The following is a 47,500-nucleotide window of genomic DNA, read 5'->3' as shown; positions in this document are numbered from 1 at the left end:
AGTATAGCATTTTCTACTCAACTAGAAAAACTGCCAGCAACTAACTGGCAGCTCTTCTTTCTTTCACGTAATTATAGGAAGTGTATAGAAGAATGTCAATCTCCTATGTCCATTATTAACCAACGTAAATTGTTTGTTGTTTCGCTTCCACTTCTTCTACAAATGTACCTAACACATTCGCAAGGTCTTCCCGTGTGTTACAAGCATTAATACCATTACGTACACTCGCATTACCACGAACACCTTTTAAATACCAAGCTGCATGTTTTCTCATCTCTCTTACAGCGACACTTTCGTTCTTTAAGTCAATAAGACGATCTAGATGTAACATACATACATCAATTTTCTCGCGCACTGTTGGTTCCGGCATTAATTCACCCGTCTCCAAATACTTTACCGTACGATAAATCATCCACGGATCTCCAAGAGCCGCACGACCAATCATAACACCATCTACACCAATTTCATCAAGCATACGCTTTGCATCTTGCGGCGTTGCGACATCACCATTTCCGATAACCGGGATATTTACAGATTGTTTTACTTGTTTAATAATATCCCAATCCGCTTTTCCTTCATACATTTGCACTCGTGTACGTCCGTGAACCGCCACAGCTTGGCCACCAGCACGCTCAACAGCCCTAGCATTTTCTATTGCGAAAATATGTTCTTCATCCCAACCGATACGCATTTTAACTGTAACCGGCTTTTCAACAGCATCTACAACCGCTGCTACCATTTCATATATTTTATTCGGATCTAAAAGCCACCTTGCCCCCGCATCACATTTAACGATTTTCGGCACTGGACAACCCATATTAATATCAATTATGTCTGCTGTCGTATATTTATCTACATATTTCGCAGCATCTACAAGAGTTTCTTTCTCTCCACCAAAAATTTGTAAACTTAATGGCTTTTCTCTCTCGTCGATATATAACATATCTAATGTTCTTTTATTATTAAGTAATATTGCCTTATCACTTACCATTTCAGCACAAACTAAGCCGGCACCAAATTCTTTTACTGTTAAACGGAATGCAGAGTTACACACTCCCGCCATCGGTGCTAGTACAACCGGATTTTTCATCTCGATATTTGCAATCTTTAACAATCAACCTACTCCTTCCTGTACAATCACTTTGGCATTAATTCCTCTATCGAAACATTTAATGCCTTAGCAACTTCTACTACAAAATCTTGAGAAGGCGATCTATTCCCTCTCTCAACCTCACCTAAAACAGATACAGATACCCCTAGTTCTTTAGCAAAACCTTCTTGTGTATAGCCTTTTAGCTTTCGAAAAGCACGAATGCGTCTTCCCCATTTTTCTGCTTCCATACCGTTACTCCCTCTCGCCTTTTCATTTCTTCTACTTGTGAACGTGAAATGTTTTGTTTTATGTCTTGATTAATCTCTAACAACGGAACGATAACAAAAGCTCTTTCAAACATCCGCGGATGCGGAACAATAAGATTCTCTGCTTCAATATTCTCTTGATTATAAAGTAAAATGTCAAGGTCGATAGTCCTCGGCCCCCACCTAATTTCCCTTTTTCTTCCTAGGTCATTTTCTACTTTTTGTGTTACTTTCAATAACTCTTGTGGTGATAAATTGGTAGAAATTTTTATAACTAAATTTAAAAAGCAACTTTGGTCAGTATAGCCAACTGGCTCAGTTTCATATACAGATGAAATATCATCAACCTGAATATAAGGATTTTTATTTAAAAACTGAATCGCTTCAGTTAGATACGTATAACGCTCTCCAATATTTGACCCTAATGCAATGTAAGCTATATTGCTCATGGACGTTCTCTCGTAATTTCTACTGCTACAGCACGATAATGACCCGGTATCGGTGGATCCGGCTTAATTACCTTAATTGTACAGCGTGAAATACTTTCATATTGTTTTAATATATCTGCAGCAATATTTTCAGCGATACTCTCCACAAGCTTATACTTTCTATCCTCAACAACTTTTCTACATAATTCGAAAAGCTCTCCATAATTGACCGAATGCTCTAAGTCATCACTTTCCCCTGCACGCTTTAAATCCAACTCCACCGTTAAGTCAACTTTAAATCTCTGACCTAATTTATTCTCCTCTGGGAACACACCATGATAACCATAAAACTCCATATCATGGATATAAATTTTATCCAATTACCTTACCCCCTTACCAATCATCGCATCCATCATTTTAGCCATACGCGCCATTTCTTTCACATCATGGACACGAACAAACTCACAGCCCTTTTCAATACCAAGACAAACGGTAGCTCCTGTTCCCTCAAGACGTTCCTCCACTGGCAAATCTAATACGTGCCCAATAAAGGACTTTCTCGAAGTACCTAAGAGAACCGGATAACCTAGCACATTTAACTGTTCTAAATTACGCATCGCCTCTAAGTTCTGCTCAGGTGTTTTAGCAAAACCGATACCTGGATCTAAAATAATATTCTCATCTGGCACACCAGCATTTTTAGCAATTTTAATACTGTCATACAAATCAGCAATCATATCCGCCATTAAATTACGATAATTCATATTATCGCGGTTATGCATTAAAATGATGGGTACATCATAATGAGCTGCGACTTCAGCAATTTTTGGCTCCGCCTTCGCTCCCCAAATATCATTAATAATATGAGCACCAGCCTCAATTGCTTGCTTTGCAACTTCAGCTTTATATGTATCGATAGATATAGGCAATTTTACTTCTTTTGAAACTGCTTGAATCATCGGGACAACTCGCTTTATTTCTTCTTCTACTGATACTTTAGCAAAACCTGGGCGAGTAGATTCGCCACCAATATCAATAATATGAGCACCTTGACCTTGCATTTCTTTTGCGTGACGTACCGCAGCATCTACCTCGTTGTAACTCCCACCATCAGAAAACGAATCTGGTGTTACATTTAAAATCCCCATAATTAATGTTTTTTCATTTAAATTCAATGTATATTCGCCGCAGCGCAAATCATAATCCCACTTCAAACTACACATCTCCTCTTCGTAATTCATTTCTGCTCCATAATTTCTCTCTTTGCATTCCATAAAGGTACATTAAACTTTTTGTAACCACTCCTACTTTACCCGGGAAATCCTGCGCTTCTATACGATAAAGCGGAACAATTTCTTGAATGGAGTTTGTTACGAAGACTTCATCCGCTGAAAGTAGCTCATCTTTTGTAAAGAAACCTTCCTTTACTTCTATATTTAATTCTTCAGCACTCTTTATAATAAACGCACGAGTGATACCATTTAAAATCCCTGTCTCTAACGAAGGTGTATATAAAACATCACCTTTCACAAAAAATAGATTCGAAACAATACCCTCTGCAACATAACCTGCTTCAGTGAGGAAAATACCTTCCTTACTCACAACATTTCCAATTTCACGCTTCCCTAAAATATTATTTAAATAGTGATGAGACTTCAGGCGAAATGTCCCTTCCGGTGTATTTCGCACTTGTTTTAGAATAACACCTTCTTTTTCCACTACATCCCCTGGAGCTGTTAAAGGTTTTATAAAAACAATAACAGAAGGCTCTTCATACATTTCCGTTTGTAATCCTATTTCATCTATACCCGCCGATACATTAAAACGTACATATGCATGCTTCAATTCATTCTTAGCGAGTAAATCTTTCAAAATAAGCATCACATCATTTTTTGTCATTGTCCATTTAATTTGCAATGTATCCAGCGCCTCTATTAAACGGTTATAATGATCATCCAATAAGAAAGGATGACCATTATAAATACGAAACGTTTCAAAAACTCCAAGACCATATAAATAACCATGATCATAAGGAGAAATTCTCGCTTCACTTGCTTCTACATACTGACCATTTACGTAAATTAACATAATGTCGCACTTGGACTGTATTTACGAATGAAATTCTGCAACAGCTCTTTCCCATGAGAAGTCATAATAGATTCTGGATGGAATTGCACACCCTCTATCGGCAATGTCTTATGACGAAGTGCCATAATTTCCCCTTCCTCTGTCCAAGATGTTACCTCTAAGCAATCGGGTAACGTCTCTTTCTTAACAATAAGGGAATGATAGCGCGTCGCAGTAAACGGATTAGGAATATCCGAAAAAATCGTCTTTCCATCATGATGCATAAGCGAGGTTTTTCCATGCATTAATCGCTCTGCACGGACAACCTCTCCCCCAAACACTTGTGCAATAGATTGATGCCCTAGACAAACACCAAAAATCGGAGTCTTTCCAGCAAAGTATTTAATAGCTTCCATACTAATCCCAGCTTCATTAGGACTACATGGGCCTGGAGAAATCATTAGAAAATCTGGTTTCATATTCTCAATATCTGAAATGGTCACTTCATCATTACGTTTAACAACGAGCTCTTGTCCAAGTTCTCCAAGAAACTGCACTAAATTAAATGTAAAAGAATCATAATTATCAATCATTAATATCATTTCTCTCACCTAACCGTTTCTTCGCTACGTTCTTTTGCACGCCATAAAGCAATCGCCTTTTTTAACGACTCTTTATATTCATTTTCCGGATTTGAATCAATTACAATTCCCGCCCCTGCTTGTACATGAGCTTTTCCATCTTTAGCAAGAAGTGTTCTAATTACAATATTCAATTCTGTATCTCCAGAATAACCAATCCAACCGATTGAACCTGTATAAATCCCTCTTCGAACAGGTTCTAATTCCTCAATAATTTCCATCGTACGTATTTTTGGGGCACCAGTAATTGTTCCCCCAGGGAATACAGCCTTCACTAAATCAAAAGCATCCTTATCTTCTTCCACCTCACCACGCACATTAGAAACAATATGCATAACATGTGAGTATTTCTCAATTACCATAAATTCATCTACTTCTACAGTTCCATATTTACAAACACGTCCTAAATCATTTCTTTCTAAATCCACAAGCATTACATGCTCTGCTCTTTCTTTTTCGTTCTCAATTAATTCTCTTGCTAATTCTTCATCCTCTTGCTCATCCGCGCCTCTAGATCTCGTTCCAGCAATCGGTCTTGTACTTACTTCAGTTCCTTGTTTCTTAATTAACAACTCTGGTGATCCACTAACAATTTGAAAATCCCCAAGCTCCAGGTAACCCATATATGGAGATGGATTAATCTCACGAAGACTTGTATAAATTTCTAGTGGGTGTGTCTGTAACGTTCTTTCTTGTCTCGTCGACAAGTTTACTTGGAACACATCACCCGCCCCAATATATTCTTGAATACATTCAACTGCCTTCATAAAGCTGGCTTCAGTAAAAGCAACTGCTTCACTTTTCTTTTCAGGACTTTCAAAAGGCACGGTCACTTCAGGCGCTTCTGTCATCCAAAGACTCTTCCACTCATTTAGCCGTTCATTCGCCTCTTCATATTTATCTACATAATGCGTAATAACCCATAACACTTGTTCTTTTTGATCATAGACAAATACGTCATCAAATAATAAAAAGAAGATGTCAGGTATATTAATATCATCTTCCGCAAGAGAAGGCAGCTTTTCAATATAACGGATACAGTCATAACTGAAATAGCCAATTGCACCACCTTGAAAAGGCGGATACTCTGGGTTATAGTCCGTCTTCCATTGTTCCATATATTCTTGCATTAAATCTAACGGATTCCCTCGTTTTATTGTTTCCTTACCACTTTCACTTATATGTAACGTTTCATCCTTCCCTCGAATTACCGCTACTGGGTTCAGCCCTACAATGTTATAACGACCGCCACGGCCGCTTTCTAACAAAATATGTTGCGATTTACCCTGAGAAAGAAATTTATATTGCTTAAAGAAATCTAACTGATATGGAATAGAAAGCGCTAAAGATTTTCTTCGTTGCATATCAACACCCCGTCTTCTTTTATCCCACCCTCTTAGATAAACCAGCTCAAACTACATAAGTTATTTATATAGAGATTGATTATACTCGAAGGCTAGTGAAAATAATTTAATTATACTACCTCTTATTTTACATGAAGTTTTCTAGTCATTCACTCTTTTCCTATTTCCAATCCCAAAAGAAAAAGCACCCTTTTTCAAGGATGCTTTTTCAATCGCGTTTAATTAGGATTCAAATTGATAAAGTGGTGTACTTAAATAACGTTCACCGTTACTTGGGATAATAACAAGTACCTTTTTCCCTTTACCTAACTTTTTCGCAACTTCTGTTGCTGCATAAATAACTGCGCCTGAAGAGATACCAACTAAAATACCTTCCTCTTTAGCCACTCTTCTCGCATATTCAAATGCTTGCTCTGTTTTCACTTGAATAATTTCATCATATACTTCTACATCCAACGTCTCCGGAACAAATCCCGCCCCAATTCCTTGGATTTTATGTGGACCTGGCTTCCCACCAGATAATACTGGTGAATCTGCAGGTTCTACTGCATAAATTTTAATATCTTTATACGCTTCCTTCAGTACTTCACCAGCACCAGTAATCGTTCCACCTGTACCAATACCTGCAATAAACGCATCTAATTGGTCGCCCATTTGTTCAATAATTTCTGGACCTGTTGTTAAACGGTGAATTTCTGGATTCGATTGGTTTTTGAACTGTTGTGGTATAAAGTAGCCATGTTCTTTTGCTAATTCAGTCGCTTTACGAATTGCTCCACCCATTCCTTCAGGCCCTGGAGTCAATACTAATTCCGCACCGTAAGCACGTAATAAATTACGACGCTCAATACTCATTGTTTCTGGCATTACTAAGATTGCATTATATCCTTTAGCAGCCGCTACCATCGCTAAACCAATTCCTGTGTTACCACTTGTCGGCTCAATGATTGTATCGCCCTCTTTTAATAATCCCTTTTTTTCAGCATCTTCAATCATAGCTAATGCGATACGATCTTTAACACTACTCCCCGGATTCATAAATTCTAATTTTAAGTATATATCTGCGCTGTCTGATTCTACGATGCGGTTCAACTTAACGATCGGCGTTTTCCCGATTAATTCTGAAACTGATTGTGCCACTCGCATTCCTGTCACTCCTAACACCGAGTATTTTTATTGGTTTTATCTATATTTAGATTTTGTCAGAAAATTCCCTGTTTGTCAATTCATTTGGAGGGTTGCTCCTCTTAATTCCCTTATTACAAATTCTCGATTAAATTTGTAATATCTTCTTTAGAGAACTTGTATCGTTCATTACAGAAATGACAGTGAACTTCTGTCTCTTCCTCTTCTTCACGAACTTGCTCTAACTCTGTTTTACCTAAACTAATTAATACACTCTCAATACGCTCGCGTGAGCATGTGCAATTAAATTGAACATCCATTGTTTCTAATACTTTTACTTTATCTTCTCCAAGAACTGCATATAGTAGCTCTTCCGGAGAAAGACCTTGTTCAATCAACGTTGATACAGGTGGAATCTTTTGTAAACGGTCTTCAATAAATGAAATCGTTTCATCTTGCGCACCCGGCATAATTTGAAGGATGAATCCACCTGCCGCTAATATGCTATCATCTCCATTTACAAGAACACCAACACCTACAGAAGAAGGCGTTTGTTCAGAAACTGCAAAATAATACGTAAAGTCTTCTCCTAATTCTCCTGAAACGATTGGAGATTGACCAATAAACGGCTCACGCATTCCAATATCTTTAATTACAGTTACAAACCCCTCTGTACCTACCGCTTGATATACACGTAACTTCCCTTGTTCTGTTCCTTCAAAATCAACATGCGGATTCGTTACATAACCACGTACATCTCCATTTGCATGAGCATCTACTAAGATAGGGCCAATTGGACCGTTACCTTCTACCTTAATCGTTAACTTTTGCTCGCCCTTTAACATTGCGCCCATCATTGTACCCGCAGTCAAAGAACGCCCTAGTGCCGCTGAAGCTGTTCTCCATGTATCATGACGTCTTTGCGCCTCACTTACTGTATTTGTTGTACGCACACTATACGCACGCACTTCTCCATCAAATGCTAACGCTTTTACTAAATAATCTTTCATACGTATTTATTCACCTTTCTCATGCTGTAAATTTGCATTACGTTCATATAACATATACAAACCTTTTAACGTTAAAAACGGATCTACAATATCAATTACATTCGATTCTTCGGAAATTAATTTTGCCAATCCACCTGTTGCAATAACTTTAGGTTCTTGTCTAGCTTCTTCTTTCATACGCTTAACAATACCTTCCACTTGTCCAACATAACCATAAAGAATACCAGATTGCATCGCACTTACTGTATTTTTCCCAACAACACTGCTTGGTTTTGTAATTTCGATACGAGGAAGTTTTGCTGCTCTGCTATATAAAGCCTCTGCTGAAATCATAATTCCTGGCGTAATAACTCCACCCATATAATGTTTTTCTTCGTTAATATAACAATATGTAGTAGCCGTACCAAAATCAACAATAATGAGCGGACTTCCATATAAGTGGATTCCTGCTACTGCATTTACAATTCGGTCTGCGCCTACTTCACGCGGATTTTCATATTTAATATTTAGTCCTGTTTTTATCCCAGGCCCTACTACAAGCGGTTTAATTTTAAAATATTTTTCACACATGCGCTCTAAAGCAAACATAATTGGTGGTACGACTGAAGACACAATAATACCTTTCACATCTTCAAACGAAAGACCCTCATGCTCAAGCAATTGCTTTACAAGCATTCCATATTCATCTTCTGTCTTATGACGATCTGTTTCCATGCGCCAATGCTGACGAAGTTCCCCCTCTTCAAATACACCTAGTACAGCATTTGTGTTCCCTACATCCAATACAAAAATCATATTCTCACCACTTATCTTATTTAATCTATATTTGTGCAGTATGTATAAAACTTATAAAAACATCATATCACACATACTTATATAATCAGCTTTCCTACCCTCATCATTTTACAAAAAGATTGCTCTCTATTTCAATTTTTAATACTAGTTTTACTTAAATTACTTTATCCACTAAGTTCTCAATAGTAATTAACAAAGATTTTAACAAACAAAAAAGGAGTGACGATAGTCACTCCTTCACTTCTTACTTATCTTCTTTATCTTCATCGTCTTTCTTCATGTTGATGTTTACTTTCACATCATCTGAAGATGTTGGACGTTCTGGCAATCTGCCGTAATCACATAAATGATTGATTTGCTCTGCATCTAATGTTTCTACTTCAAGTAACGTTTGTGCGATAATATCTAGTTTATCACGGTTTTCAGTAAGAATTTGTTTTGCACGAGCATAACATTCTTTCATAATTGATTGCATTTCCATATCGATTTCATGTGCAATCGCATCACTATAGTTTTGTTCTGAGTGGAAGTCTCTTCCTAAGAACACTTGACCACCTTGCGAGCTACCAAATTGCATCGGTCCAAGTTTGTCACTCATACCAAATTCCGTAACCATACGTCTTGCAATACCAGTCGCACGTTGGAAGTCATTATGAGCACCTGTACTCACTTCACCAAATACAATCTCCTCAGCTACTCGGCCACCAAGTAAACCAGTGATTTTATCAAGTAACTCTGGTTTCGTCATGAAGTAACGATCTTCTTTCGGAAGCATTACCGCATATCCACCAGCCTGACCACGAGGGACAATTGTTACTTTATGAACGACATCTGCTTCATCGAGAACAACACCAATTACAGTATGACCTGCTTCATGGAAAGCAACGATATTACGTTCTTTTTCAGAGATAACACGACTTTTCTTAGCTGGACCTGCAATAACACGATCCGTCGCTTCATCGATATCACTCATATCAATTTTCTTCTTATCTTGACGTGCAGCTACTAAAGCAGCTTCGTTTAATAAGTTTTCAAGATCCGCACCAGAGAATCCTGGTGTACGAGTCGCAATCGCTCTTAAATTAATATGCTCATCAAGTGGTTTATTACGCGCATGTACTTTCAGTACAGCTTCACGGCCATTTACATCTGGACGATCTACTGTAATTTGACGGTCAAAACGACCTGGACGTAATAACGCTGGGTCAAGAATGTCTGGACGGTTTGTCGCAGCAATGATAATAATACCTTCGTTTGCACCGAATCCATCCATTTCAACAAGTAATTGGTTCAATGTTTGCTCACGCTCATCATGACCACCACCAAGACCTGCGCCACGTTGACGACCTACTGCATCAATTTCATCAATGAAAATGATACAAGGAGCATTTTTCTTTGCATTTTCAAATAAATCACGTACACGTGATGCACCGACACCGACAAACATCTCTACGAAGTCAGAACCACTGATAGAGAAGAATGGAACGCCAGCCTCACCTGCAACAGCACGTGCTAATAAAGTTTTACCTGTACCTGGAGGTCCAACTAATAGGACACCCTTTGGAATACGAGCACCAACTTCAGAGAACTTACGAGGGTCTTTCAAGAATTCAACTACCTCAACAAGTTCTTGTTTCTCTTCATCCGCACCAGCAACATCTCTGAAACGAACTTTTTTCTTTTCATCATTATATAACTTCGCCTTACTTTTCCCGAAGTTCATAACACGGCTACCGCCGCCTTGAGCTTGGTTTAATAAGAAGAAGAATAAAATGAAGATGATGACAAATGGAATGATTGAAGTAAAGAATGTTACCCAAGCACTTGTTTCTTCTGCTGGTTGATACTTAACTTCGGCACCTTTCGCTTTATCATTAATTTTCTTTTGTAATTCCTCAGTATTTGGTGCATAAGTAACAAATTGTTCTCCTTGGCTAGAGTTATTAAATTGTCCTTTTACCTCAAATACACCATTTTTCGGTTGAAGTTGCACATTACGCACTTCACCGCTTTCCAGTTTAGTAATGAATTTGTCGTAGCTAACTGATGTCGTTTTTTGTGTCGAACCATTAAAATAGCTCACGATTCCAATTACTACTAAGAATATCAGTAAATAAAAGATGGTATTACGGAAGATACGATTCATTCCTAACCTCCTCTCACGGCATAAACACTATAGTAAATCGTAACATAGAAAAACTTTCCTATACAATTGTGAAGCCTATATTTAATTAATTTGAGTAAACGCTTGGTTTTAATACGCCTACATAAGGAAGATTACGGTACTGCTCTTTATAATCTAATCCATATCCTACTACAAATTCATGTGGAACAGTAAATCCAACATAATCCGCTTTCAGATCAACCTTACGGCCTGTTGGCTTATCTAATAATGTAACAATTTTTACAGACTTCGCTTTACGATATTTGAATAAGTCTACTAAGTAGCTTAGTGTAAGACCACTATCAATAATATCTTCGACGATTAAAATATCGCGACCTTCTACAGAAGTATCAAGATCTTTTAAAATTTTCACTTCGCCTGTTGAAACTGTAGAGTGACCGTAACTAGATACAGCCATAAAATCCATTTCAAGATATGTATCTGTTCTCTTTAATAAATCTGCCATGAATGGCATTGCGCCTTTTAATACACCAATTGCAAGAGGTACTGTGTTTTTATAATCCTCTGCAATAATTGCACCTAGTTCGCGCACCTTTTCTTGTATTTGCTCTTCAGAAATTAATACTTTTTCGATATCTTGATTCATCATTTCATTATCCTCCCGGAAGACTCCTTGCTTTTGTAGTGAATAATCATATATTTATCCTTCTTTGCCATCTCTTTCGAAATTGCAAATGCAGATCGTTTCAACAAGGGTACCCAAATAATAGTCCCACTTGCATCACAAACGACCGGCCATTCTTCTCTTTTTTCTTTCGGTACTTTCGCTTCGATAAAAATAGCTTTTATCTTTTTCGTACCATTCATACCTTGTATTGACATGCGATCTCCATTTTCTCTAGAACGAATACGAAGTGGATATGATATATCATTATACTTAGCAACAAATACTGTTTCATTCATGTTACTTGGTATATCTTCGCTCACCTCTGTTACAAATTCATCCCCGTTCAATAGCGTAATGGTCCCGGGTACTAATAAATCTTGTGAAAAAGGAGAGACAATTTCTTGTTTAAATCTAAAGCTACACTCCTCGTATGAACGAACAATTTTCAAATCACCCGGAAAATCAAGTGAACCTGAAGGTTGTGTCCGCTTAAAAAACTCAATCAACTTGTCAATATGTATAGAAGAAAGAGAAGATGGAATCTTATATTCATAAAGATAGTTTAATATTAGTTGAATCCCTCTTCTTTGTAAAGGCATAGACATGGATTCAAAGGCAGGAATTGATAAGCTAATTTGTTTATCACTTTTTTTTGTAATTACTTTATTCATTTTCTCAAAAGCTAATTCCTGCAAATAAGCCTCATCCTCTTGCATCTGCACGCTAAATTTTTGGAATTTCTCATGCATTTGTGGATTTTCTTCTTTCAAATGAGGAAGGACATATTTACGTAATCGATTCCTTGTATATACTTCCTTTTTATTACTCGGATCTATACGTGGCATTAAATTTAGCTTATTACAGTAATCAACAATTTCTTCCTTCGTTACGCCAAGTAACGGCCTAATTAAATATCCATTATGAAAAGGACGCTTCACTGCAATTCCTGCATATCCTTTCGGAGTACTCCCTCTTACAAGACGCATTAAAATTGTCTCGACTTGATCATCTCCATGATGTCCAAGAGCAACATATCTCGCATCATATTTCTTCATTATTCTTTCCAAAAATGCATATCTGCATTCTCTCGCAGCAACCTGTGCATTCATTCCGTATTGCTGTTGATATTGTGATACATTAATCCTTATCGTTTCACAAATAATTCCCAGTTCTTCACAAAGGCCCTGCACAAACTGTAAATCCTCATAAGATTCATCACCTCTAAACATATGATCCACATGAGCAACTACAATTTCCAACTGTTTTTCCGCTCTTTTTTCTAATAAATAATATAAAAGCGCTAACGAGTCAGGACCACCAGAAACTCCCACAACAATTGTTGAATCATTCTTTAATACATCATGCTGCTTTACAAAGTCATCTACTTTTTCAACAAATGTATCTTTCAACTTCGCAATCACCTTTCATTAAACAAGAACAGCAACCTTAGTCACCTTGTCTACAATGGTACAACTTTTACAAACATTGTGCAAAAAAAAGATATACAAAAATTACATTTTTATCTTACATCCTCCGTGTATATTCACAAAATTAATAACATTACCTTTTCCCACAAAAAAACCTAGGTATTCACCTAGGTTTTTAAAATCAAATTATAGATAAACATTCCACTTACATTTTACTGCGCCTGCATTCCTACAATCGGAATCGTAGCCCACTTCGGCATATTTTTCTTCACTTTTGCCACTACAATAGTCATATCATCATTTATATAACCATCACAAGAGCGAATCACTTCTTCCATAATGATATCAGCAATTTCTTGCGGGTCTTCGGTTTGCAATTCTTTAATTTTTCGTTTCATCCACAATTCATGATTCTCCACATGCTGTGCTCCTTCAAAAATCCCATCGCTCATCATAATAAGAATATCGCCCGTTTTTAATTGTTCACCCACCACATCAACTTCAACATCTTCGATGATTCCCATCGGCAAATTACTTGCTTCAATTTTCAAAATATTATTTGCGCGTTTAACAAAACTCGGCGTCGATCCAATCTTTAAAAACCTTGCACTCGCATCCCGCAAATCTACCATAGCTAAATCTAATGTCGTAAACATTTCTTCTGTCGTTCTCAAAGAAAGAATTGAATTGATAGACTTAATTGCTATTTCTTCATCAATGCCTGATTGGAGTATTTTTTGTAATAATTTCACCGTTTCCTTACTTTCCATATGAGCTCTTTGCCCATTACCCATACCATCACTAATCGCAAGTGCATATTTACCAACACTTAAATCCATCATCGCATAAGAGTCACCCGAAACAAATCCACCGCCTTTTGCAGCTGTAGCCAATCCTGTATCAAGAGAATACGTCTTCGCCGAACCAAATGATATTAAACTATGGCCATTTGGATAAGACGACTTTTCTTCATGTTTAACGACAATATTTTCTTTAAGGATATCTGAAAGCATCGGTGCAACTAACTTTTCACACTCACCATGTTCATTAGATGCAACTGGAATTAACATTTCAATATCAATACTTCCTCTATCTAAACAATAAATATCAACATGCTCTACTTCAACACCAAAATCTCGGAACGCTTGCATAATCTGTTCTTCCTGCACTTGATGATTTTCACGCTCTCGTTGTATCTCCTTAGCAAAATCCTCCATAACCTTTGATACACCTAATAGTTGCTCCGCTACTATTCTACGATTTTCCTTCATTTGTTTTCGTAATTTTTGTCCCTCATAGAAGTGATCTAATTCACCGGCTACTAAATCCGTCACTTTTTTCCCTCTCACACAATGCTTGTCCCACTCACGAACTAATTTACGATTATGTTGCAGGGTTCCTTCTTCCGTTTCATTCATTATTTGTTTCATATAATCGTACGTTTTATCAAAATTCACTACCCAGCATTGATCCTTTTTAAAGCATGTTTGACATGTTTTCGCAGTAATTGTACTCAAAAACAAATCTGCTTCTGTCTCTTTATCTTCTTCCTCTACATACCCATATACAGAAAAGCTATTAGATAAAGCAGCAAATACATTTGCAAATTGGTTGATTTTATTTGCTGTAACATCACGCATCCTTCTTAAATATTGTTGTTGATCTTGCGAATGCTCTTGTGTACCTGGCATAAATTTAGCAATACGATCCAAAACAAGCTTCGGTGTTAATAAGAAGATAACAATCGCTACACCTGACTCAATTAAAGTTGTTACAATATTTGTCTGTTTGTCTACATATAATGTAATTAAGCTTGTCCCAATTAATAAACCTAAACTAACACCTAAACGCTTTCCTTCTTTTAACAATCCACCAAGCAATCCAGAAAAAGCAAGAAGGCTAAGCTGAGACAAGCTAGACACATTTGCTAAACTTAATATTAGTCCTGTTACAACCCCCACTGTAGACCCTGTTGCAGCACCCGCAATAAATGCAAATACTAGCACTAAATACCTTGTAAAAATATGTTGAATAGAAGCATCATATACAAACCAATCTGTTGTACCCGTTAAAACAGATGCTAGTAATATAATCAAACAAACAATTTCTTCCGTCTCTAATGCCTGTTGTTTTCCTTTCCTTTCCACTAAAAGCGGGACACTTTGTAAAAATATCATAGTTAATACAAAACTAAGTCCAGCCTCAATGGTACTAACGAGTAAATCGTACATGGTGACAGTTTGTTGCGCAAAATATACAACAACTAAGTGTGCGGTTAATGCGGAGATAAATACTTGAAATGGAACAAGTCCAACAGTTTTACGTGTAAATCGACTAAAGAAGATATTATAAATGAAGAAGGTAAAGATAGATGCAAAGGTAAAAAACAAATTATCTATCGATACTGAAAGAGCTCCTCCCATTAGAGCTAAAAATGCTAGCGGCATCTTATCCCGCTTCATAACATAAACAGCAGCAAAAAATGGCAGTGCAAACGGTAAAATATTTGTTAATATATATGCTCGTCCCAAAAGAAAACCAATAACAACAATAATAAATCCCCATCTAAAGAAAACTTGCTCAAATTTCATTCGCAACTTACTCGTCCACTTTATTCCACCAAGCTGACTCTCATTCATTGCCAATGCACTTGTATTCATAGTATTCCTTCCTGCTTTAGGCATATTTTTAACACCACCTGCATAGTTTAATTACTGTCATTATAAAAGATGATTGTTGGTTTTTTTGTCAAAACAACAGTTTTCACTTTTATAATCGTTCGACTTTTTATTCGAAATAACTCTACAGATATACAGGGTATGTAAGTTATTTTCGATATTTTAATTAAATATTCAGAAAATATAGGGTGATTTTGTAGAAGTGTTGTATATCTTAATTTATTTAACAAAAAAAGATCATGCAAATTTGCATGATCTTTTTAGATGACCCGTACGGGATTCGAACCCGTGTTACCGCCGTGAAAGGGCGGTGTCTTAACCACTTGACCAACGGGCCGTTAAATTAAATATAGCGGCGGAGGGGATCGAACCCCCGACCTCACGGGTATGAACCGTACGCTCTAGCCAGCTGAGCTACACCGCCATGTCGTCTTATTTAACGGACAATTAGTATCTTACATCAGATACTGATTAAAGTCAACACATCTCAAAAACTTTTTTGAAAATATTTTTTACATATAAAAAAGCACCCTGAGCCATCACTCTGGGTACCTCTCTATATGTTAAAAACTAAACGTCCTTATTATCCGCGACGCGCGCCACGGCCACCACGTTTAGACTCTGTGTTACGCTTTAAAGAAGTTAAACGATCTTCGCTATCTTTTAAGAAGCGTGCCATCTTTTGCTCAAATGTTTCTTTCGGAGCTCGGTCGTTACCGCCACCGCGATTATCTCTGTTGAAAGAGCGATTATTACGTTGTGGACGTCCAGAACGTTGTTGATCACCACCGCGTTGGTATTCACCACGTGGACGATCTCCTTCTGTTTTTTCACGTTCTTTCGCTTTTTTGATAGATAAACCAATCTTTCCATCTTTTTCAACATTAATAACTTTTACTTCTACTTGGTCGCCCACTTTTAAGTGATCGTTAATATCTTTTACATAGTTATCAGCAACTTCACTAATATGAACAAGACCCGTTAAGCCCTCTGGCAGCTCCACAAAAGCCCCAAAATTTGTAATACCTGTTACTTTACCCTGTAACTTGCTGCCTACCTCGATTGACATAAAAAAAATGCTCCTCCTTAGTGGTTAAAAAGTCAAATTTTACTTTATTATATATAATCCTAAAATATAGTGTCAATAAGACATACTCTACTTAGAAACAGGAAAAATTATCTCCCCTTTACCAGAGAAGAAATAATCCCTTCTAGCAATCTTTAATACGTACTCTTCATCATTTAACTTTTGAACTTCGTCTTTTAGACTTTTTTCTTTATTCGTTAATGAATCCAGTTCTTTTTTCATGTCCTTAACTTTTGCTTCTTTTGCTTTAATGGAACTGTTTTGTTGATAAAACGTTACACTAATACTCGCAATAATTGTAAAAGTAAAGACAAGAAAAACCGCTAAACGGCGATAAAGTCGCTTCCTGTTCTCATCCGTTTGTATTATATGCTCTTTAACAGGATTTGGACTCTGTTTTTCGATTGTTCTTTGTCTCAGTTCCCTCATTTCCGAGGTCCCCCTAACTTCTTTTTTATATGCTCCCATAGTTGGAAGATATGTCCCTTCAATTTTGCTATATATTGCAGGAACCCTATATGTTTCACTATAAAAAGTTTAACACGATTAGGGAGAAGTTTCCATATGAGCGAAGCAATAAATCGAACAGGCCAGAAAAAAACTTTCCATATGAAAAGTAATATCCAAATCACCATTTTCCATAACACATGTCCAATTGAAAGCAGTATACGAAATAAGAATAATATAAATGCAATAAATAGCTGCGCTATAATAATAACAGGTTTTATCATGAGTAGCTGTATAATTCGAACAAAAAAATATGTTGTTTGCATAAAAATATAGATGAGAAAATTTAACAGCTTCATGTATAGTGCCTTCAATAAGCTTTGATATGCCGCAAAACCACATAATAATGCCAAAAACACATATATACGTAGCTCAGCTTCATTTACGAGAAGCAATACATAAAAGACGAATAATGCTTGGACAATCCAAAATAATATATCATGTATAAATACAAGCCAACGTTTACGTTCTTGGCGCTTTAAAAAACGTTGATATGTATCTAAAGACGCTCCAATCCAAGCACCCATTCCAATCATTGAAAGCATTGTATACAACTGAATTGTTAAGCTCATTTAAACAACTTACTAAAGAAACCTTTAGTTTTTTCCCCTTGATTTTCATCAATATACAGCATCTCATTAACTTTCCCTTTAATCGACACAATACCTTTTTCCACATCTAAATTTTTCATTTGTAAATTTTGACCACGAATCGTTAAAAAACCCATTACGGTCTCTAGTAAAAACTCTTCGCTATCAAAACTCTCTACCTGCTTCACACCGGTAATATCAATTATACGCCTGCCACGCATAATAATGTCATGCTCTACAGAAACATTTTGTTGATTAGAAGACGTAGGTGAGTAACCATTATTCACGTAAATCCCCCCATAGGTTTTTACTAGCTAATAGTAATGTATGAGGGGATAAATGATTTTAGAACAAGCCTTCTTCCGCTTTTACTTTTTCTTCACGAACTAAGCTATACATATTTGCTGCATCTTCTTTTTTAGTTGTTTCTTTTAATTCATTTATTTTCACAGTCACTATTTTTTGACCAAAACGAATTGTTAATTCATCAGCTACTTTCACATCAGAACTCGCTTTTGCCACTTGACCATTAATAGATATTCTTCCTTGATCAGCTACTTCTTTCGCTAATGTTCTTCTTTTAATTAAACGTGATACTTTTAAAAACTTATCTAGACGCATATCAAATCCCCCTATTAACGCTCTGTTTGTTTCGCTTCTTCCCATAAAACATCTAACTGTTCTAATGATAAATCTTTCATCTCTTTATTCATTTCAGCTACTTTTGCCTCCATGTATAAAAAACGACCAGTAAATTTCTCATTAGTTGAACGTAACGCCTCTTCTGGATCTATTTTGTAATGACGAGCTATATTAACAAATGCAAATAGTAAATCACCAAACTCACCCAGCATCTTTTCCTCATCCATATTTGTAACCTCTTGTTGGAACTCTTGCCATTCTTCCAAAGCTTTCTCTATCATCGGTTGCACATCAACCCAATCAAATCCAACCTTACCAGCTTTCTTCTGAATTTCATAGGCGCGTAGTAACTGTGGCAAACTTTTGGGAACGCCATTTAAAACAGATTCTTTCACGAATCCTTTTTCTTGTTTTTTAATTTCTTCCCAATTTGCAATCACTTCATCAGCGCTGTTTACATCCGTATTTCCAAACACATGCGGATGGCGACGAACCATTTTCTCAGATAGAGTTCGAATGATATCATCTATAGAGAACCAACCTTCATCTTCTCCGATTTGAGCATGAAGCATAACTTGTAATAATATATCTCCTAATTCTTCTACTAAGTGATCATCATCCTCTTCATCGATTGCTTCCAACACTTCATAAGCTTCCTCAATTAAATATTTCTTTAATGATTGATGTGTTTGCTTTTTATCCCACGGACAACCATTTGGACCACGAAGTTCCGCAATAATTTCTCTAAGAACATCAAACTGTTGATACAAGGACGCACGCTCCTGAACTGGCGGCACGTACACACTCGTTAAATTATTCAATTCCGTTTCATGATCTAACATGTACAACGGTACCTTCTTTACTTGTTCAAATGAAGTTCCTGCAGCTGTTACGATATACACTTCATAATCATCTGGTAACATCTCCATTAATGTTAATTTCACATCAGATGCAACGAATGCATCATATACTTGGCAAAAGATTAAATGTTGACGCAGTTCTAATTGCCCTCTTTCAAATGATGTAGCATCAAGTAATTGGAATCCTTCAATCGGATCAATCTTTAGACTTGCAAACATAGGATCAAGGAAACTTTGTCCACCCTCAATTCGCACTTCAACATTTGAAACTTCTCCTTTTTCTAACAGCAGCTGAACTGTTCTTTCTGCTACAAGTGGATGCCCGGGAACAGCATAGATAATTTCTGTACCTTCAGCTTGTTTTAGCAATTTATTCGCAATTGTTTCATATACAATTTCAAACGTATCATGTGCTTCATATACAGCATCAAAAGACGTATATTGTACGCCTTCTTTCTCCAATTCTTCTATAACTGGATGTTCTTTCGTTCTAACAAACAGATGGTCTGCTTCTTTTATTTTTCGATATACACCCATCGTTAGCTGATCTAATTCACCAGCTCCTAAACCTAAAATAGTAATGATTCCACTCACAACCAGTCACCTCTATCCACTCTTCTTCAATGAACCTTCTTTTTTCTCTTGTTTCATAACGGTTCCTAATTCTTTTTTTGTAAATACACGTAATTTCAAAATAAAAAACATATATGTCAATCCGCCGATGGCTACACCTAACAACGCTTCAAGCGTCGCGCTTCCTCTATGTTCCGTATTAATTACTAATCCAGACATCTGTAACACACGTGTGAACACCATTAATACAAATCCCATACAAATACCACTAATTACTATCCCTAACATATTTCGCTTATTGATAAGTGACCCTGATACAGCTCTCGTAAGCAACAAACTATTTAATCCAGAGATTATAATTAACGCACATAAAGTCGCAAAAGCTGCACCTTTCACACCAAAATAAGGCATGAATATATAATTTAACGCTAACTTTAAGCAACCTCCAAATACAACAAATAATGCTGGCTTAAACGTTTGCCCTAATCCTTGTAAAATAGAAGCTGTCGTAATTGACAATGAACTAAATAAAATAGATAACGATAAAATAGATAAAACATCTGATCCATCACTGTTTTCAAACAACATAATATTGGTAGGTTGAATAATACAAGTTAGTCCAATAGCTGCTGCAAGTCCAATAACAAATGTTATTTTCATTGCTAACTTTACCTTTTCTTGAATAAAGGAAAGATCTCCTCTTTCCTTCGCCGCTGTAATAATCGGAATAAGTGACAACGAGAAAGAAGTCGTCACAACAGTACCTAATTGCATTAGCGGAATACTTCTATCATAAACACCCTTTAATACCTTTGCATTTTCAGCCTGTTCTCCCGCACCAATAAGTAAGCTGTAAAAGGACACTGAATCAGCCATCTGTATAAAAATAAGCACTAAATTACTAACACAAATCGCTAACCCCTGCCAAAAAAGGATTTTAACTATCTTCCTTTTACCCTTAATTCTCGCTGCACTTTTGAAGAATATAGAACGAAAATCTTGACGCATATACAATATAAGTACAATAATCCCAATAAGTCCACCCGCAATTGAGCCTAACATAGCCCCTGCACCAACTGTATATAAATCAAATCCGTGAGCAATTAGGAATAGCGATAAAAACACAATAATAGAAACTCGAATTGTTTGTTCTATTACTTGCGAAACAGCCGTTGGCATCATATTATTAAATCCTTGAAAATACCCTCTTGCTACAGACAAAAATGGCATCAATAAGAATGAAAATGAAATAACACGTAGTAACTTATCTAAGTGTATATCGCCCATAGCTGCCGCAATTGTTTCGGCCCCAAAAAACAATGTAAAGAAGCCTATAAAACCAATTCCTAATAAGAACCAAAAAGATACACAAATAATTTCTTCTGCTTCTTTTTGTTTTCCCCGCTCTAGTCGTTCTGCAACCATTTTCGAAATGATAACAGGAAATCCATAAGTAGCTAAAATTAAACAAAATCCATAAAACGGGTAAATTTGTTGGTAAATATAAAACCCAATATCCCCCGCTATATTTTGATATGGAATACGGTAAAAAGCGCTTAATACTTTTGTAACAAAACTTGCAATCGTTAATATAATAGCCCCACGCCAAAAGGCTTGATACTTCTTCGCTTCCATACAAGAAAACTCCTTTTTCTATTCTCACCTCTCGTATTATATCATAAAGAAAAGAACAAACTCCCTTACCAACACGGGTAATAATGAGTTCCTACATGTTAAAAATATTCAACGAAAAAAGGTAGCAAAGTGCTACCTTCATTCAATATACATATATCTCCAAATAATTGATTTCTCAAAAAGAAAGATCATAATTAGGAAAGATTGCTACTTCTAAAATCAATATACCCTTACTGTTCCATTTGTTTCGCTAAGAAACTGGCAGCAGTATTAACCGCTTTATGCTCGATCTCGCTTATAATGGCTTCTTTTGAGAAAATAATGACGGCTCCAATCGGATCTCCGTTTGCAACAATCGGTCCAACTGTATAAGAATGAACCTTTTCTGTTACACCATCAATAATGGAAATATCACTTTCATCCGTCATAATAACAGACTTTCGTTCTTCCATCGTTTTTTCAATTAGATCGCCAACACTTTTATTTAAGTATTCTTTTTTCGATACGCCTGATACTGCGATGATAGAATCTCGATCACACACAAGCACATTATGTCCTAAGCTGTCATATAAAGCATCAGCATATTCTTTTGCAAAATCACCTAGCTCACTAATTGGAGAATACTTCTTTAAAATTACCTCTCCATCGCGATCAACAAATATTTCTAGTGGGTCTCCTTCTCGAATACGTAAGGTTCTACGAATTTCCTTCGGGATTACTACCCTGCCTAAATCATCAATTCGACGTACGATTCCAGTTGCTTTCATTCTAATGCTGCCTCACTTTCTACTGATGATCAAAGTGGTGAATTTACCTGTTCATGTAAAAATCACCAACTGTTAGACATAGTATTTTACACATTAGTTCTTCTATGCACGTCGAATTGTATTTTTTTATCTTATTTTAGGCATTTATTACTTCTTTTTTTACGTCTGGTAAGCCTTTTAATAAATTTTCAGCAATTGTTAACCACTTCGATGTCTCTAAGCCATTTGTTTTCATAACAATTTTCAATTGTGATCCTTCCATTCCTAAACCGATCATACGTCCAAAACTATTTCCGAGCATGAATAATTTTCCACCATCAATATTTTGGCTTGCTTGTTCAGAAAACAGGAATGTTACTTCAAATTTATTCTGCTTAATTAATTCAATTTGTTCTTTCATTGCCAACACTTTAATATTTGCAATTTGTAATAAATAACCAACTTCTTGTGGATAATCGCCAAATCTATCGATCATTTCTTCCTGCAATTCTTCAATATCCTCAATTGCAGAAACACCTCTAAATTGTTTATACATCATAATTTTTTGCTTACTATCTGAAATATAAGCATCTGGTAGATATGCATCTACCTCTAAGTCAATTTCAACATTAACTATATTTTCAGCCCCATCTGTTCCTCTACGCTGTTCAATTGCATCTTTTAACATTTGAGAATATAAATCAAATCCGACAGAATCAATAAATCCATGCTGTTCTGCCCCTAACAAATTACCTGCTCCACGAATAGATAAATCTCTCATAGCAATTTTGAAACCAGATCCAAGTTCCGTGAACTCTTTAATTGCTTGTAGACGCTTCTCTGCAACCTCTGACAGCACTTTGTCACGTTTATATGCAAAGTATGCATATGCAACACGATTAGAACGTCCAACACGCCCACGAAGCTGATACAACTGTGATAATCCCATACGATCTGCATCAAATACAATTAACGTATTTACATTCGGAATATCTACACCCGTCTCAATAATTGTTGTACTTACAAGAACATCATGCTGTCCTTCTAAAAATGATAGCATAACAGACTCTAATTCGCTTTCGTTCATTTTCCCATGTGCGTACGTTACGCGGGCATCTGGAACTAACATCGAAATTTCATCCGCTTTTCTTTCAATATCCTCTACACGGTTATATAGGAAGTAAACTTGACCACCTCTTGCAAGCTCTCGCTCTATCGCCTCTCGTATTAATGCTGGATTATACTCTACTACATACGTTTGGACTGGGAAACGATTTTCTGGTGGTGTCTCAATAACAGATAAGTCGCGCACACCAAGCATAGACATATGAAGCGTCCGCGGAATCGGAGTTGCCGTTAATGTTAATACGTCAACATTCGCCTTCAATTGTTTAATTTTTTCTTTATGTGTTACACCAAATCTTTGTTCTTCATCAATAATAAGAAGCCCTAAATCTTTATACGTAACATCTTTAGATAAAATACGATGTGTTCCGATTACAATATCTACTGTTCCATCCTTTAAGCCCTTAATTGTTTCATTTTGTTGTTTTCTCGTACGGAATCTACTTAATAAGCCTATATTGATCGGATAATCTTGAAAACGCTCTCGAATTGTTTCATAGTGTTGCTGCGCAAGAATCGTTGTCGGTACTAAAATTGCAACTTGTTTTTCATCCATAATTGCTTTAAATGCCGCACGAATAGCCACTTCAGTCTTTCCATATCCTACGTCACCACAAAGGAGCCTATCCATTGGGCGTCCGCGTTCCATATCTTTTTTAATCTCGTCAATAGAACGTAACTGATCCTCTGTCTCTTGATACGGGAAAGATGATTCGAACTCTTGTTGTTCTGCCGTATCTGGCGTATATGCATAGCCTTTTGAAGCTTCGCGCTCAGCATATAGTTTAATTAGGTCATCCGCAATGTCTTGTACAGATTTTTCAACTTTCGTTTTAACCTTCTTCCAATCATTACCACCTAATTTATAAACTTTCGGATCCTTACCTTCAGATCCTACATATTTTTGAACTTGATCAATTTGTTCAATTGGAACGTATAGCTTATCATTACCTTGATATTTAATATTTAAATAATCTTTATGAACACCATTAATCTCTAATGTCTCAATACCTAAAAATTTACCTATACCATGATTTACATGAACTACATAATCTCCAACTTTTAATTCCGAATAACTTTTAATACGTTCAGCATTCGATAACTTTTGTTTACGTTGTGATTTTTTAACTTTCTTATGAAAAAGCTCCTTTTCAGTAATGACAACAAGCTTTTGCATCGGCATTTCAAAACCTGCATGTAAATCACCTACAGCAATTTGTAACCTTCCAGGCAATAAAATATCTGTACCTTCTACAATATCTGCCTCAATATCATAATCACTTAAAATATGTTGTAATTTTTTCACACGTTCATCATCTGTTCCAAGTACAACAGTCGTAAAATGCCCTTCATTCCATCTATCAATTTCTGTTTTTAACAAATTCATCTGTCCATGGAAATCTTGCATTGTTTTACATGTTACATTAACAATATTTTGCGGATGTGTGTGTGCGATATGACGCAAGAATAACGTTAAATATACAAAACTTCTTTTTTTATGATGAAGAAACCCCTCGAATGGGTGAGAGAAAGATAAATCTTGAATAATTGTTCCTTCACCAAGAAGTGATATATACCATTCCGCCTCTTCTGTTTCAAGATGCGATGCTGTTTCTTGAATACGGGAAATCTCGTCTAAAATTACAACACCGTCTTCTGGTAAATAATCTATCAGACTAGCAGGTTCTTTATAGAAAATAGATAAGTATTTAAACATCTGTTCTATACTTTGCCCGTTTTTCAACATCTCAATTTCATGACTTACCGTCTCAAGCACTGTAGTCTTTAGTTTATCATCAGAAAGTTTTTGCATCGTCTTAGTCAAACCTTCTTCAAGATGCTGAATTCCTGATTTTAATTCTTCCTGTGAAAATAAAAACTCTGTTGCTGGACCAAACCTAACGCTTTCTTTTTTACCTTGAGAACGCTGTTCATCCACATCAAATAATCGAATAGAATCGACTTCTGTATCAAAGAATTCAATACGAAATGGTAGTTCTTCAGTTAAAGGATAAATATCTAATATTCCCCCACGCAAACTGAACTCCCCTGGAGCTTCTACCATCGACTTACGTTCATAGCCAATATGATGTAAAGTATGCAAGAGCGCATCTAAATCAATCTCTTGCCCTAGATTGATTTCAACTTGCTTTTGCTTCCACAATTCTTTTATTGGTAAAAATCTACGCAATCCTGCCACTGGCGCTACAATGATTCCATTCTCTCCCGCAGCCAAGCGATTTAACACTTCTATACGTTGCGCCTTCAATTCTGGACTTGCAACTCCAATTTCCGATGCTATCAGTTCATTCACTGGATATAACCACACATCTTTTTCACCAAGTAACGCCACTAAATCTTCATGTACTTTTTGTGCTTGGTATAAGTTATGCGTCACGATTAATTGTGATTTTTTTGTTTTTTTATATAAAGCCGCCATTAATAATGAACGAGAAGACGTTGCCATCCCTGATATAAGTTGTTCTTTTAACCCATCTTCTAATCCATTAATAACCGATTGTATCTCTTCATTTTTATAAAATTGCTCTAATAAACCTATCATTTTTAAAACTCCTCTCAACATAAAGAGCAAGTCATTCTATTTTATGCAAATATTTCGGAAAAGGAAAACAGAAAAATGCTTTGGACATGCCAAAGCGACAACATTTTATTGCAGAAATTTTTCATACTCATAATACTCAGGATAAGATGCGAGCGTTTCTTGACACGATTCACAAATCGTTTTTATATATATATTTCCATTCTCATGAAAATGAATCATTTCTACTACTTCTTGCTCTGTTAGTTGAAATAAAACGTCGCTATATACTTTTTCTGCGTTAATGGAGCCTACATTACCTCCGCAGTGTCTGCAATAATAATACCCTTCCATACTAGCCTCCTAAAAATTCAATTACTACTAGTATGGGTAAAACAAAAGAGAAATATTCCCAATCTCATTTTTAACTATTGAAAGTATTCATGATTTGGAGAAAAGGCTTATTTAGCCACTCTTCACATGCATCCGCTGCTTTTTCAATAGAATGGTTAACATCCGGAATCTCTTCAGATGTAAAGCGTCCTAATACATAATCGACTACCTTCATTCCATTTTTCGGGCGATCGATTCCCATACGGATACGTTGAAATTCTTGTGTTCCTAGGTGCGAAATCGTTGACTTTACACCATTATGTCCACCAGCACTACCTTTCATGCGAAGACGCAATTTACCTACAGGAATGTCCAAATCGTCGTACATAACAACGAAGTCCTCAACATCAATTTTATAATAATCCATGAGTGGACGAATACTTTCCCCAGATAAGTTCATGTATGTTAGCGGCTTTAATAAGATTACCTTTTCTCCATTAACAAACCCTGCACCAAATACACCTTTAAATTTTTGTTCATTCAAAGAAATGTTCCAACGCTTCGCAAGTTCATCAATGGCCATAAATCCAATATTATGCCTTGTTAATTCATATTCTCTACCTGGGTTCCCAAGTCCTACTATCAATTTCATTCTTGTACCACTACTTTCTTTTTTCGATACGAAAAGACGTAACCAATTTTGGTTACGTCTCATTCTATCCAATTAATTGAATAATACACTCACAGATTCTTCTTCGTATACACGAATGATTGCTTCTCCGATTAATGGAGCAACTGAAAGTTCATGTACTTTGTCGATTTTCTTCTCTTCTGGTAATACGATAGAGTTCGTTACAACTAACTCTTTAATATTTGAATTTTGAATACGCTCAATTGCTGGACCAGATAATACTGGGTGTGTACAGCAAGCATATACTTCAGAAGCACCGTTCTCAACAAGAGCGTTTGCTGCTAATGTAATTGTACCAGCTGTATCAATGATGTCATCAATTAAAATCGCTGTTTTACCTTCAATATTACCGATAATGTTCATTACCTCTGATACATTCGGGCGAGGACGACGCTTATCAATAATAGCGATTGGCGCTTTTAGACGATCTGCCATTTTTCTTGCACGAGTTACACCACCATGGTCAGGAGACACGATTACGATATCTTTAAGACCTTTTGTTTCAAAGTAATCTGAAAGAATCGGTACACCCATTAAGTGGTCGATTGGGATATCAAAGAACCCTTGAATTTGTGGAGCATGTAAATCTAGAGTGATTACACGAGTTGCACCTGCTGTTTCAAGCAAGTTTGCTACAAGTTTCGATGTAATTGGTTCACGAGAACGCGCTTTACGGTCTTGACGCGCATAACCATAGTAAGGAATAACAATATTAATTGTTTTCGCAGATGCACGTTTTAATGCATCAATCATAATAAGTAATTCCATGATATGTTCGTTTACTGGGAAGCTTGTAGATTGAATAATGAATACATCGCAACCACGGATACTTTCTTCAATGTTAATTTGAACTTCTCCATCACTAAAACGATCAACAGAACATTTTCCTAGCCCTACTCCAATATGCTTTGCAATCTGCTCAGCAAGTTCCTTATTAGAGTTTAAAGAGAATACTTTCAAATTAGAATTTAGATATTGAGTCGACATCTAGATTAACCCTCCACATTATGATTTTTTCTTATTCAGCAATTGATCAACATAGTCTTCTTTGTTAACTTGACGTGCACGTGCTACCGATAATGCTTTTGATGGAACATTCTCTGTAATTGTAGAGCCTGCTGCCACATAAGCACCATCTTCAACTGTTACTGGAGCAACAAGGTTTGAATTACATCCAATAAATACCCCATTACCAATCACAGTTTTGAATTTATTCTTACCGTCATAGTTCACCGTAATTGAACCACAACCAAGATTCACGTCTTCTCCAACTTGTGCATCCCCGATATAACTCAAGTGTGAAGCTTTACTTCTATTACCAAAGACAGTTTTTTTGATTTCCACGAAGTTTCCAACGCGTACTTCGTCTCCAATAACTGAATCTGGGCGAATATGTGCAAATGGACCAACCGATACTTCTGTACCAAGCTTACTATCATGTACAGTAGATTGTCGAATTGTCGTACGATCTCCAATTTCACTATCGCGAATTACTGTATGCGGTCCAATTTCACAATCAGAGCCAATTACAGTGTTCCCCTCAATAATTGTTCCTGGATGAAGAACTGTATCACTACCGATAACTGCATCAGCAGAAATATAAGTGTTACTTGGATCAATAATTGTAACACCGTTTACCATGTTCTTTCGGTTGATACGGTTTTTCATAATAATTTCCGCTTGCGATAGAGCGACTCTGTCGTTAACACCTAACGTTTCGTCGAACTGCTCTGTTTGATAAGCTGATACGATATGACCTTCATTTTTTAAAATCTCAATAACATCTGGAAGGTAATATTCACCTTGCACGTTATCATTTGAAACTTTAGAAAGTGAAGCAAATAAAGCCTTATTATCAAAACAATACGTACCTGTATTGATTTCTTTAATAGCTAATTCTTTCTCATTTGCATCTTTATGCTCAACAATCTTTTCAACATGACCATTCTCATTACGAACAATACGGCCATATCCAGCAGGCTCTTCTATGTATGCTGTTAGCACCGTCGCCATTGCTCCTGCTTCTTTATGTTGCTGAAGTAATGCTTCCATTGTTTCAGCAGTTATTAGAGGCGTATCACCACAAATAACTAAAGTTGTTCCTTCTTCATTTGCAAGTACACTTGCAGCTTGATCTACAGCATGTGCTGTACCAAGTTGTTCTGCTTGTAATGCAAATTCACTTACGTTCCCTAGCTGTTCTTGTACCATTTCAGCACCATGTCCAACAACCGTTACAAGTTTCTGCAATCCTAATTGAGATACTTGATCGACTACGTGTTGTACCATAGGTTTTCCACATACAGGATGCAGCACTTTGTATAGCTTAGACTTCATACGTGTGCCTTTACCTGCAGCTAGAATCACTGCAAATCTGTTTGACATATAGACCCTCCATCGCAACCTATTTATCCATTAAAGATATTATCCTAAATCATCATATATTTCAAGAAACACATTTTAACTATTAAATTTTACCATAATTCTTATAAGATGTTTTACTCTTTAGTATCTTTTTTAAGAAATAAGCTATACTATTTAAAATGATTTTGAAAAAATTAGTAGTTTATTCTTTTTATGTTAATAAATTATGCAGTTTCCAAATATAAAGCAAAAAAAACAAACTCCTGTAAATGCTTACAGGAGTTTGCTACAAAATTATAAGGCTTTTTGTCAAAAGCCCTTTTCATTCGAATTTTACGAAGCACCTGCTTCTTCAAACTCAACCTCTTCTAACTCGCCTAAACGATGATACTCTGTTAAAACCGCATCTTGAATTTTAGAGCGTGTACCAGAATTAATTGGATGTGCAATGTCACGGAACTCTCCATCTGGAGTACGTTTACTTGGCATTGCTACAAATAATCCATTATTACCATCAATTACACGAATATCATGAACAACAAATTCATGGTCTAGAGTAATAGAGGCAATTGCTCTCATGCGGCCTTCTGTGTTTACGCGGCGTAATCTTACGTCAGTCACTTCCATCTTGTGTTCACCACCCTTTTCTAAATAAGCGATATATTTGTATAAATTCCACAAATTTTCTATTTTCCCTTTAATTTTTTAAAAATTTTTAAAGTAGTTGAATATAGAGATTAGTGGAGGTTATCGCTTACAAAAGGTTACTTAACTAGGGCGATTACTTCAATTTCAACGGAAACATCTTTCGGTAATTTTGCTACTTGCACACAAGATCGAGCTGGTTTATGAGTAGAGAAATAAGAGCTATACACTTCATTCACAGCATTAAAATCATCCATGTCCTTTAAAAATACTGTTGTTTTTACGACTGTATCAAATGAAGCACCTGCTTCCTCTAATACCGCTTGTAAATTTTGAAATACTTGTTCTGTTTGTACTGTTACATCTCCTGTTACAAGCTCCCCATTTGCCGTCAATGGAATTTGTCCTGAGCTATAGAACATGTTATTTACAATAATCCCCTGTGAATAAGGTCCAATTGCTTGTGGTGCCTTGCTTGTTTGAACAACTTTCATACTTTTCACCCTTTTATTATTTATTTTACTCTTTAAAAATAGTGTACGAAAGGCAGTTTGTCCACCTATTTTATAATCTATAAATAAAATAAAAAAAGATAGAGCTATCTGCTCTATCTTTTATTCCGCCTCTACAAGCCCTTCATCAAATGGCGCAAGAGAATAATTCCCTTTTTCCACTTGAATCGTTTTTTCTTTCACATCAACTTCCGATAGACGAATTAATGATACAAAATTATTAATTAGTCGTTCTTCAATATCTGTGGATTCTACTAATACACCAATACCAACAACATTAGCCTTGAACTCTTCTAACATACTCATCATACCTTGAATTGTTCCGCCAGCTTTCATGAAGTCATCAATAATTAAAACATTCGACCCTTCTGGAAGACTGCGTTTTGCTAACGTCATTGTTTGAATTCGTTTAGAAGAACCCGACACATAGTTAATACTAACAGTCGGACCTTCTGTTACCTTATTATCTTTCCTTGCAATTACAACTGGTACATCTAAGTAATTTGCCACTGCATAAGCAAGTGGAATCCCTTTCGTTGCCACCGTCATAACTGCATCAATTGGTTGCCTAGCAAAAACAGAAGCAAACAAACGACCTGCGCCATTAATATGGCGAGGATTACTCAATAAATCTGTCATGTATAAGTAACCGCCAGGCAAAATACGATCTGGGTTTTCAAATAAGCCACAAAGCTCATCAATAATTAGATCTGCCTCTTCTTCACTTATATACGGTATATATTTCACTCCTCCTGCTGCTCCTGGTATCGTTTGCAATGTGCCGACCCCTTGTTGTTCAAACGTTTGCTTAATAATAACTAAATCTTCACTAATGGAAGACTTAGCCGATTGATACCTTTCAGCAAAAAAAGTGAGAGATACTAGCTGACGAGGGTTTTGTAGCAAGTAATAAGTCATATCGACTAACCTTGTACTTCTTCTAATTTTCATACTCTCACCTCAAATCACGAATATTCTAAACAAATCATAACGTATTATACGTCTTTATTCAAGCGTTTCTCGCTCTCCTAATAAACGTACCGCATAGACTTGTTCACAAAATCCTTTTAATCCGTTATAAATGCGATGCATTCGTGAATCATGGTGTACAAGTCCGAATACAGTTGGACCACTTCCACTCATTAATACAGCATCCGCTCCAAATCGCTTCATCTGTGATTTAATACGGGCAACTTCAGGATGCATTCCAAATGTTACATCTTCTAAAACGTTACCAACAGTATCACAAATTCCTTTATAATCACCAGAATTTATGACATCAACCATTTTATCTACATTTGGATGTGTAACTCGATTTAACTTTAAATTTCCATACACATCAGCAGTAGATACACCTATATGTGGTTTCGCTAAAATAACCCAACAAGAAGGCGGAGTCTTTATATGCTCAATTTTCTCTCCTCTTCCAGTGGCAATTGCTGTGCCTCCGTATACACAGAACGATACATCTGATCCAATTTCTGCGCCAAGCTCTGCTAACTCATCAATTGTAAGCCCTAAATTCCATAATTTATTAAGACCACGTAATGTCGCTGCTGCATCACTACTTCCACCTGCTAATCCAGCTGCTACTGGAATCGTTTTTTCAATAGTAATAGATACACCTTTTTTTACATTAAACTTCTCTTTTAATAATTTCGCTGCCTGATAAGCTAAATTTCGTTGGTCGTCTGGGACATACCGATTATGGGATAAAATTTCAATACGGTCTTCTGCTAATTCCGTTAGTTCTAGACGATCTGCTAAATCAATGGTTGTCATAATCATTTTCACTTCATGATATCCGTCTTGTCTTTTTCCCAGTACATCTAACGACAGATTAATCTTTGCTGGTGCTTTCACTAGTAGCTTCAATCTATTCACCCACTCTATGTACTCAATCTTTTATCGTTTATTTTACCATAAATTTATAGTAAGACGATGACACTTCCCTAATTATAACGAAAAGCATTCAGAATGAAACTACTTATGTAAAATGATGGCACCTTTTAGAGTACAAAAAGCCGAGGAATGTCTCCTCGGCTACCGTAGCATAGAAAGTATCTTACAACTACTGGTTTCGTTTCATTAATTGCTGTTCTGCAATTTCTATAGCACGTTTCACCATGTTACCAGCATCTTTCGCACGAATTCCGCCCCATCCTTCTTTCTGAACAACATCATAAAAGCCAAGCTCTTTTGCTAGCTCTTCTTTAAATTGGTTTGACATGACACCTCTTCGTCTACTCAATGCAGAGTCCCTCCTTATTTTGCTACGGTATAGTTAGTATGCAAAATAATATAGCTTTTCATTTATGGGAATATATGTAATGATATACGGATTATAAAATGACCTCATTATGAGGGTCTCCATAAAATGTTAACTCTACTGTCTCTGTTAAAACATCTGCATAACTATAAGATACACGTTGCAACGCATCTTCTTGTTGATCCAATTGTACAACAAAAACGGAACGGTATGTTTCTGCTAGTACACCTGATTGCTCCACAGTTTTTCTTCTTCCACTATTTGCTTTTAACATAAGTCGTTGTCCAAGATGGTGATCTAATTCGCTTTTAATTTCATCTAAACGTTTTGACATATACTTCGCTACACCTCGCTGTAATTTAGATTGAACACTTAAAGCACGATATATCTATCCTAATTATTAACCGCGATTCACAGCTAATATCATCCTGCGTTTGAATAGATAGAAGAAATACTATATTGTAAAAGTATCATTACGTAGTCTGTACGTTCTTACCTCTTTTTATCCAAATTCATTTAAATCCTTCCATACAAAAAAGCAAGATACATATGTATCCTGCTTACTCTTCGTAATGTTGAAAAGGTAATCCCGTTCGTAAAATCCCTCTCGTTTCAATTCCACCTAGTCCCTTTTCACCAGTAATTGTATTACGTACGACATCCCATACATTGACTCTCTCCATAAATGAAGTAAAACTAATTTTACCAACTACATATACAGGATCTAGTGCATGAATATTAATTCTAGATGGTGAACTAGCGAAATTGGCCCCTGCACGAATTAGTGCCTCAAAATGTGATTGACATGCCCCAGCAAAAATAACAAGTTGATCCAGTGATGGATATTTTTTTCGTACTTCACGAACAGCCTGTACAAAATGCCTTGAATGCCTATATGCCGCTAAATCTCCCTTCACTCCTTTTGATTTTGTATATGCATCATGCCCTGTAATAACGAGAATGTCTGGGCGAAAGTGATCTATTAAGTCTACTACTTTTTCATGCATCTCCGTTTCTTTACAATGAATACCTTGAACAGGAACGCCAATTTTGTTATATAAGTCTAAGCACTTGCGCAAATATAAAGGGTCTCCATCTATATGCAATACACGTCCCGGCATTTGAAAATAATTCACCTCACTTGTGTATCCACCAGTTGAAGTATGTTCATGCCTTTGTTTCATCAGTACATAATCTTGTTGAAACAAACGATACGTGCGCTCCATTGTTTCTTTCTCACGCTTCACCCTTTTTTTATGTTCTCTTTGATCTATACTAATTAAATCTTCAAGTGGCGCATCCGCCACCAGTCTAATTTCCTCTCCAAACAATATAGCTATCTCACCTTTTATTTCTATAATACGAAAAAGAATATCCCTCTTATGAGAATATCGTTCCACTAATTCTCCAACATGTAAAACCATTCTCCTACCTCCAAACTCATTAGGCCATCTTACCTGTTTTTAAAGTATGAATTTAGAGAGAGAAAGGTGACAAAAGGGACAGTTCAAGTTGAACTGTCCCTTTCATATTCTTATGATAATTTATGAAGAACTAATGCATTACTTAATGTTGCAAACTCTTCAATAGATAGCGTTTCGCCTCTTCGCTTTGGATCAATTCCTACTTCTGTTAAAATTCGATCCAATAACTCCTTATCTTTCGGGAAACCATTTAAATTATTTGATAAATTATTCATTAAAGTTTTACGGCGCTGTGCGAAACTTGCTCGTACTACTTCAAAGAAGAACGTTTCATCTGTCACCTCTACAACCGGTTTAGGACGCTTTAGAAGGCGGATAATTGCAGAATCAACGTTTGGCTGTGGTACAAACACTGTACGCGGTACAGTCATAACTGTTTCAACCTCTGTATAATACTGAATGGCAATCGATAAAGAACCATACTCTTTCGTTCCAGGTTTAGCAGCTAAACGATCTCCAACTTCTTTTTGCATCATAACAACAAATCCACGAACTGGTAACTTTTCTTCAAGCAATTTAAATAAAATTGGCGTTGTAATATAGTATGGTAAGTTAGCTACTACCATTACATCTTGCCCTTCTTCAAATTGCTCATTAAATACTTCATGTACATCTGCTTTTAGTACGTCTTTATTAATAACTGTAACGTTACCATATGGCGCTAACGTCTCATCTAAAATTGGTAATAGTCTTTGATCAATTTCAAAAGCCACTACTTTTTTAGCACGCTTTGCTAATTGCTCTGTTAATGCACCAATACCTGGTCCAATTTCAATTGCACCACTTTCTGAACCAATTTCTGCATGATCGACAATACGATTTAATACATTTGTATCAATTAAAAAGTTTTGTCCTAAACTTTTTTTGAATGAAAATCCATACTTTTCAACAATGTCTTTTGTACGATTTGGCGTTGCGATATCCTTCATCTTTTTTCCTCCTGTATTACTTGCTTATAAGCTTCTGCAAATGATTCCTTTGAAACTTGAAACATCTGTAATCGTTTATGTAACTGTTTTGCATTTGTATAACCAATCTTTAATAGCTTACCCATTCTTTCTCTGCGGCTCTTTGCCATTTCTCCGCCCACTAAGCCTGCATCGACTAAATCACTCCAACTAATTTCACTTGTGTAAGCTTCCATTTCTTCATGTATATTCTCTAGAGCGCGGCGAATCGACTCATTAGAAGCGTGTTCGATTCCAACACCCTTTTTCCTTTTAGCAAGCGCTTCTTCCTTCGGTAAAAAGGCATGCTTACAGCCAGGAACCTTGTCAGAAATAATTTTTCGAATACGCTCTCCAGGATAATCCGGATCTGTGAAAATAATAACTCCCCTTTTTTGCTGCGCTAATTTAACTTGCTCAATAACATGATCACCGATTGCTGAACCGTTCGTTTCAATTGTATCCGCATCAACAGCACGCTTAATCGCAACTGTATCATCTTTACCTTCTACAACGATAATCTCTTTTATTTTCATGCTTGCCTCCACACTCATTTCGTCTCTACTTAGTAAAACAAAAAAATGACGACTTTTCCATTATTATTTTCCCCATTCTTATATTTTAAAAAATAGAATAGAAAAATCTTTGTTCTCTGTCCTTATTGTAACACTTCATCATTCACATTTATTTTCTTCATCACTTCTACTAGTTTTTCTCAAAATAAAAAAGAACAGGTTTCCCCATTCTTTTTTATTCAACACCAAATAAAACTTTTGCATTTTTAGTTGTCATTTCTGCTACTTCCTCATAAGAAATTCCTTTTAAATTCGCAATTTCTTCTGCTACGAGTTTTACATAACTCGGTTCATTTCGTTTCCCTCGAAATGGGTGCGGTGTTAAATACGGACAATCCGTCTCTATTAACAATTTCTCTAATGGAATCTCCGTAGCAACCTCTTTCGGCTTCTTAGCGTTTTTAAATGTAACTGGTCCACCCAACGAAATTAAAAAGTTCATATCAACACATCGCTCTGCTACCTCTACGCTGCCGCTAAAGCAATGCATAATGCCTCCTACTTCAGCTGCATTCTCTTCTTCTAGAATATCAACAATATCTTGAGTTGCATCGCGGTTATGTATAATAATCGGCAATTTTACTTTTTTCGCTAATGCAATTTGTTTACGGAATACTTCTTTCTGTATTTCTTTTGGAGACTTATCCCAGTGATAATCTAAGCCCATTTCTCCAAGTGCAACGACTTTAGGATGAGAAGCAAGTTCTTCTAACCAAGCTAAATGTTCTTCTGTCATGTCGATTGCATCAACTGGGTGCCACCCAACCGCAGCGTAAATAAAATCATAGGCTTCAGCTAATTCCATCGCCTTTTTTATCGTTACTTCATCAAAACCAACAACAACTGTATAAGTAACTCCCGCTTCTTTCATTCGGGCAATAACCTCTTGCAAATCTCCTTCGAATTGCTCTGCATTCAAATGTGAATGTGTATCAAACAACATAATACATAACTCCTTTTATATTGAAATCAAGTTTATTCTACAAAAATAAGTTCTTTAATGACTTAACGATAACAATACTACAATCTTAATGCAAAAATAGAGAGTGTAAAAAGAAAAAAGACGCTTCACACATGTTACACGTGAAACATCTCTTTTCTTGTCTTAATTACTTGATTTTTGTACCATTTGGTAGATTTTGGTCAATTGATGCTAATGACAATACGCCATTCTCTTCACCCGCTAAAATCATACCTTGCGATAATTCACCGCGTAATTTTACAGGTTTTAAGTTTGTTACACAAATAACCTTTTTACCTTTTAAGTCTTCCGGCGAATAGAATTTTGCAATTCCAGAAACAACTTGACGCTTTTCTGTACCTAAGTCTAGTTGAATTTTTAACAGCTTGTCTGCTTTTTTCACAGGTTCAGCAGATAGTACTTCAGCTACGCGTAATTCTACTTTAAAGAAATCATCAATTGTAATTTCTTCTGCCTTCGGTTCTTCTTCTTTTTTCTCTTCTACTTTAGGAGCAGAGCTTTTCATTTGTTCTTTAATGTACTCTACTTCCACTTCCATTTCTAAACGAGGGAAAATTGGGTTTCCTTTTTCTACTTTTGTTCCAGCTGGAATGCAGCCAATTGTAGAGAGACTTTCCCAAGATTTATGAGCTTCATCAGTAAGGCCAAGCTGAGCAAACATCTTGCTTGGTGCTACTGTTAAGAATGGCATAAGCATAATACCTGTTTGACGAAGTACTTCTGCTAAATGAGCCATTACAGAGGCTAACTTTTCACGATCATTCTCATCTTTTGCTAATACCCATGGTTGTGTTTCATCAATATATTTATTCGTACGACTAACTAGTTGCCAAATAGATCCTAACGCTACAGAGAACTCCATATTCTCCATTGCTTCTTCTACTTTTTTCAAAGTATCTTGTGCAAACGCTACTAACGTTTCATCAAATTCCGTCACATTTGCTTTAAATGCAGGGATTTCTCCGTTAAAGTACTTATCAATCATAGCTACTGTACGATTTAATAAATTACCTAAGTCATTTGCTAAGTCGAAATTAATACGCTCCACAAATCCTTCTGGTGTAAATACGCCATCAGATCCAAATGGAACTTCACGAAGTAGGTAATAACGTAATGCATCTAATCCGTAACGATCGATTAATGTAACTGGATCTACTACGTTTCCTTTTGACTTACTCATCTTTCCATCCTTCATTAAAATCCAGCCATGAGCAAAGACTTTCTTCGGAAGAGGTAAATCTAATGCCATTAAAATTATCGGCCAATAAATTGTATGGAAACGAACAATTTCTTTCCCAACTAAATGCACATCTGCAGGCCAGAATTTTTTATATTTCTCTTCATTTGCTGTTCCATAACCTAACGCCGTAATATAGTTAGATAATGCGTCAACCCATACATAAATAACGTGTTTTGGGTTACCAGGAACACGAACTCCCCAGTCAAATGAAGTACGAGAAACTGCTAAATCTTCTAATCCTGGTTTAATAAAATTATTAATCATTTCATTTTTACGAGACTCCGGCTGAATGAAATGTGGATTATCTTCATAGAACTTTAATAGTCTGTCGACATATTTACCCATTCTAAAGAAATAAGATTCTTCACGAACAAGTTCTACATCATGACCACTATCTGGGCTTTTTCCTCCAACTACTTTGTCGCCTTCCATAATTGGATCTACTAATTGATGCTCTGTATAGAACGTCTCATCTTGTACAGAATACCAACCTTCATATTCATCAAGATAAATGTCACCTTGATCTACTAATTGTTTAAAGATTTTTTCGACAACATCTTTATGACGATCTTCAGTTGTACGAATAAAATCATCATAAGAAATATCCATCTTCTCCCAAAGCTCTTTAATTCCTGCAACAATGTTATCAACATATGCCTGTGGCGTAATATTTAACTCTTCTGCTTTCTTTTGGATCTTCTGTCCATGCTCATCAGTTCCTGTTAAATAATGCACATTATAACCTTGCATACGCTTATATCGTGCCATCGCATCTCCTGCTACTGTCGTATAAGCATGTCCAATGTGTAATTTTCCACTTGGATAATAAATTGGGGTAGTAATATAAAAGGACTTATTTTCCTCTGTCATTGTTTTGGACCTCCCGAATAACCTCATATGTATTTATAAACAGTATATCAAAAACTCATATATAAAGTGAAACTTTAATCAGTAGGGTTTTTGTTCCTCCCCACTAATTATTAGCCCACGTTAATTGGGCTTTTACGAGCAGCCCAAATCTAACTTATCTTCTTTACGCCAACCTAATTTTCAATTTAGGTCTTAATGCTCGATATCTTTATCATCTATTGCTCATATTTCAAAAAAATATACAATATCCACTTTAAATTTATTATTTTTTCAGAAAATAATGTAAATAATTGTGGAATTTCCTCTCAATCTATTATATATAAGAAATAAGAAATCTATAAATCTTTTTAAAAAATATAGAATTTAAGAATTGACGGAAATGTAAATTATTGGTATCATATGTCCATAGGGTATTTTGTTGAAAAATGACGAATCTAAAAATAGACTCGAAACTTATAAACTATTTATTTAGGAGGAAAAAAATTATGAAATCTACTGGTATTTTTCGTAAAGTTGATGAATTAGGTCGTGTAGTAATTCCAATCGAATTACGCCGTACTTTAGGTATTGCAGAAAAGGACGCTCTTGAAATCTATGTTGATGACGAAAAAATCATCTTAAAGAAATATAAACCAAACATGACTTGCCAAGTAACTGGTGAAGTATCTGACGGTAACCTTTCTTTAGCTGAAGGTAAAATCATCTTAAGCAAAGAAGGCGCTGAGCAAATCTTAAACGAACTTCAAGATTATATCGAAACAGCAAAATAAGCTTCTCAATTATGAGAAGCTTATTTTTTATCGACATGATAGATTTGATATACATCTCTTTTCGACAAATCTCGATCTTTAGCGACTGTTTTAATCGCTTCTTTTGAATTCATACTTTTTTCATTTATATAATATTCAATATGATCATATACCGAAAGAGATTCCCACCATTGTTCTTCTGGAGCAGGTTCTTCTGTTGAACCAGCTACTAAAATACAAAATTCACCACGTACTTCATTTTGCTTCGTCCACTCAATTGCTTCTTCGATTGTTCCTCGAATAAATTCCTCAAATTTTTTCGTTAACTCTCGACATAATACAATCTCTCTATTTCCCAACACTTCCTGCATCGAAATTAAAGTATCATCTAAACGATGAGGTGCTTCATAAAACATCATTGTAGTTTGTACATAACGAAGCTTTTCTAACTCCATCTTCCGTTCCTTTTTGTTTCTCTGCAAGAAACCATAGAAATAAAACTGCTTTGTTTCAAGACCGGATGCAATTAATGCTGTAAGGGCTGCATTTGCTCCAGGAAGCGGAATTACATGATATTGCTCAGCTACTGCCTCAACGACAATATCGTAACCTGGATCAGAAATACACGGCATACCAGCGTCACTAACAAGTGCTACATTCTTTCCATCCTCTAATTTCTCTAATAGTTTCTTCCCACTTACTTCTTTATTGTGCTCATGATAACTCGTGACAGGTGTTTCAATTTCAAAATAATTACAAAGTTTTTTCGTTTGTCTCGTATCTTCAGCAGCAATTAAATCAACTTCTTTTAAAATTCGGATTGCACGAAATGTCATATCTTCTAGATTTCCAATAGGAGTTGGTACTAAATATAAAACTCCCTTTTCATTTTGTTGAAAGCTTTTTTGTTGCCACATAGCGTTCTCCTTTTTGCATATATGCCTCTTTTTGTTTTCTCGTTAATTGCTTAAAGTAATACTCCGCTTGCATAGCTGTACGCTTATCATCGTGGGTCTCTACATATTTTAAAACGACAGGAAGCCTGACGCGTGTATACTTAGCCCCTTTGCCGCTATTATGAGTCTGAATTCTCTTTTCTATATGGTTTGTATATCCAGCATAATAACTTCCATCAGAGCACTCTACCACATAAAAAAAGTGCTTATTCTTCTCCATATAAAATTGAACGTAGCTCCTTTGTATATTCGTTATTGTTCTCATATACAACGAGAGGCGGTAAAATTTTCAAATCTGCATTTCCATCCTTAATTCCTTCAATTAACAATGTATTTGCTTCTTTTCCAACCTTAGGATAAACAAATTGCACACGCTTTGGTTCAATTTTATATTTACGCATTAATGTGACAATGTCTAGTAATCGCCCTGGACGATGTACAAACGCTACTTTCCCACCTTGTTTTACTAACTGACTACTTGCAGATACAACATCTTCTAATGTACACATAATTTCATGACGAGCTATCGCTAAATGTTCATTCATATTTTTCTCTGAAGTTTGAGGTGTTTGAAAATATGGTGGATTACATGTAACAACATCATATTGATGACGCCCAAGTTTCTCTGGCATATCTTTCAAATCTCCATGTATGAGGTGAATTCTTTCTTCTAACCCATTGTATTGAACACTTCTTACTCCCATATCATATAAGCGTTCTTGAATTTCCACACCAGTAATATTTCCTTTTGTTCTTGTACTTAATAGAAGGGGAACAACCGCGTTACCTGTACACAAATCAAGTAAATTCCCCTTTTGAATTGGTACCCATGCAAAATCTGCAAGTAAAACGGCATCTAAAGAAAAATTAAATACTGATGGGCTTTGTATAATCTTCATGTCTTGTGCTAATAAGTAATCTAAACGTTCATCTTCATATAAATTCATATACTGCTCCTTTTCTTACCCTTAACCTACCCTATTTCATGTATAAAAAATTACCTTTCCAATTATAATTGGAAAGGTAATTTCACTTTTTATTTAAGAATGAAAGACAGAACAAACAATCTCCCTCTTTACGTACACTTCCATAATGTAGATTGCAAATATGAAAACCTTCTTGATATAGTCTCGCTAAATTGTCATAGCCTTCACCAATATCTGTTTTCGGCTTCACTTCTTTACGTTTTTGAGTTTTTTGTTTTTCTTTATTCTGCACTTCTTCAAAACGGTGTCGCAAATTGTTATTTTCCATTTTTATATGTTGGTTTTCTTCCAACAACTCTGCAAGATGCTGTTTTAACTCTCCCAACTGTTTATATAAATGTCCAATTTGCTCTTCCATACTAGAAACCGATTCAAAAATATCTTTTTTCTCCACAAGCACCCACCTCATTAATCTGTGGTTTGACTCGAAACGACCCCTTTATTCACTAACTCATCTAACGTATATTCTACTATCCGTTCCTTGTCTACTAGTTCCACTTGAATTAATCTTTCTAAAATATTTAATCCGATAACACGGCCAGTACCATGCGGGGTTTGTATACGTTGATCTAAATCAGGAAGTTGTTCCTTTGCTGCCTCATATTCATCATTCTCATATTTTAAGCAACACATTAAGCGACCACATAAACCAGAGATTTTTGCAGGATTTAATGATAAATTTTGATCCTTTGCCATTTTAATGGATACAGGTTCAAAATCCCCTAAAAAAGTAGAACAACAAAGCATACGACCACATGGACCAATACCACCTAGCATCTTCGCTTCATCACGAACACCAATTTGTCTTAGTTCAATTCTTGTTCTAAAAATTGCGGCTAAGTCCTTCACTAGTTCGCGGAAATCGATCCGACCATCCGCAGTAAAATAGAAAATAATCTTATTACGATCGAATGTATACTCTACATCTACAAGTTTCATATCAAGATTATGCTCTACTACCTTTTGTTGACAAACTTGATATGCTTCTTTGGCAGCATGTTTGTTCTCTTCAACAATGGTACGATCATTTTCATTTGCAATACGAATAACCTTTTTTAGCGGTAATACAACGTCGTTTTCATCAACTTGTTTTTTGGTAATAACTACTTTTCCGTATTCAATACCTCTTACCGTTTCTACAATGACAAACTCATTTTCAGAGATATCGAACTGGTTTGGATCAAAGTAATATACCTTTCCGGCCTTCTTAAAGCGAACACCTACTACATCATACAAAACGGTCATCCCTCCTGCAACCGCAACACTAACTGTTCGAACACAAGCTGCGCATTTACATTAGCGTTGATTCTATTTTTTGCCTCTAATATATTAAAGAGAGCTGATACAATGCGCTTCTGAGCATAGGAAAACGATTCAAACATCTCTTTCTGCTCATGAAAAACAAGACGATCTTCTTCTCCAAGTTGAACATATAATAAATCCTTATAAATAAGGAGTAACATATCTAAACCTTGCTGTAATTGTTCTTTCTCTCCAAAGTGTTTTCCCCATTTTTCTTGTACAAAAAAAATAGAGGTTTTATCTTTTTCGAGCGCTTCACATAATTTTATCACTAAAGCTCGTGCTTGTGCAAACCATTCATCACTACATAAAGCTAAAGCTTCATCAAAACTATTTGTAAGTTGAGCAGCAAGTGTCGATAAAGATGCTGTAATCCCTTCATCCTGTAATCTTCTAATTAAAGATTCCGTAGGTAACGGTCTAAACGTAACAACTTGGCAGCGAGATAAAATCGTATTTAAAATTTGATGACTTTGTTCAGTAAGTAAAATAGCAGTTGTATCACTACTTGGTTCTTCTAAAAATTTCAAAAGTGTATTTGCCGCATTTGCTGTCATACGATCTGCGTGCTCAATAATATATATTTTTTTATTTGCCTCTAATCCTGTTTTGGAAAACTCTTCTTGTAAATCATGAATTTGCTGCTTCTTAATAGATAATCCGTCTGGTTTTACAATATGTAAGTTAGGGTGGTTACCTGAATCAATTCGCTTACAGTTTGTACATACATGGCAGGGCTCTACTCCATTCCGCTCAGAACAGAGGAAACTCTTTGCCATTTGAATTGCTGTCGCAAACTTTCCTGTCCCTTTCCCTCCCTCTAACAAGTAAGCGTGGGATATACGCTCTTTTGCAATGCTATTCATCAACATTTTTACACCGATGGGTTGTATAGCAGAAAGCTGCTCCCACGTCTTCGTCATAATGCATACCTCACTTATTTCATTCTTTCCTTCTATTATAACAATTTATCTTCTATAATCTGAACAACTTCTTCTATAAGTTTTTCCATCGGTTGATCAGCATTTACCAATACAATACGATCCGAGAAACGTTCTACAACTTGTAAATACCCTTCGCGCACACGTTTATGGAAAGAGATATCTTCCATATCTAGTCGATTTACTTCACGTCCTGCATCTTTTTCAATCCGAGCCAAACCAACCTCAGGCTCAATGTCTAGATAAATTGTTAAACTAGGCATACAGTCCTCTGTTGCGAAACGATTTATTTCAAATACCTTATCCATACCCAATCCTCTTGCATAGCCTTGGTATGCTAAAGAGCTATCTATAAAACGATCACATAACACGAGGTAGTTCTCATTAAGTGCTGGCATAACTTTTTCTACTAAATGTTGTCTGCGCGCAGCAGCATAAAGAAGCGCTTCTGTACGTGCTTCCATCATCGTATATTCTTGTTTATGTAAAATCGTCCTAATGTCCTCAGAAATTGCAATACCGCCTGGTTCCCTTGTCGCCATTACCTTTTGTGCTTTTTGTTCAAAATATGGCAATAAGCTTTTAATTAACGTTGTTTTACCTGAACCTTCTGGGCCCTCAATTGTTACAAATAATCCCTTCATCCTAAAACCTACTTTCTATATCATACACTTTCATATATTTCGTATTACCTTGAAAACGAGCTCCTGCTCTTTCTAAATACATAATTTGCTCTTTATGCTCTGAAGTAATTCTCTCTCCATACATAATTAATGGAATTCCAGGTGGATACGGAATCACCATTTCCGCCGCTATCATTCCAACAGCATCTTCTATAGATACTATCTTTGTTTCATATCCGTCTAGTTGTTTATACGTATACGGTAAAAGAGAGAATTCACCATTATAAGTATAACGAATAGATTCCCTCTTGTCTTTCACCTCATAATGTTGCAATGCTACTCGGATCATCTCTATAACCTTCATATATCCCTCATTTACTTGTAAGGGTAAAATAAATAGGACATTGTACGGATCAGCCATCTCTGTATATATACCGACCTTTTCAAATACAGACTGTAATTCGTACCCTGATAACTGACAACGAGTTTGTACGGTGACCTTTAACTCATCTTGCAACGGATATTCTAAAATGGCGATTTGGGGAATAGAACGTAATTGTTCCTTAAATCTTCGTAAAAACTCAACAATTTCACTGTGACCTTCTTCTTTTATACGCGCCATTGTAAAGCGTGCTATATCCAAGGAAGCCATAATTGGATACGATGGACTACTAGATTGTAGCATACTTAAATAAGTAGTAACCTTATCTTCGTCTACTAAATGACTATTTATATGTAAATAGGAACCCATTGTCATTGCGGGTAATGTTTTATGTGCAGAATGAACTACAATATCTGCACCATATGTTAATGCTGACTTCGGAAATGGTTCTCCCAAACATAGATGTGCCCCATGTGCCTCATCTACCAAAACAGGGATTTTATGTGCATGTGCAAAAGCGATGCTTGCCTCTAAATCCATCCCCATACCATAATAATTAGGATGCGTTAAAATAAGTGCTTTCGCATTTGGATACTTTCTAATTGCGTTCTTAATAATTTCATTACGAACTCCCACTGGTACGTTGTAAGCTTCATCAATCCATGGATCTAAAAAAATGGGATTTGCTCCCGCAAGTTTTAAACCATTAATAATTGATTTATGACAATTTCTTTGTACAAGAACAATATCATGTTCCCCGCAACAAGACAAAATCATTGCTAAGTTCCCGACTGTTGAACCATTAATTAAAAAATAACTTCTCTTTGTATTATAAACTTCAGCCAATAATTGTTGTGCCTCATCTATACATTCAAACGGACTATGCAAATCATCTAGTCCTGCTAATTCAGTTACATCAATAGATAGAATACCTTTAAACTCTCTTATTGCCTCCTGAGGGAAGTTTAAACCATTCTTATGACCAGGAACATGAAAGGATAACGGCCCTCTTTCTTTAAACTCTATTAACGCCTCATATAAAGGCATACGATTTTGATTCATCTACATCTCTTCCTTATTATTCATTCTCTATCTATTATACAGAACAAAAAAAATAATAGGCATATGCCTATTTAAAAATATGATACTTCTAATTTTCGAAGCTGCTTTAAATAATATATATATTTCGGATCATCTGTCTCTGTATTCACCATATCCTTTTCACATTCATGGCATATTAAATTATTATAAACATATATACCTTCTTTTCTTTTTGTCTCACAAACAATACAAACTTCACTTTGTAATGTCATAATCTTCCCTCCCTATTTAAGTGAACCTATTTTATACTTCTAATCCTTAACAATTTACAGAAAAATATACACCCATCTTTTATATAATATGATTAACTCTTGGGCAACGTGTTTGTATTTCCATTACTTCTTTCCCATTCTTTTTAACAATACAAAAAAACACAAGTCAAATGACTTGTGTTTTTAGTTGCTTGGCGACGTCCTACTCTCACAGGGACAAGGTCCCAACTACCATCGGCGCTAGAGAGCTTAACTTCCGTGTTCGGTATGGGAACGGGTGTGACCTCTCTGCCATCATCACCAAACTATGAAGGCATATTCCTTCAAAACTAGATAACATTTGCTACATATTATATGGTTAAGTCCTCGATCTATTAGTATTCGTCAGCTCCACATGTCACCATGCTTCCACCTCGAACCTATCAACCTGATCATCTTTCAGGGATCTTACTAGCTTACGCTATGGGAAATCTCATCTTGAGGGGGGCTTCATGCTTAGATGCTTTCAGCACTTATCCCTTCCGCACATAGCTACCCAGCTATGCCCTTGGCAGAACAACTGGTACACCAGCGGTGCGTCCATCCCGGTCCTCTCGTACTAAGGACAGCTCCTCTCAAATTTCCTACGCCCACGACGGATAGGGACCGAACTGTCTCACGACGTTCTGAACCCAGCTCGCGTACCGCTTTAATGGGCGAACAGCCCAACCCTTGGGACCGACTACAGCCCCAGGATGCGATGAGCCGACATCGAGGTGCCAAACCTCCCCGTCGATGTGGACTCTTGGGGGAGATAAGCCTGTTATCCCCGGGGTAGCTTTTATCCGTTGAGCGATGGCCCTTCCATGCGGAACCACCGGATCACTAAGCCCGACTTTCGTCCCTGCTCGACTTGTAGGTCTCGCAGTCAAGCTCCCTTATGCCTTTGCACTCTACGAATGATTTCCAACCATTCTGAGGGAACCTTTGGGCGCCTCCGTTACACTTTAGGAGGCGACCGCCCCAGTCAAACTGCCCACCTGACACTGTCTCCCGGGTCGATAAGACCCGTAGGTTAGAATTTCAATACAGTCAGGGCGGTATCCCACCAGCGCCTCCACCGAAGCTAGCGCTCCGGTTTCAATGGCTCCCGCCTATCCTGTACAAACTGTACCAAAATTCAATATCAGGCTACAGTAAAGCTCCACGGGGTCTTTCCGTCCTGTCGCGGGTAACCTGCATCTTCACAGGTACTATAATTTCACCGAGTCTCTGGTTGAGACAGTGCCCAAATCGTTACACCTTTCGTGCGGGTCGGAACTTACCCGACAAGGAATTTCGCTACCTTAGGACCGTTATAGTTACGG

49 protein-coding genes, 2 tRNA genes and 2 rRNA genes (1 of these 53 only partly in view) are annotated in these 47,500 nt (G+C 36.4%); 1 reads left to right on the top strand and 52 read right to left on the bottom strand.

Annotated features, from left to right (window positions below):
• Positions 1-115: 115 nt before the first annotated feature.
• The 41 genes from dusB to metG all read right to left on the bottom strand — a co-directional run bounded on the left by dusB (position 116) and on the right by metG (position 38,929).
• Positions 116-1,114 (bottom strand): tRNA dihydrouridine synthase DusB, encoded by a 999-nt coding sequence (gene dusB, locus NST90_RS00425; protein WP_000912251.1) that lies wholly within the window; start codon positions 1,112-1,114, stop codon positions 116-118.
• Between the two features lie 23 nt (positions 1,115-1,137).
• Entirely contained in the window at positions 1,138-1,341 is a 204-nt protein-coding gene (locus tag NST90_RS00420; RefSeq protein ID WP_000387031.1) for a helix-turn-helix transcriptional regulator, read from the bottom strand.
• Positions 1,293-1,808 carry a 2-amino-4-hydroxy-6-hydroxymethyldihydropteridine diphosphokinase gene (folK, locus tag NST90_RS00415; protein ID WP_283748320.1) on the bottom strand — a complete coding sequence of 172 codons (516 nt, stop codon included), beginning with the start codon at positions 1,806-1,808 and terminating at the stop codon, positions 1,293-1,295. The genes NST90_RS00420 and folK overlap by 49 nt, the downstream gene beginning before the upstream one ends.
• Positions 1,805-2,167 carry a dihydroneopterin aldolase gene (gene folB / locus NST90_RS00410; protein ID WP_000358062.1) on the bottom strand — a complete coding sequence of 121 codons (363 nt, stop codon included), beginning with the start codon at positions 2,165-2,167 and terminating at the stop codon, positions 1,805-1,807. Before folB ends, folK begins: the two co-directional genes overlap by 4 nt.
• Entirely contained in the window at positions 2,168-3,028 is an 861-nt protein-coding gene (gene folP, locus NST90_RS00405) for a dihydropteroate synthase (RefSeq protein ID WP_002164656.1), read from the bottom strand.
• Complete coding sequence (pabC, locus tag NST90_RS00400; RefSeq protein WP_000909884.1) at positions 3,003-3,875, bottom strand: aminodeoxychorismate lyase; 873 nt, start codon at positions 3,873-3,875, stop codon at positions 3,003-3,005. The genes folP and pabC overlap by 26 nt, the downstream gene beginning before the upstream one ends.
• Positions 3,869-4,456: an aminodeoxychorismate/anthranilate synthase component II gene (gene pabA / locus NST90_RS00395; RefSeq protein ID WP_000602290.1), complete on the bottom strand. Its 588-nt coding sequence runs from the start codon at positions 4,454-4,456 to the stop codon at positions 3,869-3,871. Before pabA ends, pabC begins: the two co-directional genes overlap by 7 nt.
• A 5-nt stretch (positions 4,457-4,461) precedes the next feature.
• Entirely contained in the window at positions 4,462-5,859 is a 1,398-nt protein-coding gene (gene pabB, locus NST90_RS00390) for an aminodeoxychorismate synthase component I (RefSeq protein WP_001189722.1), read from the bottom strand.
• A gap of 222 nt (positions 5,860-6,081) precedes the next feature.
• Positions 6,082-7,005 carry a cysteine synthase A gene (gene cysK / locus NST90_RS00385; protein ID WP_001261712.1) on the bottom strand — a complete coding sequence of 308 codons (924 nt, stop codon included), beginning with the start codon at positions 7,003-7,005 and terminating at the stop codon, positions 6,082-6,084.
• 113 nt (positions 7,006-7,118) lie between these two features.
• Positions 7,119-7,994 (bottom strand): redox-regulated molecular chaperone HslO, encoded by an 876-nt coding sequence (gene hslO / locus NST90_RS00380; protein WP_000656372.1) that lies wholly within the window; start codon positions 7,992-7,994, stop codon positions 7,119-7,121.
• A gap of 6 nt (positions 7,995-8,000) precedes the next feature.
• A complete protein-coding gene (locus NST90_RS00375; RefSeq protein WP_000578368.1) occupies positions 8,001-8,789 on the bottom strand; it encodes a type III pantothenate kinase in 789 nt (262 codons plus the stop codon).
• Between the two features lie 244 nt (positions 8,790-9,033).
• Complete coding sequence (ftsH, locus tag NST90_RS00370; RefSeq protein ID WP_001079667.1) at positions 9,034-10,935, bottom strand: ATP-dependent zinc metalloprotease FtsH; 1,902 nt, start codon at positions 10,933-10,935, stop codon at positions 9,034-9,036.
• A gap of 85 nt (positions 10,936-11,020) precedes the next feature.
• Complete coding sequence (gene hpt / locus NST90_RS00365; protein ID WP_000981842.1) at positions 11,021-11,563, bottom strand: hypoxanthine phosphoribosyltransferase; 543 nt, start codon at positions 11,561-11,563, stop codon at positions 11,021-11,023.
• Positions 11,560-12,990: a tRNA lysidine(34) synthetase TilS gene (gene tilS / locus NST90_RS00360; protein ID WP_000655463.1), complete on the bottom strand. Its 1,431-nt coding sequence runs from the start codon at positions 12,988-12,990 to the stop codon at positions 11,560-11,562. The genes hpt and tilS overlap by 4 nt, the downstream gene beginning before the upstream one ends.
• Before the next feature lie 230 nt (positions 12,991-13,220).
• Positions 13,221-15,692 (bottom strand): stage II sporulation protein E, encoded by a 2,472-nt coding sequence (gene spoIIE / locus NST90_RS00355; RefSeq protein WP_001123552.1) that lies wholly within the window; start codon positions 15,690-15,692, stop codon positions 13,221-13,223.
• Between the two features lie 259 nt (positions 15,693-15,951).
• Positions 15,952-16,023, bottom strand: a tRNA-Glu gene (locus NST90_RS00350).
• A gap of 13 nt (positions 16,024-16,036) precedes the next feature.
• Positions 16,037-16,110 (bottom strand) — tRNA-Met (locus NST90_RS00345).
• A gap of 159 nt (positions 16,111-16,269) precedes the next feature.
• A complete protein-coding gene (locus tag NST90_RS00340) occupies positions 16,270-16,755 on the bottom strand; it encodes a S1 domain-containing RNA-binding protein (protein ID WP_000021451.1) in 486 nt (161 codons plus the stop codon).
• An 87-nt stretch (positions 16,756-16,842) separates the two neighbouring features.
• Positions 16,843-17,202, bottom strand: a complete 360-nt coding sequence (divIC, locus tag NST90_RS00335; RefSeq protein ID WP_001208739.1) for a cell division protein DivIC — start codon at positions 17,200-17,202, stop codon at positions 16,843-16,845.
• Entirely contained in the window at positions 17,199-17,852 is a 654-nt protein-coding gene (gene yabQ, locus NST90_RS00330) for a spore cortex biosynthesis protein YabQ (RefSeq protein WP_000059772.1), read from the bottom strand. Before yabQ ends, divIC begins: the two co-directional genes overlap by 4 nt.
• Complete coding sequence (gene yabP, locus NST90_RS00325; protein ID WP_001059104.1) at positions 17,849-18,157, bottom strand: sporulation protein YabP; 309 nt, start codon at positions 18,155-18,157, stop codon at positions 17,849-17,851. The genes yabQ and yabP overlap by 4 nt, the downstream gene beginning before the upstream one ends.
• Positions 18,158-18,215: 58 nt before the next feature.
• A complete protein-coding gene (locus tag NST90_RS00320) occupies positions 18,216-18,491 on the bottom strand; it encodes an RNA-binding S4 domain-containing protein (protein ID WP_001234876.1) in 276 nt (91 codons plus the stop codon).
• A 14-nt stretch (positions 18,492-18,505) separates the two neighbouring features.
• The gene (gene mazG, locus NST90_RS00315; RefSeq protein WP_025710359.1) at positions 18,506-19,966 is read right to left on the bottom strand and encodes a nucleoside triphosphate pyrophosphohydrolase; all 1,461 of its coding nucleotides are present in this window, start codon (positions 19,964-19,966) and stop codon (positions 18,506-18,508) included.
• Between the two features lie 12 nt (positions 19,967-19,978).
• On the bottom strand, positions 19,979-21,580 hold the full coding sequence (locus NST90_RS00310; RefSeq protein ID WP_000387579.1) for an oligosaccharide flippase family protein: 1,602 nt from the start codon (positions 21,578-21,580) through the stop codon (positions 19,979-19,981).
• Positions 21,581-21,810: 230 nt separating this feature from the next.
• A complete protein-coding gene (spoVT, locus tag NST90_RS00305; protein WP_000648302.1) occupies positions 21,811-22,347 on the bottom strand; it encodes a stage V sporulation protein T in 537 nt (178 codons plus the stop codon).
• Between the two features lie 136 nt (positions 22,348-22,483).
• Positions 22,484-26,014, bottom strand: coding sequence for a transcription-repair coupling factor (gene mfd, locus NST90_RS00300; protein WP_000579686.1), 3,531 nt, complete (start codon positions 26,012-26,014; stop codon positions 22,484-22,486).
• A gap of 105 nt (positions 26,015-26,119) precedes the next feature.
• Positions 26,120-26,344 (bottom strand): anti-sigma-F factor Fin family protein, encoded by a 225-nt coding sequence (locus NST90_RS00295; protein WP_000399438.1) that lies wholly within the window; start codon positions 26,342-26,344, stop codon positions 26,120-26,122.
• 70 nt (positions 26,345-26,414) lie between these two features.
• Entirely contained in the window at positions 26,415-26,975 is a 561-nt protein-coding gene (gene pth, locus NST90_RS00290; RefSeq protein ID WP_000767702.1) for an aminoacyl-tRNA hydrolase, read from the bottom strand.
• A gap of 72 nt (positions 26,976-27,047) precedes the next feature.
• On the bottom strand, positions 27,048-28,001 hold the full coding sequence (locus NST90_RS00285) for a ribose-phosphate diphosphokinase (RefSeq protein ID WP_000107420.1): 954 nt from the start codon (positions 27,999-28,001) through the stop codon (positions 27,048-27,050).
• 18 nt (positions 28,002-28,019) lie between these two features.
• Entirely contained in the window at positions 28,020-29,399 is a 1,380-nt protein-coding gene (gene glmU / locus NST90_RS00280) for a bifunctional UDP-N-acetylglucosamine diphosphorylase/glucosamine-1-phosphate N-acetyltransferase GlmU (RefSeq protein WP_000071041.1), read from the bottom strand.
• Between the two features lie 312 nt (positions 29,400-29,711).
• Positions 29,712-30,005, bottom strand: coding sequence for a septation regulator SpoVG (spoVG, locus tag NST90_RS00275; protein WP_000454041.1), 294 nt, complete (start codon positions 30,003-30,005; stop codon positions 29,712-29,714).
• A gap of 137 nt (positions 30,006-30,142) precedes the next feature.
• Complete coding sequence (locus NST90_RS00270) at positions 30,143-30,517, bottom strand: RidA family protein (protein WP_000869815.1); 375 nt, start codon at positions 30,515-30,517, stop codon at positions 30,143-30,145.
• Positions 30,518-30,637: 120 nt separating this feature from the next.
• On the bottom strand, positions 30,638-31,486 hold the full coding sequence (gene purR / locus NST90_RS00265) for a pur operon repressor (protein ID WP_000702466.1): 849 nt from the start codon (positions 31,484-31,486) through the stop codon (positions 30,638-30,640).
• A gap of 54 nt (positions 31,487-31,540) precedes the next feature.
• Positions 31,541-32,410 carry a 4-(cytidine 5'-diphospho)-2-C-methyl-D-erythritol kinase gene (gene ispE / locus NST90_RS00260; RefSeq protein WP_000772104.1) on the bottom strand — a complete coding sequence of 290 codons (870 nt, stop codon included), beginning with the start codon at positions 32,408-32,410 and terminating at the stop codon, positions 31,541-31,543.
• 196 nt (positions 32,411-32,606) lie between these two features.
• Positions 32,607-32,765: a small, acid-soluble spore protein, alpha/beta type gene (locus tag NST90_RS00255; RefSeq protein ID WP_000070633.1), complete on the bottom strand. Its 159-nt coding sequence runs from the start codon at positions 32,763-32,765 to the stop codon at positions 32,607-32,609.
• Between the two features lie 112 nt (positions 32,766-32,877).
• A complete protein-coding gene (locus tag NST90_RS00250; protein ID WP_000044347.1) occupies positions 32,878-33,138 on the bottom strand; it encodes a Veg family protein in 261 nt (86 codons plus the stop codon).
• Between the two features lie 226 nt (positions 33,139-33,364).
• Entirely contained in the window at positions 33,365-34,228 is an 864-nt protein-coding gene (yabG, locus tag NST90_RS00245; protein ID WP_000242868.1) for a sporulation peptidase YabG, read from the bottom strand.
• Between the two features lie 110 nt (positions 34,229-34,338).
• A complete protein-coding gene (gene rsmA, locus NST90_RS00240; protein WP_000651548.1) occupies positions 34,339-35,217 on the bottom strand; it encodes a 16S rRNA (adenine(1518)-N(6)/adenine(1519)-N(6))-dimethyltransferase RsmA in 879 nt (292 codons plus the stop codon).
• On the bottom strand, positions 35,214-35,771 hold the full coding sequence (gene rnmV, locus NST90_RS00235; RefSeq protein ID WP_000692836.1) for a ribonuclease M5: 558 nt from the start codon (positions 35,769-35,771) through the stop codon (positions 35,214-35,216). The genes rsmA and rnmV overlap by 4 nt, the downstream gene beginning before the upstream one ends.
• Before the next feature lie 214 nt (positions 35,772-35,985).
• Positions 35,986-36,753, bottom strand: coding sequence for a TatD family hydrolase (locus tag NST90_RS00230; RefSeq protein ID WP_000895851.1), 768 nt, complete (start codon positions 36,751-36,753; stop codon positions 35,986-35,988).
• 166 nt (positions 36,754-36,919) lie between these two features.
• Positions 36,920-38,929, bottom strand: coding sequence for a methionine--tRNA ligase (gene metG / locus NST90_RS00225; RefSeq protein ID WP_071732546.1), 2,010 nt, complete (start codon positions 38,927-38,929; stop codon positions 36,920-36,922).
• 458 nt (positions 38,930-39,387) lie between these two features.
• On the opposite strand from metG, the gene NST90_RS00220 reads away from it, so the two are divergent.
• On the top strand, positions 39,388-39,672 hold the full coding sequence (locus tag NST90_RS00220) for an AbrB/MazE/SpoVT family DNA-binding domain-containing protein (protein WP_283748319.1): 285 nt from the start codon (positions 39,388-39,390) through the stop codon (positions 39,670-39,672).
• 20 nt (positions 39,673-39,692) lie between these two features.
• Here the strand turns inward: NST90_RS00220 and rsmI are convergent, their stop codons facing one another.
• The 11 genes from rsmI to NST90_RS00165 all read right to left on the bottom strand — a co-directional run.
• On the bottom strand, positions 39,693-40,568 hold the full coding sequence (gene rsmI, locus NST90_RS00215; protein ID WP_000267821.1) for a 16S rRNA (cytidine(1402)-2'-O)-methyltransferase: 876 nt from the start codon (positions 40,566-40,568) through the stop codon (positions 39,693-39,695).
• Positions 40,537-40,827: a GIY-YIG nuclease family protein gene (locus NST90_RS00210; protein WP_000414350.1), complete on the bottom strand. Its 291-nt coding sequence runs from the start codon at positions 40,825-40,827 to the stop codon at positions 40,537-40,539. Before NST90_RS00210 ends, rsmI begins: the two co-directional genes overlap by 32 nt.
• On the bottom strand, positions 40,814-41,554 hold the full coding sequence (locus NST90_RS00205) for a tRNA1(Val) (adenine(37)-N6)-methyltransferase (RefSeq protein WP_001055366.1): 741 nt from the start codon (positions 41,552-41,554) through the stop codon (positions 40,814-40,816). The genes NST90_RS00210 and NST90_RS00205 overlap by 14 nt, the downstream gene beginning before the upstream one ends.
• A gap of 82 nt (positions 41,555-41,636) precedes the next feature.
• A complete protein-coding gene (gene yabA / locus NST90_RS00200; RefSeq protein WP_000412063.1) occupies positions 41,637-41,987 on the bottom strand; it encodes a DNA replication initiation control protein YabA in 351 nt (116 codons plus the stop codon).
• 14 nt (positions 41,988-42,001) lie between these two features.
• The gene (locus NST90_RS00195; protein WP_000272429.1) at positions 42,002-42,829 is read right to left on the bottom strand and encodes a stage 0 sporulation family protein; all 828 of its coding nucleotides are present in this window, start codon (positions 42,827-42,829) and stop codon (positions 42,002-42,004) included.
• A gap of 5 nt (positions 42,830-42,834) precedes the next feature.
• Entirely contained in the window at positions 42,835-43,818 is a 984-nt protein-coding gene (holB, locus tag NST90_RS00190) for a DNA polymerase III subunit delta' (RefSeq protein ID WP_000169561.1), read from the bottom strand.
• Positions 43,819-43,853: 35 nt separating this feature from the next.
• The gene (gene tmk / locus NST90_RS00185; RefSeq protein WP_000677218.1) at positions 43,854-44,480 is read right to left on the bottom strand and encodes a dTMP kinase; all 627 of its coding nucleotides are present in this window, start codon (positions 44,478-44,480) and stop codon (positions 43,854-43,856) included.
• Between the two features lies 1 nt (position 44,481).
• Entirely contained in the window at positions 44,482-45,903 is a 1,422-nt protein-coding gene (locus tag NST90_RS00180; RefSeq protein ID WP_006920522.1) for an aminotransferase class I/II-fold pyridoxal phosphate-dependent enzyme, read from the bottom strand.
• A 71-nt stretch (positions 45,904-45,974) separates the two neighbouring features.
• Positions 45,975-46,154 (bottom strand): sigma factor G inhibitor Gin, encoded by a 180-nt coding sequence (locus tag NST90_RS00175; protein ID WP_000175076.1) that lies wholly within the window; start codon positions 46,152-46,154, stop codon positions 45,975-45,977.
• A 189-nt stretch (positions 46,155-46,343) separates the two neighbouring features.
• Positions 46,344-46,459: ribosomal RNA gene (rrf, locus tag NST90_RS00170) — 5S ribosomal RNA — on the bottom strand.
• Between the two features lie 49 nt (positions 46,460-46,508).
• Positions 46,509-47,500: ribosomal RNA gene (locus tag NST90_RS00165) — 23S ribosomal RNA — on the bottom strand (it continues 1,930 nt past the right edge of the window).

The sequence above is a fragment of the Bacillus sp. FSL E2-8900 genome, assembly GCF_037966225.1.
GTDB lineage: Bacteria > Bacillota > Bacilli > Bacillales > Bacillaceae_G > Bacillus_A > Bacillus_A cereus.
The sequence above is the reverse complement of the archived record's forward strand: the minus strand, read 5'-3'. Positions and strand labels throughout refer to the sequence as shown.

Bases quoted from the DNA above. Each gene is read 5' to 3' on its own strand.
- NST90_RS00420 (WP_000387031.1), bottom strand. From the start codon at position 1,341: ATGGAAGCAGAAAAATGGGGAAGACGCATTCGTGCTTTTCGAAAGCTA.
- folK (WP_283748320.1), bottom strand. From the start codon at position 1,808: ATGAGCAATATAGCTTACATTGCATTAGGGTCAAATATTGGAGAGCGT.
- folP (WP_002164656.1), bottom strand. From the start codon at position 3,028: ATGAATTACGAAGAGGAGATGTGTAGTTTGAAGTGGGATTATGATTTG.
- pabC (WP_000909884.1), bottom strand. From the start codon at position 3,875: ATGTTAATTTACGTAAATGGTCAGTATGTAGAAGCAAGTGAAGCGAGA.
- pabA (WP_000602290.1), bottom strand. From the start codon at position 4,456: ATGATATTAATGATTGATAATTATGATTCTTTTACATTTAATTTAGTG.
- pabB (WP_001189722.1), bottom strand. From the start codon at position 5,859: ATGCAACGAAGAAAATCTTTAGCGCTTTCTATTCCATATCAGTTAGAT.
- cysK (WP_001261712.1), bottom strand. From the start codon at position 7,005: ATGCGAGTGGCACAATCAGTTTCAGAATTAATCGGGAAAACGCCGATC.
- hslO (WP_000656372.1), bottom strand. From the start codon at position 7,994: ATGAAAGATTATTTAGTAAAAGCGTTAGCATTTGATGGAGAAGTGCGT.
- NST90_RS00375 (WP_000578368.1), bottom strand. From the start codon at position 8,789: ATGATTTTTGTATTGGATGTAGGGAACACAAATGCTGTACTAGGTGTA.
- ftsH (WP_001079667.1), bottom strand. From the start codon at position 10,935: ATGAATCGTATCTTCCGTAATACCATCTTTTATTTACTGATATTCTTA.
- hpt (WP_000981842.1), bottom strand. From the start codon at position 11,563: ATGATGAATCAAGATATCGAAAAAGTATTAATTTCTGAAGAGCAAATA.
- spoIIE (WP_001123552.1), bottom strand. From the start codon at position 15,692: ATGCCTAAAGCAGGAAGGAATACTATGAATACAAGTGCATTGGCAATG.
- NST90_RS00340 (WP_000021451.1), bottom strand. From the start codon at position 16,755: ATGTCAATCGAGGTAGGCAGCAAGTTACAGGGTAAAGTAACAGGTATT.
- divIC (WP_001208739.1), bottom strand. From the start codon at position 17,202: ATGAGGGAACTGAGACAAAGAACAATCGAAAAACAGAGTCCAAATCCT.
- yabQ (WP_000059772.1), bottom strand. From the start codon at position 17,852: ATGAGCTTAACAATTCAGTTGTATACAATGCTTTCAATGATTGGAATG.
- NST90_RS00320 (WP_001234876.1), bottom strand. From the start codon at position 18,491: ATGCGTCTAGATAAGTTTTTAAAAGTATCACGTTTAATTAAAAGAAGA.
- NST90_RS00310 (WP_000387579.1), bottom strand. From the start codon at position 21,580: ATGGAAGCGAAGAAGTATCAAGCCTTTTGGCGTGGGGCTATTATATTA.
- spoVT (WP_000648302.1), bottom strand. From the start codon at position 22,347: ATGAAAGCAACTGGAATCGTACGTCGAATTGATGATTTAGGCAGGGTA.
- mfd (WP_000579686.1), bottom strand. From the start codon at position 26,014: ATGATAGGTTTATTAGAGCAATTTTATAAAAATGAAGAGATACAATCG.
- NST90_RS00295 (WP_000399438.1), bottom strand. From the start codon at position 26,344: ATGGAAGGGTATTATTATTGCAGACACTGCGGAGGTAATGTAGGCTCC.
- pth (WP_000767702.1), bottom strand. From the start codon at position 26,975: ATGAAATTGATAGTAGGACTTGGGAACCCAGGTAGAGAATATGAATTA.
- NST90_RS00285 (WP_000107420.1), bottom strand. From the start codon at position 28,001: ATGTCGACTCAATATCTAAATTCTAATTTGAAAGTATTCTCTTTAAAC.
- glmU (WP_000071041.1), bottom strand. From the start codon at position 29,399: ATGTCAAACAGATTTGCAGTGATTCTAGCTGCAGGTAAAGGCACACGT.
- spoVG (WP_000454041.1), bottom strand. From the start codon at position 30,005: ATGGAAGTGACTGACGTAAGATTACGCCGCGTAAACACAGAAGGCCGC.
- NST90_RS00270 (WP_000869815.1), bottom strand. From the start codon at position 30,517: ATGAAAGTTGTTCAAACAAGCAAGGCACCACAAGCAATTGGACCTTAT.
- purR (WP_000702466.1), bottom strand. From the start codon at position 31,486: ATGAAAATTAGAAGAAGTACAAGGTTAGTCGATATGACTTATTACTTG.
- NST90_RS00255 (WP_000070633.1), bottom strand. From the start codon at position 32,765: ATGTCAAACCAATTTAAAGAAGAGCTAGCAAAAGAGCTTGGCTTTTAT.
- NST90_RS00250 (WP_000044347.1), bottom strand. From the start codon at position 33,138: ATGTCAAAACGTTTAGATGAAATTAAAAGCGAATTAGATCACCATCTT.
- yabG (WP_000242868.1), bottom strand. From the start codon at position 34,228: ATGGTTTTACATGTTGGAGAATTAGTGGAACGATATTCTCATAAGAGG.
- rsmA (WP_000651548.1), bottom strand. From the start codon at position 35,217: ATGAAGGATATCGCAACGCCAAATCGTACAAAAGACATTGTTGAAAAG.
- rnmV (WP_000692836.1), bottom strand. From the start codon at position 35,771: ATGAAAATAAAAGAGATTATCGTTGTAGAAGGTAAAGATGATACAGTT.
- NST90_RS00230 (WP_000895851.1), bottom strand. From the start codon at position 36,753: ATGTTGTTTGATACACATTCACATTTGAATGCAGAGCAATTCGAAGGA.
- metG (WP_071732546.1), bottom strand. From the start codon at position 38,929: ATGAGGTTATTCGGGAGGTCCAAAACAATGACAGAGGAAAATAAGTCC.
- NST90_RS00220 (WP_283748319.1), top strand. From the start codon at position 39,388: ATGAAATCTACTGGTATTTTTCGTAAAGTTGATGAATTAGGTCGTGTA.
- rsmI (WP_000267821.1), bottom strand. From the start codon at position 40,568: ATGTGGCAACAAAAAAGCTTTCAACAAAATGAAAAGGGAGTTTTATAT.
- NST90_RS00210 (WP_000414350.1), bottom strand. From the start codon at position 40,827: ATGGAGAAGAATAAGCACTTTTTTTATGTGGTAGAGTGCTCTGATGGA.
- NST90_RS00205 (WP_001055366.1), bottom strand. From the start codon at position 41,554: ATGAATTTATATGAAGATGAACGTTTAGATTACTTATTAGCACAAGAC.
- holB (WP_000169561.1), bottom strand. From the start codon at position 43,818: ATGACGAAGACGTGGGAGCAGCTTTCTGCTATACAACCCATCGGTGTA.
- tmk (WP_000677218.1), bottom strand. From the start codon at position 44,480: ATGAAGGGATTATTTGTAACAATTGAGGGCCCAGAAGGTTCAGGTAAA.
- NST90_RS00180 (WP_006920522.1), bottom strand. From the start codon at position 45,903: ATGAATCAAAATCGTATGCCTTTATATGAGGCGTTAATAGAGTTTAAA.
- NST90_RS00175 (WP_000175076.1), bottom strand. From the start codon at position 46,154: ATGACATTACAAAGTGAAGTTTGTATTGTTTGTGAGACAAAAAGAAAA.